Consider the following 55,913-nt stretch of genomic DNA (forward strand, 5'->3'; position numbering starts at 1 on the left):
GATCTCGGACAACTGGGCGATGCCCGCGCTGATCGCGATGAGCGTCTGGAAGAGCTTCGGGTTCGGCATGGTCGTCTTCCTGGCCGGCCTGCAGGCGATCCCCCAGCAGCTCTACGAGGCCGCGAAGGTCGACGGCAGCAACGCGTGGCAGACCTTCCGCAGCGTCACGCTGCCGATGCTGTCCCCGGCACTGTTCTTCGTCGTGGTGACGTCGATCATCGGGTCGTTCCAGGTCTTCGACCAGGCACTCATCATGACCAACGGCGGTCCGGGATCGCGCACCACCACGCTGGTCATGTACATCTACCGGACCGGCTTCGAGAACTACGACCAGGGGTACGCCGCGGCGCAGTCGCTGGTCCTGTTCGGCTTCATCGTGGTGATCACCGCGGCCCAGTTCCTGCTCCAGCGGAGGCTCGTCCACTATGACAACTAACGCGCTCGCTCCGTTGCGGAGCAACCCGGTCGCCACTCGCAAACTGATCGTCTTCGCGTGTTTCGTGGTGACGGCGGTGACACTGGTCCCGGTCGTGATGATGGTGCTGGTCGCGTTCCAGTCCGACGCCGAGTCGATGGCCGCGCGGCCGTCGTTCTGGCCGAGCACCTGGCACCCGGAGAACCTGACCCGCGCGTTCGACCTGGTCCCGCTCGGCCGGTACCTGGTGAACACGGTGATCTTCGCCGCCGGGACGACGCTGCTGGAGACCGTCACCGCGGCGCTCGCGGCGTACGCGTTCGCCCGGCTGCAGTTCCCCGGCCGGACCTGGCTGTTCGGCATCTACCTGGCCACGCTGATGATCCCGTCGCAGGTGACGCTGATCCCGCAGTTCGTGCTGGTCGCGAAGATGCACGGGATCGACACCTGGCCGGGGATGATCCTGCCGCACGCGTTCACCGCTCTCGGTGTCTTCCTGCTCAGGCAGTTCTTTCTCGGCATCCCCCGCGACTACGAGGAGGCCGCCCGGCTGGACGGCGCCAACCGGTGGCAGGCGTTCGTCCGGGTGATCGTGCCGCTGGCCGTGCCGGCGATCGCGACGCTGGCGGTGTTCAAGTTCATCGGCCAGTGGAACAACCTGCTCTGGCCGCTGGTCATCTCCAACAGCGAGGCGACCCGTACGGCGGCCGTCGGGCTGCAGGTGTTCCAGGACACCAACGGCACCCAGTGGAACCTGTTGCTGATGGCAGCGACCATCACGACCGTGCCGCTGATCGTGCTCTTCTTCCTCACCCAACGCTGGTTCGTCAAGGGCATCACCATGAGTGGACTCGGAGGCCGCTGAACCCATGAACTACATCTGGTCCGTCTTCACCAAACCCTGGGCCGAGCTGCCCGGCACCGAGCTCGGCGAGCTCGTCGCCGGACTCGGCTTCGGCGGCGCGGAGATCCCCGTCCGCGACACCGCGTACGTGACCCCGGCGAGCGCCGAGAAGGCGCTGCCGGAGTTCACCGAGCAGCTCCGGGCCGCGGGGGTCGAGCCGATCAGCATCGCCAGTGGGCTCGAGGAGTCGACCTTCGCGGCGGCCGCCGCGGCCGGGGTGCCGATGATCCGGATCATGGCGTCGCTCGGCGACGACGGGTACGCCGCCTCGGTACGGCGCAACCGGGCCGAGCTGGAGGCGGCGGCCGGGTTCGCGCGGCAGTACGGCGTACAGGTCGGGGTGCAGCCGCACCACGGGAAGTTCGTCGCGTCGACGCTCGGGGTCGTGCAACTGCTCGACGGGCTGCCGGAGGAGTTCAAGGTCGTGTGGGACGCGGCGCACGACGTACTGGCCGGCGACGATCCGAAGATCACGCTGGAGCTGGCCAAGGACCGGCTCGGGATCGTGAACCTGAAGAACGTCACCTACATCCCGACCGAGCCGGGCAGCGACGTCGGTGGCGCCTGGAAGCCGTGGTTCGTCCAGGGCGCCGACGGCCTCGCGAACTGGTCGAGCGCGTTCGCGAGCCTCGAAGCACTGGGCTGGGACGGCCCGATCTGCCTGACCGGTCAGTACTCCGACCCGGCGATCCCCGTCGCCGACCGGCTGCGGATCGACCTGAAGGCAGCGCGGACCGCAGCGCAGCAGTAGCCGTCGTCAGGAGCCGGTGTCGAGCGGATGGCACCGGCTCCGACGTAGCCTCGAAACCCATCGAGGAGGCCACGTGAAATACATGCTGCTGATCTACGGCAACGACCAGACCTGGAAGGCCCTGGAGGCCGAGGGGATGGAGGCGGTGCACGACGTGCACCGGGCGGTCCTGGCCGAGACCAGGGCCAGTGGCGAGTTCGTCGCCGCGGACGGCCTGACGCTCGACAACGCCCGCGTCGTCCAGATCCGCAACGACGCCCCGGCGGTCACCGACGGGCCGTTCACCGAGGCCAAGGAAGTGCTGGCCGGCTACTACTTGCTCGACTGCACCCTGGAACGGGCCACCGAGCTCGCCGGCCGGCTGGTCGAGGCGAAGTACTCGCCGATCGAGGTGCGAGCACTGACCCAGCCGTTCGAGGAGTAGAAGTCTTTCCAGTGACTTGCCGGGCTCAGCTCGGCGTTGACCTGAGACCGGCGAGTCACTGCTGCAGCCGGGTGTTCTAGCTCGGATACGCCGGCGCGAGGATGACCCCACCTGTGGCGGGCTGATCACCCATCCCACGGCCACCCGTCACGAACACCGTCGCGCCCGGCTTCGGTGCCTGCGCACCGTCGTCGAGACGCAGTGTGGTGGTCAGACCGTTGCTCAAGGTCAGAACCGCCACGCGTCGCGGCCGCCCGGTGCGGATCGACGAGCTCACCTCGTGGATGCCGGTGCAGACCGCTGGTTGGATCGAAGCCCTGCCGAGCGTTGACGTGCCGTGACTCCTCACATCACGGCGCTGCTCGGCGAGCCGCCTCATGGCTGACACAGATCCCCCTCCTCATTGGGTCCCCCGAGGGACTAGTTGAATACTGCAACAGGTCCCATCACTCCTCACAGTGACAGAGCCATCGCAGCAGCCTTGCTGACTGTGAGGAGGTTTTCAAGGGGATGTGAGGATTACTGGCCGCCGAAGCCGGTGGTGGCGATGCCCTTGATGATCTGGCGCTGGAAGAAAAGGAACACCAGGACCAGTGGTAATGCGGCCAGCAGTGCGGAGGCCATGTTCTGCGCGTACTGCAGGCCGTACGCGCTCTTCACGGTCTGCAGACCGACCGGCAGCGTCATCAGGTCGGCGTCGGTGGTGACGATGAACGGCCACAGGAAGTTGTTCCACGCACCGATGAACACGAAGATCGCCACCGCGGCGAGAATTGGCCGCGACAACGGCAGCACGATCGACCAGAACACCCGCAGCCGGTTGGCCCCGTCGACCCGGGCGGCGTCCTCGAGCTCGACCGGAATCTGGTCGAAGAATCGCTTCAGGATCAGCACCATCGCCGGCGCAAACGCTTGCGGGAGAATGATTCCCCAATAGGTGTCGACCAGGTCGAAGGCGAGCATCTGCCGAAACAGCGGAACGATCAGCAACTGCGGCGGAATGATGATGGCGGCGATGATCGCGCCGTACAGCCAGCGCCGGCCGCGGAAATCGATCCGGGAGAACGCGTAACCGGCCAGTGCGGAGGTCGCGACGGTCACGAACGTGATCAGCACCGAGGTGAACAGGCTGTTCCATGCCCAGAGCGGAATATCGCCCGCCGTGAGCACCTTGCGGTAGGCCTCGAAGCTGAAACCGTCCGGCGGCGACAGGCTCAGCGTCGACGCACCGGCGTCGGCCTCGCTCTTCAGCGACGTCAGCACCGCCCAGAAGAACGGCACCAGCCAGGTCGCCGCGAGGAACGCGAGCACCAGCAGAGCGACCAGCCGCGAGACGCTCCAGGGGTTCTCCCCCGGCTTGTGACCTTGTCTGTACACCGTGCTCACTGGGCGCTCCTGCGGTTGATCAGCTTGTACTGTGCGATCGAGATCAGCACGATGATCGCGAAGAAGAGGTACGAGATCGCCGACGAGTAGCCGAACCGGTAGCCGGTGAAGCCGGCCTCGTAGATGTACTGCACGATCGAGCGGGTCGACCCGGCCGGGCCGCCGTTGGTGAGCATGTAGATCTGGTCGAAGACCTTCAGCGAGGCCAGCACCTGCAGCGTCACGATCAGCGCGGTGGTCGGCGCGAGCTGCGGGATCACGATCGAGAACAGCTGCCGCCACTTGCCGGCGCCGTCGATCGCGGCCGCCTCGAACTGCTGCTCGGGGATGTTCTGCAGGGCGGCCAGGTAGAGCAGGAAGTTGAACCCGATCGTCCACCACAGCGTGGTCAGCACCACCGAGATCATCGCCACGTTCGGGTCCTGCAGCCAGGCCACCGGCGCGATCCCGAACTCGGCCAGCACCCCGTTGATCAGCCCGAGCTTCGGGTTGTACATCCATGACCAGAACAGCACCACGACCGTCGAGGCGAGCAGGTACGGCAGGAAGAACGACAGCCGCCACAGCCACCGGCCGGGCAGCCCGAGGTTGACCAGCAGCGCGAACGCCAGCGACAGCACCACCAGCGGCACCGTGCTGAGCAGCGTGAACCACAGCGTGTTGCCGAACGACTTCCACATGTCCGGGTCGCCGAGCGCCTCGGCGAAGTTCGCGAACCCGATCAGTTCGCCGTTCGCGCCGGTCAGGGTCTCACCGGTGAAGCTCAGGTACAGGCCGTAGACGGCCGGGACGACCAGGAACAGGCCGAAGAGCACCGCGAACGGCGCCGCGAAGGCCCACCCGGTCAGCGACTCGCCGCGCTTGGCCCGGACCCGGCCCGTACTGTTGCCGTCCGCAACCACCAGGTCGGCGGCGGGGCTGTCGACTGCTGTCGGCATCGTGATCTCCGTTCGTCGCTCAGACCGGTTGCGGGCGGTCGAGCAGCTTGTTCAGCCGCTGCACGAACCCGTCGAAACCGGCCGCCGGGTCCCCGCTGCCGAGGTAGACGTTCTGCACGTTCTCCGCGAAGTAGCCGGTGAAGTCACTGCCGGCGCCGCTGAACCAGACGTCCGGGTCGTAGTTCACGTACGCCGGGATGCCGACGTAGTTCGACTGCGGTTTGAGCTCCAGGTACTCCGCGCTCTTCACCACCGGCTGGTACGCCGGGATGTGGCCGGCCCCGGCCCACTTCACCGAGCGCTTCAGGATCTCCGCGACCAGCTGGTAGGTGTAGCGGCGCCGCCCGGGGTCGGTCTTGGACTGGCGGGGCAGCACGAACGTGTGCGAGTCGGCGTACGCCGCCTGCTGCCCGAACAGCGTCGGAATCGGCATCGCGTCGAACGGCATCTTGGAGTCCTTCAGCACCGGCAGCTCCCAGACGCCGCCGAACAGCATCCCGCTCTCGCCGTGCAGGAACTCGCTGACCGCCGTCCCTCCGTCGCCGCTGCGGGTCGCGATCGTGTCGTTGAGCAACGACTGCACGAACTTCAGCGCCGTCACCGCGGCGTCCTGGTCGACCTCGGCCTTGGTGCCGGGGACGAGCTTCATCTCCGCGCCGGTCTGACGGTAGAAGGTGTAGAACAGCCGCCACATCTGCGACGGGTCACCGAGGTAGCCGTACGACAGCCCGTGCTTGCCGGTGACCTTCTGCAGTTTGGTCGCGACCTCGGTGAACTCCTCGGCGCTGTCCAGCGTCGCCAGCGAGTCGGTGACACCGGCCTTCGCGGCGTGCTCGGTGTTGTAGTAGAGCACGAACGGGTGGGTGTCGAGCGCGATCGAGTAGAGCTTGCCGTCGTACAGGCCCTTCTGCCAGACCAGTGGCGGGAAGTCGCTCTCCTTGAGGCCGACCTCGGCGAGCAGGTCGAGGTCCCACGGCTCCAGCAGTCCGCCGGGCGCGTAGCCGGCGATCCGGGAGGCGTGCATGATCGCGAGGTCGGGAGCACGGCCGCCGGCCGAGGCCATCGCCAGCTTCGTGTAGTACGGCGGACCCCACGCGAGCACGGTCTGCTTGGCGTGGAACCCGGCGTTGAGCCCGTTCACCGCGTCGACCAGGCCGGCCATCACGATGCCGTCGCCACCGGTCATCAGGTGCCAGTAGTTGAGCTCGGTGCCGGAGTCGCGGCTGCCCGGCGAGCAGCCGAGCAGCAGGCTTCCGCCGGCCAGCGCGGCCGCTCCGGAGAGCAGGCGGCGGCGGGAGAAATGTCGGTCGGACGAAGTCATGGGGGCAGTCTCCTTCGCAGGCGGCACCGATCATTACATCGTTGCAATGCGCTGACAAGGGCTAGCCGTCATGGTTTTTGTCGAAACGTGTTCGCTAGCGTGCGGTGCTGGCGCGCTCGACCAGCCGATGCGGTACGACGACCCGCCGCGGCTGCGCGGACCGGTCGGCCATCCGCTCTCCCAGCAGGTCCAGCGCCGCCTCGACGAAGGCCCGCCGGTCGAAATCGACGGTTGAAAGTGGCGGCACGGTGAACCGGCTCTCCAGGATGTTGTCGAACCCGGCGACCGCACAGTCGGCCGGTACGGCGACGCCGGCCGACCACAGCGCCGACAGCGTCCCGGTGGCGATCGTGTCGGTGAAGCAGAAGATCGCGTCCGGCGGCTCGTGGTCGTCCAGGTAGCGCCCGACGACGGCCGCGGCGCCCTCGGGGCTCCAGCGGTCGAGGGCGATCTCGAGCGCGGGGTCGTGGAGACCTGCGGCGGTCAGGACCTCGCGGTAGCCGATCAGCCGCAGCCGGGCGGCCGCCGTACCGGCGGAGTCGGTACGGCCGCCGACGCGGCCCTTCAGTTCCGGCGTACCGACGGCGGCGATCCGGCGGTAGCCCTGGTCGACCAGGTGCTGGGTCATGTCGCGCGCGGCCGCGACGTTGTCGATGCAGACCTGGCTCACGACGTCCTGGTCCACGTCGCCGATCAGTACGACGGGCGGCAGCGGACCGGCCGACGTCACCGCGCTGTCGTCGAGGTTGACCGGGTTGAGGATCAGCCCGTCGATCTGGTGCGAGCGCGCCTTGGAGAGCAGGTCGTACTCGCGGTCCGGCTCGGCCGCGGTCTGCTCGATCTGGACTCCCCAGCCGCGCTCGTGGGCGAGCTCGACGACCAGGTGGGTGATCTCGGCCGAGTACGGCCGGAGCAGGTCGGGCAGCGCGAGCCCGATCATTCCCGAGCGCCCGTTGCGCAGCCCGCGGGCGCTCAGGTTCGGGACGTAGTCGAGCTCGCTGAGCGCCTGCTCGACCTTGGCCCGGGTCTCCGGCCGGACGAACACGACACCGTTGATCACGTTGGAGACCGTCTTCGGGGACACTCCCGCCCGCCGGGCGACGTCCTTGACCGTGGCACGCATGGGACCGATTCTCACACCAAAGTCTTCACGGGCGGTTCAATGTCAGAATTAAATGTATGTCTTCTGACGAGATCGCCGACAGCCACGACGTGATCCAGGTGCGCGGAGCGCGCGAGAACAACCTCAGCGGGGTGTCGCTGGACATCCCCAAGCGGCGGCTGACCGTCTTCACCGGCGTGTCCGGCTCCGGGAAGTCCTCGCTGGTGTTCGGGACGATCGCCGCCGAGTCGCAGCGGCTGATCAACGAGACCTACACCGCCTTCGTGCAGAACTTCATGCCGAGCCTGTCCCGGCCCGACGTCGACTCGTTGCGCAACCTGAGCGCCGCGATCATCGTCGACCAGGAACGGATCGGCGCCAACGCCCGCTCCACGGTGGGCACCGCCACCGACGCGCACACCATGCTGCGGATCCTGTTCAGCCGGATCGGTACGCCGGCGGCCGGCCCGCCCTCGGCCTTCAGCTTCAACCGGGCCGAAGGCATGTGCCTGACCTGCGAGGGGCTCGGCAAGGCCACCGAGATCGACCTCGACGAGCTGGTCGACCGCGACCGGTCGCTCAACCAGGACCCGATCAAGGCGCCCGGGTACGGCGCCGACACCTGGTACTGGCAGCTGTTCGCGGCGGTTTTCGACCCCGACCTGCCGCTGCGCGACTACCCGGCCGAGCAGTGGGAGCGGTTCCTGTACTCGCCGCCGACCAAGGTGAAGGTCGGCAAGAGCAACCTCACTTTCGAGGGGCTGGCGAGCAAGGTGAAGAAGCAGTACCTGGGCAAGGACCGCGACACCATGCAGAACGCCGCGCGGGCCTTCGCCGACCGGGCGCTGAAGCTCGGGCCGTGCCCGGACTGCGGCGGCGCCCGGCTCAACGAGGCGGCGCGCGCCGTCCGGATCGACGGCGTCGGGATCACCGAGTGCTCGGCGATGCAGATCAGCGACCTGGCCCAGTTCGTCCGCGGGATCGACGACCCGTCGGTCGGGCCGATGCTGCAGGGGCTGCGCGAGACGCTCGACTCGATGGTCGACATCGGGCTGGGCTACCTGAGCCTGAACCGCGAGTCCGGGACGCTGTCCGGCGGCGAGGCCCAGCGGGTGAAGCTGGTCCGGCACCTCGGGTCGGCGCTGACCGACGTCACCTACGTGTTCGACGAGCCGACCGTCGGGCTGCACCCGCACGACATCCAGCGGATGAACGAGCTGCTGATCCAGCTCAAGACCAAGGGCAACACCGTGCTCGTCGTCGAGCACAAGCCGGAGACGATCCGGATCGCCGACCACGTCGTCGACCTCGGTCCTGGCGCCGGTCTGGCCGGCGGCCGGCTCTGCTACGCCGGCGACGTGAAGGGGCTGCTGAAATCCGGCACGCTCACCGGCCGGTACCTCGACCACAAGATCGGCCTGCGCGAAGACGTCCGTACGCCGACCAGCAGCCTGCGCATCGAGGGCGCGAACCTGCACAACCTGCAGAACGTCAGCGTCGACGTACCGCTCGGCGTACTGACCGTCGTCACCGGCGTCGCCGGGTCCGGTAAGAGCTCGCTCATCCACGGCTCGCTGGCCGACCGCGACGGCGTGATCGTCGCCGGGCAGGACCCCATCCGGGGATCGCGGCGCAGCAACCCAGCGACGTACACGGGACTGCTGGACCCGATCCGCGCCGAGTTCGCCAAGGCGAACAAGGTGAAGCCGGGGCTGTTCAGCGCGAACTCGGTCGGGGCCTGCCAGACCTGCAAGGGCATCGGGCTGGTCTACACCGATCTCGGGATGATGGCCGAGGTGTCGTCGGTGTGCGAGCAGTGCAACGGCGCCCGGTTCACGCCCGAGGTGCTGGCGCTGCAGCTGCGCGGGAAGAACATCAGCGAGGTGCTGAGGATGACGGTCACCGAGGCGCGCGACTTCTTCGCCAAGGGCCCGTCGCGGACGATCCTGGACCGGCTCAGCTCGGTCGGGCTCGGCTACATCAGCCTCGGGCAGCCGCTGACCACCCTGTCCGGCGGTGAGCGGCAGCGGATGAAGCTCGCGATCAACATGAGCAAGCGCGGCTCGATCTACATCCTCGACGAGCCGACCACCGGGCTGCACCTGGCCGACGTCGACCAGTTGCTGACGATGCTCGACGAGCTGGTCGACGACGGCAACACGGTGATCGTGATCGAGCACCACCAGGCGGTGATGGCGCACGCGGACTGGCTGATCGACCTCGGCCCGGGCGCCGGTCACGACGGCGGCCAGATCGTCTTCGAGGGCACGCCGGCCGACCTGGTCGAGTCGAGCGCGTCGCTGACCGCCGAGCACCTGCGTCAGTACGTCGCGGCCTCCGCGGCGACCGACTCGATCAACGCTCTCCAGCTCTCGTAGTCGCCGGGGGCAGGGTCCGTCTGGCTCAGCACCAGGCGGGCTCCGCCGTTGCCGTCGCGCAGCGTCAGCTCGGCTCCGTTCACCTTCAGCTCGTCGCCCTCGGGCGGGTCGACGTCGAGCTGCTTGGCGAGCCGGGGCCAGACGTCCTCCTTCGGCGCGGTCAGCTGACGCTCGAAGTACAGCGATCCGTCCGGCCGCCGCTCCCCCGCGTCCAGGCCGTAGACCTTCACGTAGTGCTCGTGCAGGACCTTGTAGTTGTCCCGGGCAACGGTCTGGCCGCCGAGGGACGCGTTCAGCGCGTCCAGGCAGAGGATCCAGCCGCTGGTGAAGCTGGCCGAGCCCGGGCGGTCGTCGTACGTCGTGGTGAGCGTGAGCACGCAGCCGTCGTCGGTCGGTTCGACCTCCCAGCGCTGAATCTCCTCGCCCCAGGTGAACTCCAGCAGGCGCGGCGGCTCGTAGGCGCGAACGACCCCGGTGCCACCGTCCTCGCCGTCGAACGTGAAGCTGATCTTCCCGTCCAGCCGCAGATCGAGCTCGACCAGCGCCGGGTACCAGTGCGCCAGCTCGCCCGGCTCGGTCAGTGCACGCCAGACCTTCTCCGGCGGGTGCGCCAGCCGGCGCTCCATCCGCAGTACGGTGCGGCCGTCGGCGCTGGTCAGTGATTCGCTCATGCCTTATATATACCGTTTCGGGCATATAAAGGGCAAGAACAGGGCCCGGCGACGTGGTGTCCGCCGGGCCCCGCGCTCAGATCACTTGTTGCAGTTGTAGATGGTGGCGTTGTCGAGCCACCAGTTGCCCGGGATCAGGTCGGCGAAGTCCTTGCCGTGCCCGGTCCAGCGGAACTTCAGCTGCTTGCCGGTGAACTCCGACAGGTCCAGCCGGCTGGTCTCCCAGCCACCGGAGTTGCCGTGCCAGGCGGCCGGCTCGTCGGCGAAGTTCGGGTCCACCGTCGGCCCGTTCTTCCAGGTCAGCGCGGCGGTGTCCTTCCAGGTCGCGCCACCGTTGTCGGAGTACTCCAGGGTCGCCGCCCCGGTCCGGACACCGAAGATGATGAACACGTTGTAGAAGTTGTACGCGTGCGTGAAGCGCAGGTACGTCTTGGTGTTCTTGATCTTGGTGCCGTTCGCGGTCTGCAGGCTGATCGAGCCCTCCGGATCCGTCACGACGCCGAGCATCGAGTCGTCACCGTCCTGCGAGTACGACGTGTCGACGAGCGAGCCCTCGAGGCCCTCGCCCTTGCCGAGCACCCAGCCCTCACCGCGGACGACCTTGCCGTCCGGGTACTCCGCGAAGCTGGTCTTGAACAGGTTCTTGGCCTTCGCACCGGCGGTGTCGCAGACCGGCGCCTGGGCCGGCTTGCCGACGGCCGGCTCGAAGTCCATCTCGACGGCCTTGATGGCCAGCTCGACCTGGGCGCAGTCGGCCTTGGTCATCCCGGACTTCTTCTTCTTGGCCAGCTTGGTGCAGGTCGCCCGCAGGCCCTCGGCCAGGTCGCCGTAGTCGGCGCCGGACGTCAGCACCTTCTGGGTCTCGTGCCACAGCACCTCGGAGCGGGCCAGGCCGATGCCGAGCATCTTCTGGCCGTTGAAGGCGCCGCCGTCGGCGATCAGGTACGCCGCCTTGTTGCCGACACCGGAGTTGAAGTGCACGCCGCCGTTGTCCTGGAAGAACTCGTCGTCGAACCAGTTCGCGCTGCGCATCCGGTCCGGGTCGTTGAACTTCGTCGGGTCCGACATCGAGCGGATCACGCCGAGGCTCGAGCCCTCACCGATCTGCCAGCGGTTGGCCGCGGTGTCGTCCGCGGAGCCGTTGGTCAGGTCGACGAACTCACCGAGGATGTCGGAGAACGACTCGTTGATGGCGCCGGCCTCCCACAGGTAGGCCAGGCCGGAGGTGTGCTGGGTGACGCCGTGGGTCAGCTCGTGGCCGGTCACGTCGTCGGTGCTGACGCCTTCGCCGAAGGCCATCTGCTCGCCGTTCCAGAACGCGTTGGCGTACGGGCAGCCGCCGTCGACGCAGATCCGGACGGTGCCGCGCAGCGCCTTGCCCTTGCCGTCGCCGTAGTCGACGCCGATCAGCTCGGTCAGGTCGGTGCCCAGCGAGGCGTAGGTGTCGGAGGTGTCACCGAAGTACTCGTAGACCTGGTTGACGTCCTGGACCGCCGACGGCGCTTCGCCCTCCGCGCGGCTGGACTGGAACACGGTGCCGCAGCGGACGTCCTCGGCACCGGTCTGGATGACGGTCCGGTTGGCGTCGCAGACGACGCGGTTCAGGTGCTCGGACATGTCCCAGGCGAGCAGCGTCTGGCCGGAGGCATGCACGATGGCCTGCCAGCGGACGTCGTTCGGGCCGGTCACGTCGTACAGGTAGGTCGGGATGGCGGTCGAGCCGGGCTGGCGGGTGACCAGGCCGAGGTCGAACCAGCGCGGCCCCTGCAGCTTGGCGGTCAGCTTGCCGGCGTCGAGCTTGCCGCGGGTCGCGACCGCCTGCACGGCGGCGTTCTGCGCGGTCGCCTTCGCGGCGTCGGCCTTGTCAGCGGCCGGGAACGTCCCGTACGTCGCGAGCGCGACCTCACCGTTGGCGGCCTCCAGCGCACCGGACTTGTCCAGGCTGGTGACGATCTCGCCGCCGTAGACCTGGACGCCGTCGATGACCTGCTGGAAGCGGGTCTGCGAGCCGTACTCGGACAGGGTGCTCGACTCGGCCACCAGGTCGGCCGGGCGCGCTCCGAAGTACGGCGCGACCGTGGTCACCTGGGCCTTGGCGACGGCCGCCGCGTCGGGCTTGCTGGTCGCGGACTTGCCGGCCTTCGCGCTGACCGAGGCCGGGGCCTTCAGCGGGGTGGCCGGACGGACCGAGTGCGCGCGACCGGTCGCGTCGCGCTTGGTCACCAGACCGGCGCCGCCGGCCTTCGGGGTCTCGATCGTGCGAACCTCGGGACTCTTGGCGGTTGCCGTGTCCTGGACCGGGGCGCTGCTGGCGACTCCCGGTGCCGCGAGGCTGAGTGCTACTGCGCCGGCAGCTAGGCCGGACAGCCAGGTGCGAGCTTTCACAGGCATTTCCTCCCAGTAATGCGTGTCGCCGAGAACCTTCAAGCCCCCAAGCTCGCTCTCGGCAGGCGGGTGACCGCTGCACCCTGTCATTCGGCGAATCCGGAAAGCGACCGCACGTGACCCATCTCACACCAACGTGATGGCGGCATCACGCATCGTGAGTTCGCCGGGCCGGTTTCACGCTGGAGGGGTGCTACCGAGAGTGCTGGCACAGCTGAGTCCGCGGCACTGAAAGGCCAGCAGGACAAGGAAAATCCGCGATCGCGGAGCGTGGCCGCCGCCCGCCGGCGACGACACCGGCCACCCCTCCGGGGCCGGCCTCGCACACCGGTGCGGCATCTCTCATCACACCACGACGAGAGATGCCGCGCAGCCCGGTGGGTGTCAGCTCAGGTGCGGTTGCACCAGGTTGGCGTAGCTCGCCTGACCGGAGACGTTGGGGTGGTACGACTCGCTGATCGGGTTCGACAGCCCGTTGATCCACTCCGGGTTGCCGCAGACCGAGTGCCCGATGAAGGCGCTGGTCGGGTTCACGAACGTGTACCCGGCCGCCCCCGCCGCGGCGGAGATCTTGCTGTTCAGCAGGTCGGCGGTCTGGTTCAGCCGGGTCATCTCCGCGGCGCTGAAGAACGTCCCGGCGTTGCAGTCGGTGCCGTTGAACAGCCGCGGGTAGCCGACGACGATCACCTTGGCGGTCGTCGCGCGGCTGCGCACGGTCGCGTACAGGCTGCTCAGCCGGCCCGGGATGGTGTTGTTGATGGTCGCCTGGGCGGTGTTGATCGCGCCGTCGCAGTTGCCCAGCCAGGCCGGCTTCGCGCACTCGGTGATCACCGACGAGAAACCCGCGTCGTTGCCGCCGACCTGCAGGGTGACGAAGTTGACCGCAGCGTTGAGCGGGCCGAGCTGCTTGGCGGTCACGTCGGCGACCCGGGCGCCCGAGCACGCGACCGAGGTCAGGCTCGCGCCGATCCGCGTCGCGTCGACGTACGGGTAGGACTTGGTCGAGCGCTGGCAGGCGCCGCTGTCGGGAAGGTAGGAGCGGGTGCCGACGCCGGCCGCGTAGGAGTCGCCGAGCGCGACGTAGGAGGGTGCCGCGTGGGCGATGGTCGGGCTGACCAGCAGCGCGGTACCGAGCACCGCGCTGCCGAGGATTCCGGTGAGGCGTTTCATGGGGGGCGGACCGCCTTTGCACTGGGTAGGGAGTGCATGACTGACCGTCACCATCTCTCACCGGGCAGTGACTGGCAAGACTTTGCACGGCAATGGAAAGACAAAAACTCGAGAACATCCGCGGCCGGAGCCGGATCGTCGGAGTGACCGTCGCGGTGCCGCAGCGCCAGGTGGCCCGCGGCAACTTCCCGCGGCCCGACCACCAGTTGGTACGGCGCGTGCCGGTTCTCCCGGATCCGCGCACCCAGGGTGCCCTCGTCGGCGTGGGCCACCTCGGCGCGCAGCCCGCGGTCGCCCGCCCGCCGCGCGATCTCGGCCGCGTAGCGCTCCTCGGCGTCCGACAGCGGCAGTACGACGACCTGCACCGGCGCCAGCCAGGCCGGGAACGCGCTGCCGTGCTGCTCGATCAGTTGCGCGATCACCCGTTCCAGGCTGCCGATGATCGCCCGGTGCACCATCACCGGCCGGTGTTTGTTGCCGTCGGCACCGACGTACTCGAGCTCGAACCGGGCCGGCTGGTGGAAGTCGACCTGGATGGTGGACAGGGTGTACTCGCGCCCGGCGGCGTCCGCGAGCTGGATGTCGATCTTCGGCCCGTAGAACGCGGCCTCGCCCGGGGCCTCCTCGTAGATCACACCGGCCTCGTCGAGGACCTGCCGAAGCAGCGCGGCCGAACGGTCCCAGCTGTCCTGGTCGCCGACGTACTTGCTGCCCGGGTCGCCGATCCGCACCTCGTCGGCGGGCAGCGAGAGCAGGAAGCGCGACGGGCTCAGCCCGAGGTCGTCGTACGCGCGCAGGATCAGCTCCAGCGATGCGCGGGCCTCGTCGGCGACCTGGTCGAGGGTGCAGAAGATGTGGCCGTCGTTGAGCTGGATCGCCCGGACCCTGGTCAGTCCACCCAGTACGCCGGACAGCTCGGAGCGGTACATGCCGCCCAGTTCGGCGTACCGGATCGGGAGCTCGCGATAGCTGTGCGAGCGCGACCGGTAGATCAGCGCGTGGTGCGGGCAGAGGCTCGGTCTGAGGACGACCTCCTCCTCCCCCATCTTCATCGGTGGGTACATGTCGTCGCTGTAGTGCGACCAGTGCCCGGAGATCTCGTACAGCTCGCGCTTGCCGAGCACGGGCGAGTAGACGTGCTGGTAGCCGGCTCTGCGTTCCAGCTCGGAGACGTAGCTCTCCAAGGCGTGCCGGATCGCGGCGCCGGCCGGCAGCAGGTAGGGCAGACCCGCGCCGATCAGCGGGTCGGAGTCGAACAGGCCGAGCTCACGGCCGAGTTTGCGGTGGTCGAACATGACGGTTTCCTCGCTCTGGAAGGGAGCGGGTGCCCGTGACAAAGCGAAAGCCCCGGGGCACTCGCCCCGGGGCTTTCGAAGACTACGTGAGTCAGCGCGCCGGGACTTGGTCCGGCGTCGTCGTCTGTACGGCGTACTGCTGCTTCACGCTGTTCACGATACCAGCCCGGCCGCCCGGATCACCGTCTGATGCACGGTGTTGCCCTCGAAGTCGCGGGCAGTCGCACGCAGCGAGACGAACTTCGCGTGCCGCGGCGCGTCCAGCTGGAACCGGCCGTCGTGACGGTCGCGGGTGCGCTGCCAGGTCTTGCCGTCGTCGTACGACAGCTCGAGGTCGACCTGCCCGGTGCGTGCGCCGGTCAGCGACTGCGCGACCGCGGTCAACGAAGCGTTCCGCTTCGCGCGGCCCGCCGCGTCGGTGCCGAGCTTGTAGTCGAGCTGAACCAGCGGGAGCACCGCCTGCACGTCGTCGGCCGGAGCCTTCGAGGTGAACGTCCAGGTCGTGCTGGTCCGCGACGAGTACGGGCTGAACGACTCCTCGCGCGTGTTGTCGACCACGAGCCGGTACGGCAGCTTGCCGGTGGCCGGAGCCGTCCCGCCGACCACGGTCCCGGTGCCGGTTCCGAGCAGCGTCGAGCCCTGGTAGAGCGCCAGCGTCTGCTTGCTGCGGTCGTAGTCCATCGACATGCCGACGTGGTCGCTGCCACCGCCGTACGCCGGGATGTCGAAGCTCAGCCAGCTGCCGCTGCGGCTCGGCGCCTTGTAGTTGTTGTTCAGGAACGGGCGCGCGACCGGCTTGAACCACTCCTGCGTCCGGCGGCTGCCGGCCTTGTCCTTGCCGCGCGGCTCGATCTCGTAGATCAGGCCGTCGACGTACGCCTCCTGACCCCACTCGTTCGAACCGGTCGTGGAGACCCAGTCGACGCGCTGGCCGTTGACGGGCTCGCGCTGGGTGAGACCGATCCCCCAGTTCGAGTACGACGGCCAGTCGTACCGGTACTCGCCGCCGCCGCGCGTCGGGTCCAGGCTGTGGAAGGACACGTCGACGCGGGCCAGGTTCCTCGAGCTCCCCTTCACGACCAGGTCGGACGGGATCTGCTGGTGCCAGGTCTGCATCAGGTCGTACACGTAGGCCGCCGCCGGCTGCGACTCGACCTCGAGCACTGTGTTGCCGCGACGGGCCTGCTGGATCAGCTTCTCGCCCTCGTCGGTGCTGAGCAGCGCGACGTCGATCGCCGCCGGGGTGAACGGGTCGTCGCTGTAGCGCCGCAGCTGCCGGCCGAGCTGGTTGTTCTGAACGAGCAGGAGCTTGGCGCCGGCCTTCGCGGCGTTGACCGCCTGGTCGGCGTCGGTCACCGCGTCGTTACGGCGTACGACGACGGCCTTGTTACGGACGTTGAGCTTCGCGTAGTCCGCCGTACCGCCATCACCTGCGAACACCAGCGGCAGGTTGTAGCGACCCTTCGGCAGCGAGGTGACCGAGTCCTGACGCAGTACGTCGGTGAAGTCGCTCCAGTGCGTGGAGACGCTCAGCGCGGGCTGCTCCTTGCGCCAGCGCGCGCCGAGGTAGAAGTCGCCGTTGGTGACCTTGTGCGTGGTCGGCTGCGCCCACAGGCTGTCGTAGCTGGTCTGGGTCTCCATGAAGTCACGCCACGACCGGCCGCCCATCGACCGGTTGTACTCCAGCCGCTGGTACGTCGTCTCGGCCGGCTGCGGCGTGGTCATCTCGACGCGGCGGATCTTGCGGACGTCGAGGTTCACGGTCCGGTCGCGGTCGAGCGTCACGTCGGGGTCGCCGAGCAGCGACATGCCGAGCGAGTGCGGGCCGTGCACGCCGGTGACGTCCTTGAACGACAGCACAGAGTAGACGGCGTTGGCGAGGTAGATCGAGCCGGTGCCGGAGGCGTCGACGATGAAGAACATCGGGCTGTCGTCACCGGACTTCAGCACCTCGACGACGCCGGACATCGGCTTGCCCTTGGCGTCGGTGAAGTTCATCGTCAGCTTGTGAGCCGCGTCGCCGATGGAGATCGCGGTGTGCGCGACGACGGTTCCGACGGTGTCGGTGGCGAGGACCTGGCCGGTGAAGCGGCCGCTCGTCGCTGTGATGGTGACGTTGACAGTCGCCGTACCGTGCGCGGGGACGACGACCTGGTTCGCGGACAGGCGGAACACGCCCGCCGGCGCGTCCGGCGCGTCGACCGACAGCTTCAGCGTCACCACGGCGTCGGTGGTGTTCGTGTAGGTGACCGGACGAGAGACCGCGGTGCTCGTCAGCCCGGCGTACGCCGTCGCGGACGCGAAGACGCCCGAGCGCACGGCCGCGGCGGCGTCGAGCCGGCCGCTGCCGGCCTGGAACGCGGTGTACGCCGGGGTCCGCTTCGAGCTGCTCGCCAGCAGGTCCTTCAGCTGCGCGCCGGTCAGGTCAGGGCGCTTGGCGGCGAGCAGCGCTGCGGCGCCGGCCACGTGCGGCGTGGCCATCGAGGTGCCGCTCATCGTCTGGTAGGCGCCCTCGCCGTCGACGTACTGCGAACGGGCGGCGAGCACGTCGACGCCGGGAGCGGTGATCTCCGGCTTCAGCGCGCCGTCGCCGACCCGCGGGCCCTGGCTCGAGAAGTAGGCCAGGTCGTCGGCGCCGTCGACCGCGCCGACGGTCAGCGCGGCGTCGGCCGCACCCGGGGCGCTGATGCTGTCGGGCTGCCCGGTGTTGCCTGCGGCAACGACAAAGAGCGCGCCGGTCTGGGCGCTGAGCCGGTTGACCGCCTCGCTGACCGGGTCGGTGCCGTCGGACGCCGTCTCCGAGCCGAGGCTCATGTTGACGACCTTGGCGTGCTGCTCGACGGCGGCCCACTCCATCCCGGCCAGCAGCCAGGAGTCCTGGCCGGAGCCGCTGTTGGCGAGCACCTTGCCGATGTGCAGCTCGGCGCCGGGCGCGACGCCCTGCTCCTTGCCGTCGGAGGCAGCGCCGGTGCCGGCGATGGTCGAGGCGACGTGCGTGCCGTGACCGGCGCGGTCCAGAACGTCCTCGTCGGGGACGAAGCTGCGGGTCGCGGCGATCCGGCCGGCGAGGTCGGGGTGACCGGTGTCGACACCGGTGTCGAGCACGGCGACGTCGACGCCCTGGCCGGTGTCACCGCCGGCCCAGACCTCGGGGGCGCCGATCTGCGCGGTGGTGTCGGACAGGTCGGCCTTCACGACGCCGTCCAGCCAGATCTTGGCGATGCCGCCGCCGAAGCCGGTGGTGGTCGTGCGCAGGCCGGTGGCCGGCCGCGCGACGGCGTTCCAGAAGTCGTCGGAGCGGCTCGTGGTGAGGGCGGCGCCCTGGATGCTGGTGAGGCTCCGCACCTGGGTGGCGCCCGGGACCGTCTGACGGGCCTGGAAGCTCGACGTGTAGGAGACGATCAGCGGGAGGTTGTCGCGGTGCGCGTCGTCGTACCCGTCCTCGACCAGGTCGCTGACGTTGAAGAGCCGGCGGTCGAGCACGCCCTGGGCGACGTACGGGATCGCGACCTCGGGGTAGACGTAGAGGTCGCCACCGGACTCGGCGACGCGGGCGTTGGTGCGGCCGCCGTCCGGGCCGGTGACGGTGACGGTGCCGCCGTTGGCGCTGGACTCGCGGGTGGTGACGACGTCGCCGGTGATCAGGGTGACGGTGTGGGTCCCCGACGGGACGTCGACGGGGTGGGCGGGGTCAGCCTGCGCGGTGAGTGGGCTGGACAGCGCGAGGACGCAGACGCCGGTGACGGCGTACAGACCCCAGCGCTTGGGCGGAATGTTCAACGCGGTTCCTCTGCAGTTGGTGGGCAGAGGACCAATCTGTATCCAATACGATGCGGCCGTCCATGGCGCATCTGCGCCGTGGCATGTTCGCGACCTACAGGTCGTCCGGGTCCAGCCCGACCGGGCGGATCAGCCCCTCCTGCGCGACCGAGGCCGCCAGCCGGCCGTCCTGGGTGAACAACCGGCCGGTCGCGAATCCGCGCGCTCCCGAGGCCGAGGGTGAGGCCTGGTCGTAGAGCAGCCACTCGTCGGCGCGGAACGGGCGATGGAACCACAGCGCGTGGTCGATCGAGGCCGGCTGGATCCGGCGGTCCCCGATCACCAGCCCGTGCGGCAACAAGCTTGCCCCGAGCAACGTCAGGTCGCTGGCATAGGCCAGGACGCAGGCGTGCAGCGCCGGGTCGTCCGGGAGCTTCCCCGCGGCCCGGATCCAGAACTGCCGGCCGCTCACCCCGGCGAGCCGCATGTCGAGCGCCGACCACTCCTTGTTCCAGTCCTCGGCCTTGCGCCCGGTCGCCGCCTCCAGCACCGAAGCGAGCGTCGGCGCCTCCTCGGGCGGGACCACGTCGTCGGGCATCGGGTCGCCGTGGTCGAGCCCGGGCTCGGGACGCTGGAACGACGCCGACATGTAGAAGATCGGCTTGCCGTTCTGCGAGGCCACCACGCGCCGGCTGCTGAACGTCTTGCCGTCCCGGGTCGGCTCGGCCCGGTACACGATCGGTACGGCGGTGTCGCCCGGACGCAGGAAGTACCCGTGCAGCGAGTGCACGATCCGCTCCGGCTCGACCGTCCGGCCCGCCGCGGCCAGCGCCTGGCCGAGCACCTGCCCGCCGAACACCCGCTGCGCGGAGGTCTGCGGCTGGCGGCCGCGGTACAGGTCGTCGTCGATCTTCTCCAGGTCGAGCAGCTCGACCAGATCGTCCAGGGACTCGGGCATGCCCCATCCTGACAGGTCCGCGGGTCCGGACCGGGCATCTGTGGCTGCCCTCACGCGGTCGTTTTCGGTGAGCTTTCGGTCGCCGTCCGTAGGCTGCGGTTGAACGCGCAACCAAACACTCGTTTCGACCGAAGGAGTTCCCCGTGAGCCGCCTCCCCTCCGGCCTGGCCACCCACACCCGTGACCTCGTGCTGCTGATCGCCCGGGTCGGCGTCGGCGTCGTGTTCGTCGCGCACGGCTGGCAGAAGTTCCGCACCAACGGCCTGGACGCGACCGCCAGAGGCTTCGAGCAGATGGGCGTCCCCGCGCCGTCGCTGTCGGCGTACTACGCGGCCGGTGCCGAACTGATCGCCGGTACGGCGCTGATCCTCGGCCTGCTCACCTCGGTGGCCGGGCTGCTGCTGGTGCTGGACATGGCCGGGGCGTTCCTGTTCGTGCACATGTCGAACGGCGTCTTCGTCGCCGAAGGCGGCTGGGAACTGGTCGTCGTCCTGGGGCTGGCGGCGCTCACGCTCGCCGCGGTCGGACCGGGTCGGTACAGCCTGGACCGAGTGCTCACGCGGGCACCGGGTGAGCGGGCCACGCTGTCGGTCTGAGAAATGACGAAAGGGCCCCGGGATGATCCCGGGGCCCTTTCGCGGTGCCTGTTACTTGTCGTCGTCGCGGTTCAGCTCGGCGAGGAACTGCTCGACCTCGGCGCCCAGCTCGTCGGCCGACGGCGTCGAACCGGCCAGCAGGCTGCCGCGGCTGATCGAGCCGGCGGCCGCGTCGTACTGGGTCTCCAGCGCGTTCACCACCGCGGACGCGTCGTCGGACTGCTCGACCTGCTCGTCGACCATCCGGCCGGTGATCGCGGCCTCGTCCAGCAGCGCCTTGCTCGGCAGCAGCAGACCGGTCGCGGCGGAGATCGCGTGCACCAGCGCCAGCGCGGCACCGGGGAAGCGGTTCTCGGCCAGGTAGTGCGGGACGTGGACCGCGAAGCCCATCGCGTCCTTGCCGGCCTCGCCGAGGCGGACCTGCAGCATCGTGCCGGCGCTCGCGGGCAGCCGCATCTCGCCGTCCCAGATGTTCGTCCGGGTGACCAGCTCGGGCCGCGTCGCGTGCGCGGTCAGGCCCAGCGGGCGGGTGTGCGGCACGCCCATCGGGATGCCGTGCACGCCGACGGTCAGCGTGACGTTGTACTGCTCGATCAGCTGGCGGACCGCGCCGGCGAAGCGGTTCCAGTGGTTGTCGGGCTCGACGCCCTCCAGCAGCAGGAACTCGACCCCGGCGTCGTCGGTCAGCAGGTGCAGGTTCAGCTGCGGGGGCGTGTAGTCGATGAACCGGTCCTCGGCGAACGTCACCTCGGGACGGCGGGCCCGGTAGTCGTGCAGCAGGTCGACGTCGAAGCGCGCGAGCAGCCGGTGGTCCAGTACGTCGAGGAGGTGGTCGGCGGTCACCCGGCCGGCCTGGCCCGCGTCCATGTACCCGTCGAGCGAATGCACCAGCACCTTGGGCGTCGCCGCCGGGCCGGTCGCCACCGACTCGTCGACGATCTCGTAGAGGTCGTCCGGTCGCAGCATGTCTCTCGTCTCCTTCATCGCGGCCAACAGGGCGGGTAGGCCCCTCTATCCTGCCTTCCCCTCCCACAACACCCACCCACCGGGCAGGAATTCCAGCAGCTGAGAAGTTTTTCACCGCTTGCGGCGCGGACCGGACCTGCGAATTCGGAAAGCGCTTGCTAGCGTGCTCCTGTGCGCACCGACTCTGAGCCGTCCTCGCCTGCCCCGTCTGCTGCTCCTTCAAGGGCTGCCTCATCGGCTGTGGGCCGGCCGACCGTGCTGCTCGCGATGAACGAGTCCAGCCGCGACCGTGTGCTGGTCCCGGCGGTGCGCAAGCGGCTCGACCTGGTCGCCGACGTGCTGCCGATCCGCGCCGACGGCACGTTCCTCGACGAGCCCGCGATCAGCGGCGTACTGGCCGACGTGGACGTGCTGCTGACCGGCTGGGGCTGCCCGCAGATCACGCCCGAGGTGCTCGACGCGGCGCCTCGGCTGCGCGCGATCGTGCACGCGGCCGGGTCGGTGAAGGGCTTCGTCACTCCGGTCGCCTTCGACCGCGGCATCCAGGTCACCTCGGCCGTCGTCGCCAACGCGCTGCCGGTCGCGGAGTACACCGTCGCGACGATCGTGCTCAGCGGCAAGCGCGCCTTCCGCCTCGGCGCGGAGTACAAGCTGAGCCGGCACCGCCCGGACCCGAGCCACCTGCCCGGCAACTACGGCACGACCGTCGGCCTGCTCGGCGCGTCCCGGATCGGCCGGATGGTCGCCGAGCGGCTGCGCGGCTTCGATGTCGACGTCCTGATCAGCGATCCGTACCTGACCGCTGCCGAAGCGAGTGAGCTCGGTGCCGAGCTGGTGTCGCTCGACGACCTGTTCCGCCGCAGCGACGTGCTGAGCGTGCACGCTCCCCTGCTCCCCGAGACCGTCGGGCTGGTCGACGCGCGGCTGCTCGGCCTGCTGCGCGACGGCTCGGTGCTGATCAACACCGCCCGCGGCAAGATCGTCGACGCCGCCGCACTGGAGGCCGAGTGCGTCGCCGGCCGGCTGGACGCCGTACTGGACGTCACCGACCCCGAGCCGCTGCTGCCGGACTCGCGGCTGCTCGACCTGCCGAACGTCTTCCTCACCCCGCACCTGGCCGGCGCCGTCGGCAACGAGGTCGCCCGCCTCGGCGAGCTCGCCGTCGGCGAGGTCGAACGCCTGGCCGCCGGTCTCCCCCTGCAGCACGCCATCAGCCTCGCCGAACTCGGAAGGATCGCATGAGCCGCCGCCTCGTCCTGCCCGCCACCGATCGTGTCCTGTCGCGCCAGACCGGGTGGGTGCGTGGTCACTGGGAGGCGCTCGCCGACCACCTGCTCGACTCGCTCGACCCGTACTTCTCCCCCGGCTCCGCGCTGATCGAGCTGCCCGGGCGCCCGAGCCGATCCGGTACGGCGTCCGACGCGCTCGAGGGGTTCGCCCGGTCGTTCATGCTCGCCGCGTTCCGGATCGCCGGGGTTCGCGGTGAAGGCTGCGAGGCGCTGATCGAGCGCTACGCGCGCGGTGTCGCGAACGGCGCGAACCCGGACCACCCGGAGTCTTGGCTGCGGCTGACACCGCGCTCGCAGCAGATGGTCGAGGCCGCGGCGATCGCCGTCGCGCTGCACGAGTCGCGCGAGTGGATCTGGGAGCGGCTCGACACCCGCGCGCAGGAGCACGTCGCGGAGTGGCTCGGCGGGTTCATCGGCTCGACGACGCACGACAACAACTGGCGGCTGTTCCAGGTCGTCAGCGAGCAGTTCCTCGCCTCGGTCGGCGCGCCGTACTCGCAGGACGACATCGACGGCGGCCTGGACCGGATCGAGGACTGGTACGTCGGCGACGGCTGGTACTCCGACGGCGACGGGCAGAACTTCGACAACTACATCGGCTGGGCGATGCACCTCTACCCGGCGCTGTGGACCCGGATGGCCGCGGCGACGCCGGGTGCGGCGTACGACGACCGGCTGAAGGTGTACCGGGAGCGGCTCGCGCTGTTCCTGGAGGACGCGGTGCACCTGGTCGGCAACGACGGGGCGCCGGTGTACCAGGGGCGTTCGCTGACGTACCGGATGGCCGCGGCCGCGCCGTACTGGATGGGCGCACTGATGGACGCAACGCCGCTGTCGCCCGGTCAGACGCGGCGGCTGTGCTCGGGGATCGCGCGACACTTCGTGCAGCACGGCGTACCGGACGAGCGGGGGCTGCTGACGCTCGGTTGGTACGACACGTTCCTGCCGACGACGCAGCAGTACTCCGGTCCTGGCTCGCCGTACTGGGCCTCGAAGGGCTTCGTCGGGTTGCTGCTGCCGCCGGAGCATCCGGTGTGGTCCGCGCCGGAGGAGTCGATCCCGCTGGACGACGAGGACCAGATCCGCGCGATGCCCGCGCCCGGCTGGATCGTCCACAACAGCCGGCACGACCAACTCGTCCGCCTGATCAACCACGGCGCCGACCACGCTGCTCCTGCTGAGCCGGAGGGTGTCGAGCCGCCGGTCGACTCGCACTACGACCGGCTCGCGTACTCGAACCACGCCGGACCGGAGCTGGCCGACAACGCGCCACGGATCGACAACCTCACCGCACTGGTCGACGGCGCCGGCCACACGAGCACTCGGGGTCGCATCCGGCGGTTGGGGATGGGTAGCCGTACGGCGTCGTCGTGGCACAAGGCGTGGCTCGGGGCGGAGGGGCCGTGGGCCATCGAAACCACGTCCCTGGTCGACGGGAACTTGGAGATCAGGTGCTCGTTGGTCGAAGGACCCGCTGGTTCGTTGGTCCGTAGCGGCGGGTACGCGGTGGCGGCGGATTCTTTGCCTGAGGCAACTGCCGGTGAGGGTTGGGCCTCGGCCCGGACTGCCGAAGGACTGCAGTCTTCTGTGGTCGGTCTGTACGGCTACACGTCCGCGGGTGTTCATCGCGGGCTGGGTGTGAACGCTTTCGGCCCGCACTCGGCCACGCCGTACCTGACGGCCGGCCACGACGGCGAGCCGCTGGTGCTCGTTCACGCCGTGTTGCTGACCCGTGACGAGCTGCCGCCGCAAGCGCTTGCCGAGGGCATCGACGTCCAGGTCGACGGGCGCGAGATCACCATCACACTTCCCGGTGGCCGCACCGAGACGCTGTCGCTGGGGAACCGCTGACGACGTACGGTCGGGGGATGGCTGAACCCTCTCCGACCGACGTCCTCGCCGAAGCCGTCGGCGCCGACCCGAGCACCGCCAACCAGGAAAGGTTGTGGTCAGCAACTTTCGCCCTCGACCGCTGGTGGTTCGTCCAGCGCGGCGAGCCCGGTAACCCGCAGCCGTTCGTCGGTGTCAACAACGACCAGCCGTTCCTGATGGCGTTCACCACCGCCCAGCGGGCCCGCGGTTTCGCGGTCGAGAACGGCCTGGCCGCCGCCGACGAACAGGTCGAGGTGCTCGCGCTGACCCCGGCCGACGCCGTCGCGCAGTCGGCGGTCTGGCTGCAGCAGGGCATCGCCGCGATCACCTTCGACCACGGCATCAGCGGCTACTTCGCACCGCTCGGCAACCTGCCCGCGATCCGTTCCCACGTGACCGGACACGCCGTTTAGGACAGCCTCGCCAACGATGAGAAATCTCCTGTTCACCACTACCTTGGTGGACATGAGCACGTACGCGAAACTCCTCCAGGAACAGATCCGCAACGAATTCACGGCCGCGCAGCAGTACACGGCGGTGGCTGTCTGGTACGACGACCAGGACCTCCCGCAGCTGGCCGCGCACTTCTACAAGCAGTCCCTGGAAGAGCGCAACCACGCGATGATGATGGTGAAGTACCTGCTGGACATGGACGTCCGGCCGCAGATCCCCGGGGTCGGCGAGGTCGTCAACGACTTCAAGACCGCGCTGGACCCGCTGGAGCTGGCGCTGCAGCAGGAGATCACGGTCACCAAGCAGATCGAGACGCTGGCCCGCGCGGCCCGCGACGACGGTGACTACATCGGCGAGCAGTTCATGCAGTGGTTCCTCAAGGAGCAGGTCGAGGAGGTCGCCGCGATGACGACCCTGGTCAACGTCGCCAAGCGCGCCGGCGACAACCTGTTCCACCTCGAGGACTACCTGGCGCGTGAGTCGGTCGGCGACGCCGGCACCGACCCGACCGCCCCGGCCGTGGCCGGCGGCAAGGTCTGAGCGCACCACCTGGGAGTTTCGGGGCCGCCGCGCATCGCGCGGCGGCCCGCTCTCCTGCCGGTGACCAGGACCTGCTGGTCACCAGGAACCGCCGCCTCCACCGCCTCCGCCGCCTCCGGAGGACCCTCCGCTGAAGCCGGAGGAGCTGCCGCCTCCCCCACCGCTGCCCGCGGGCGCCGGCGGCGGGTCGAAGGTGTGCGCCACGGTCTGACTGATGCTGCCGGCCGCCCAGCCCGAGGTGTAGTACGACGGCCCGGTGTACCAGTACGGGTCGGCCGGGATCCGGCCCGCCGCGACCAGCTGCGCACAGACCTTCTGCCACCGGTCGGCCAGCCCGAACGCGATCGCCCAGGGCAGGTACTTGCTGAAGATGTCCTCGCCCTCCTCGAACCGGAGCTGGTCCGCCTCGGCCGTGGACAGGTAGAGCCGGAACCCGACCAGCTGGTCGGTCACCGCGCGACCCGCGGGATTCCGGCGGCCCTTCGCGCGCTGCGACACAACGGTGCCCAGGGCAACGACCACGGCGAGCACCGGGAGCCCGATCACGATCGCGCGGCCGAGCCCGCCGGTGGCCGCGCCGACCGCCGTACCGATGATGCCGGCGCCGAAGACCCAGATCCCGACCATCGCCAGGCAGGCGCACGGGAAGACGCCGGACAGCTGCTTGCCGCGGGCGGCCCAGGGCATCCGGGTGTACCAGTCGCGTGCCTTCACCTGCTGGCGGAGCGCGTCGATCATGCCGTCGTGAGCCAGCCGCATCGAGTTGTCGCCGGTCGGGCGGCGCTCCAGCGTGATCTCGGCGCCGGGCGCGAGGCCCGGGTACAGGTTGCTGAGCAGGACCTGCTCGTGCGGCGCGGTCGCCAGCGCGGGGTTGAGCAGCACGGCCTTCTGCTCGTTGCCGGTGTTGTCGATCCGGACGGCACCGCGGACGGCGAGGTCGATCAGGGTCGCGGCGGTCTCGGTCGTGTTCGCCTTCGCGTCGATCAGCAGCCCGCCCTCGCCGACCGGGATCGGCGGCGGCGCGAACGCGACCGGGATCTGGTCGGTGGTCAGCGTGTCCTTGACCGCGGCAACGGTCGAACCGTTCGGCGGGAACGCGCCGGGCGGCATCCCGGCGTACCGGAGATCGCGGTTGCCGCGCTTGCCGTACAGGACCGCGGCGGCCAGCCCGGCGAGCGTGACCAGGCCGGCGGTGACGAGACCGGGGACGTTGATGCCGTTGCGCTGCAGCCAGTCCGGCGGGTCGACGACGATCGGGGCGTCGTCGGCGACGACCCCGGGCTTGATCCCGGCCACGATCGTCAGCTGCTCGCCGCGGTCCAGACCGGAAGCGGTGAAGACACCCTTGCCGGCCACGACCGACTTGCTGTCGCAGGTCTGGTTGCTGCCCTGGGCGCCGACGAAGCAGTCGGCCTGCTGCACGCTGTCGTCGGGAGCCGTGACGTTCACCGCGATCTGCCTGAACGGGGCGTCCCAACCGCTGCCGGTCGCGTCCCAGTACAGCTCGGTGTGGTCCTCGAAGTGCCGCAGTGCGCCGCGGACGTCGTACTGGATGACGTACGTCGCCTGCCGGCCAGCGATCGTCTCGTCGGCCGAGCCGATCTTGATCTGAATCGACTGGTCGCGCTGCGAGTTGCTCTTGGTGGTGCTGGTCTCGAACTCGTCGGGCGCGTTGCTCGGGCTGTCGACGGTGATGTTCGAGATCCGGTACTCCTGGTCCTTGGAGTCGTCGTCGGCCCACGGCTCCCGGGTGACCAGGTTGCGGTAGATCCCGTGCCGGCCGGAGCTGCCGAAGCCGTAGTCGATCGTCTCCTTCACGTGCAGCACGCCGTCGGCGCCGACCGTGTAGTCGATCCGCATGCTGTTGACGACATCGCCGATGTCCGCGTGCTGAGCGTTGGCCGGGAGCTGCGCCGACCCGGCGAGCAGCAGCCCGACGATCGGCGCGACCACGGCGGCCCAAAGTCCCCTTCGCATGCCGCGACAGTACCGAGATCTCAGTCCACCGCCCGCTCCCCCGCCGGTACGACGCCGCTCACCGCTGCGCGGCGACCGGGCCCAACGCTCCGAGCAGGGCGAGCCGCTCCGCGGCCGGTGTCCCCGGGGCCGGGGTGAACAGGGCGAGGATCTGGGTGCGCTCCTCGTCGACGAGGACCTGGCAGTCCAGCTCCAGCAGGCCGACCTCCGGGTGCTGGATGCGCTTGCGGCGGCTGCGCATGACACCGACCGCATGCAGGCTCCAGAGCGCGGCGAACTCCGGGCTGGCCTCCAGCAGCCGCTCGACCAGGTCCTTGGCCGGCGCGTCGTCCCGGCGTACGACGGCCGCCCGCAGGTCCGCGACGAGGGCCTGGGACTCCGTCGCGTGATCCTGCACCGGGTAGCCGGCGCGGGTGGCCGGGTCGGTGAACCAGCGGTAGATGACGCTGCCCTTGGTCCCGGTGTGACGGGTGAGGTCGCCGAAGACCGCCCGGGCCAGGTCGTTCTGGGCGAGCGTCACGCCGAGGTCGGTCATCACCTGCGCCGGTACGTCGTACAGGCGGTCGAGGACGCCGAGCAGGCTCGGCGCGACGTGCTCGTCGGAGCGGGTGCGGTCGGGTGGCTGGTGTCCGGCCAGGCGGAAGAGATGGTCGCGCTCGTCGAGCGTCAGGCGGAGCGCTCTGGTGATCGAACGGAGGACCGCGACTGACGGCTGCGGTGCGCGGTCCTGCTCGAGGCGAGTGTAGTAGTCGGCCGAGATGTCGGCCAGCCGCGCGACCTCCTCGCGGCGCAGACCGGGGGTCCGCCGGCGCGCGGTGTTCGGGAGGCCGACCTCCTTCGGGTCGAGCGCCTCACGACGTACCCGGAGGAACTCGGCGAGCTGCCTGGTGTCCACAGTCCCAGTCTGCGTCATCCGCGAACCGGTAGGCAGAGACCGGCGATCCCTGGGTAAGTCGACTCTGCCGCGACGCTCGGGACCGAGGAACTGTGGTGATCGGACCGGGAAGCGCCCGGCCGGATGGAGACGATTCTGATGAGCAAGGCAACGACTGCGCGGACATGGTTCCTGACCGGGGCGTCGCGCGGGCTGGGTGCGATCTGGGCGGAGGCGATCCTCGCGCGCGGCGATCAGCTGGCCGCGACGGCGCGGGACCGGGCGGCGCTGACCCCGCTGGCCGAGCGGTACGGCGCGCGCTTCCTGCCGCTGGAGCTCGACGTACGCGACGCCGGGGCGGTTCGGGACGCCGTACGCAGTGCCGAGGCGGCGTTCGGGGGGATCGACGTGCTGGTGAACAACGCCGGGCACATGCTGGTCGGCGCGGTCGAGGAGGCGACGGACGAGCAGATCCGCGAGCAGCTGGAGGTCAACTACCTCGGTGCGCTGTGGACGAGCCGCGCGGTACTGCCCGGGATGCGGGAACGGCGGTCCGGGCGAATCCTGCAGGTCTCGTCGCTCGGCGGGCTGGTCGCGTACCCGGCACTGGGGATCTACCAGGCGTCCAAGTGGGCGCTGGAGGCGGTGAGCGAGTCGCTGGCCGCGGAGGTCGCGGCGTACGGGGTGAAGGTGACGCTGATCGAGCCGGTGATGTTCCCGACCGGCCTGAGCGCCGCGTCACCGCAGGCGCGGCAGGATCCCGCCTACGCCCACGCCCGCGAGGCACTGTACGCCGGGGCCGGCGCAAGCGGGCTCACCCCGGGCGACCCCGCTGCGACGGCGGACGCGCTGTTCGCACTGGTCGACGCACCGGAGCCGCCGCTGCGAGCACTCTTCGGCACCGGCGGGCTGGAAGCCGTGCGCACGGAGTACGCCGGAAGGCTGGCCTCGCTGGAGCAGTGGGACCACGTGGCGCGCCTGGCCCAGGGGAACCCGGCGAGCTGACTAGGGGGCTCCCCGGGGATCGGCCGTCGCGTCGGTCGCGGCCGTCGCGTCCGTGCTCGCGGCGCGGATCGCGGCGTCGTCCGACGGGTCGGTCACCTTCGTCGCGTCCGCGCTTGCGGCGCGGATCGCGGCCTCGCCCCTCGGGTCGGTGCTCGCGGAACGGATCGCGGCCTCGACCAGGTCGGCGGCTGTGGTGTCGCGGGTGCGCCGGCCGCGGTCGTAGTACTGCGTCGTCGCGATGCTCGCATGCCCGACGTCGGCCTGGACGTGCTGGATCCGCGCGTCCTGCTCCAGCGCGATCGTCACGTACGCGTGCCGCAGCGCGTGCGGATGCACCTTGTCCGCGACATCCTCCAGCGCCGGCCCCGCCTGGACGGCGACTCGCCTCAGCAACGCGTTCACGTCGAACCGCGAGCACCGTGCCCCGTCGCGCGTCGCGATCAGCGGCGTCGTCGCCTTGGCGCTGGTCCGGCCCCGGAGCGCGGGTGTGCTCGTTTCCTGCAGCAGATCGCGCTCTCTCAGGTAGCTCGCCAGCGCTTCGGCGGCCAGCGTCGTCAGGTAGACCTCGCGATGCACACCGCCCTTGCCGAGCACCCGCAGCATCGGCTCCCCACCGGAGACCACCAGATGCTGGCGATCGAGCCCGACCAGCTCCGAGACCCGCAACCCCAGCGTCAGCAACGCGACCACGGCGACCGCGCGGGCGGCGTACAGGTCCTTGAAGCGGGTCCTGTTCGGCAGCTCCCCCGCCGCCTTCAGCAGCGCGGCCAGCTGCGTCGCCGTCAACCGGATCGTCGGCGACGCGTCCCGTGAGCTCCGGTTGAGCCCCAGCCGCGCCCGGTTGAGCGCGGCGGGGTTCGCCGGCACCACACCGGTCTCCGTCAGATGCCCGTAGAACGCCGACAACGTACTGAGCATCCGCTGCCGCGTCCGCTTCTCCGCCCCCGCCGCGTCGAGCAGATGCAACCAAGCCTTCACCTCACGCCCGGTCGCCGCCCGCGGATCCATCCCCCGCCCTGCACACCACCGAAACCACGCCAGGTCGTGCAGCGGTCCTTCGCGACGACTGCCGCCGCTTCCGCGACCCCCGCGCTCGTCGCCCACCCCATGACTCTCCTCGGCCCAACTCCCTGCATCGCTCCGCCCGGCGCCACCTACCTCGCCGTCGGCGCTCTGAGCATCTCCAGCCGCGCTGCCAGCAGCGCCCGCGCTTCCGCTCCCCACGCCCTCTGCGCGCGAGCCACCACTCGCCGCCCCTCCGCCCGGGGACTCCCCCGCCACCAGGTCCACCCAGGCGATCGGCAGCCCCAGCGCGTACCCGTACGTCCTCCTCGTCCCTGCGTTCGCGTACTGGCTCAACCAGTCCGCGACCTGCTCCCTCAGCGTCTCCGGGTCGTCCACCCCCGGCCAGCTACCTGCTGAGGCAACCAGTCCAGCGGTTTCGCCGGCTTCTTCTCGGGCTCTCCGGGCGGCCTCGAGCACGGCCAGCATTCCGTCCATCCGGCCATCTTCAGGCCCAGCACAGTCTCCGGCGGCTTCCCACTCCGCTCTCTCCGACATCAACTCACAAAACACTGGTTTCGTGGTGGTTAGGTTTGGTTTTCGAAACGCCGAACCGGTTTCGCAGTTTCATAACCCCAAACATCTAGGGTCTGACCATGATCGTTGAGGCCGGAAGATGCGCGTACAGCAAGTGCCGGGCCGAACTACCAGCACCAGGACTCCAGGGCGGCCGCCCGCGAACGTTCTGCCGAGAGACCCGCTGGGACGGCGGCCGGACCTGCGCCCAGATGGCACGAGCAGAGAAGGAAGCCCTGGGAGCACTCGGCCTGGACGCCGGCAGTACGACGTTCCGCCTGGACGCCGAGCGCCTGCGCGAGCACCTGGACGCGGTACGGGCTCCTGTTGAAGGCCTGACCGCTGCGCTGGAAGCGGTCTCCGCGCGACTGGAGGAGGTCGAAGCCGCCGCCGTGGCAGCTGTGGAGACAGCCAATGAGCAGGTCGCCGAAGCAGAACAAGCCCGCCTGACCGCCGAACAGGCCCGTGAGCACGCCGAGCAGAAGACCCGCCAAGCCCAAGCTGCCACCGACCGAGCCACCAAGGAACGCACCGAAGCCGTCGAGCGCGCCACAGCCGCCGCTCGCCAAGCACTCGACGCCACCGAAGCCCTGGGTGCGGCCCGTCAGCAGGCCGAAGAGGCCGTCGCTGCCCGTCGTACCGCCGAGACCTCAGCCGCACAGGCCGCGGAACGCGCCGCCGGTACCGACCGCCAGCTGCGCGAGATCGCGATCGCCGCCGAACGCCTCCTCGCCGAACGCGACGCCGCCACGCGAGAGCGCGACGCCCTGCGCGCTGACGTGGAGACCGCCCGCGCCGATGTGGAGACTGCCCGCGCCGACACCGAGACCTTCCGCACCGAGCGCGACGCGGCTCGCACCGCTGAGGTCACCCACCGCAACGCGCTCGAAGCCGCGCGGGCCGACCTGACCACGCTGCGCGCCGAAGTCGCCGACGAGCAGCAGAAGACCCGCGAAGCCGAAGCCGCGAACGCGGCCCAGTCCGAGGCCCACCAGGCGCTCGTCAGCACCCACGAACAAACCCGGGCCGAGCTGATCGCCCTGCGCGCCCAGAGCGAGCAACTCCAGCAGGAGGCAATCCGCGCCGCCACCGAACTGGACCTCCTGCGCGCCCGGGCGACGGCTCGCTTGCACCCGGACGACCTGCAAACGCTGGTCAGCGCACTCTCCGCCCGGGCGGTCGAGTAGTCCGCCGCGGGTACTCGCGCGGCTCGTTCCACAGGTCGGAACGTCTTGCGATGCACGCTGTCCGGCCCGTTGTCCCGGGTTCGTCCGCGGCCGATTCGATGCCCGTGGCATCTTCTCGTCACGATCGCTCGGGACGCGAAAATGCCGGGTCGAGCGCCCTTATCGTGCTGGCGTGAATCCGCCTGAGCTGATTGATCCGGAGCTGCGTCGTCCGCTGGAAGAGTTCCTCGAAGCGCTGCCGGGAGGCTTCGAGGGCATCGAGTCGCTCGAGGACCGCCGCCGGGCGGTGATCGAAGCGCTGGCCTCCTCGCCGACCGCGTTCGACGACGTCGAGAAGCAGGACATCCCGGACGTGCCGGGCCCGGAAGGCGCGCCCGCGATCGCGCTGCGTTCGTACCGGCATCGTGACGCCGGCCAGGACTCCGCCGTCGTGTACTACATCCACGGCGGCGGTATGAACTACGGAGGGATCGCCACCGAGGACGCCTCCGCCACGCTGCTGTGCCGGCGACTGAAAGCTGTCGTCGTGTCGGTCGAGTACCGGCTCGCGCCCGAGGATCCGTACCCGGCGCAGATCGAGGACGCCTACGCGGGCCTGCTCTGGACCGTCGCACACGCCGCCGAGCTCGGCATCAACCCGAACCAGCTCATCGTGTACGGCGGCAGCGCCGGCGGCGGTCTCGCGATCGCGGTCGGGATGACGGCCCGCGACCGCTCCGGCCCGCGGCCCGCGCTGGTGCTCGCGCCGTACCCGATGCTCGACGACCGCAACGAGACCCCATCGAGCCACGAGATCACCGACCTCGGAATCTGGGACCGCTTCGCCAACCTGGAGGGCTGGGGCTGGTACCTCAACGGCCGCGCCGCCGACGGTCTCGCGGCTCCGGCGCGGGCGACTGATTTGAGTGGGCTGCCGCCGACGTTCATCGATGTCGGCACGCTCGATCTGTTCCGCGACGAGGACATCGCCTTCGCCCAGCGGCTGATGGCAGCGGGGGTGCCGACGGAGCTGCATGTGCATCCCGGGGGTTACCACGTGTACGACATGTTCGTGCCGGACGCGGCGATCACCCGGCGGACGTGGGACCTGCGGATCGACGCGATCCAGCGCGCGCTGGCGGCGGTGGCGGGCTAGCTGGAGGTGCTGGGCCCGCGAGTGCGTGGCCGCTGAGCCGGCAGCGCGGCGGCCGAACCCGCTGGCACAACCTGCTTCCGCATGTGCGCCACCCGGCGGCTCGGCTGTCGGAGGATGCCCGATCGGCCGGGTGGGGCTACGAAGGACGGCGGTAGGCGCCGTACCACCAGATCCTCGCCAGCTCGGCGCAGAAGGCCGGGTCGGTGGACTCGGGGCGGGTGTTGACGTGTTCGACGATGGCTCGTTCGCCGCCGATGACGATGATCTCGGTGGCGCTGACCGGCTCGAGGTCGCCGGGGGTGCGGTCCTCGGCCTGCTCGATGCGGAGCAGGCGGATGGTCTGCTCGGTGAACTGGTTGATCTCCTGCTCCCAGAACTCGCGGACGGTCTCGTCGTACGTCGCCGCTTCCGCGACGGCCCGGCGTACGGCGGCGTGCTCGCGGTGGGCGGCGACGATCGCGGCGAAACCGGTGGTGAGGGCGTCGAGGCCGTCCTCGGGGCTCCAGGCTGAGGCCGTGCCGAAGTTCGGGCCGATGAGCTGGGCGGCCAGGCGGATGAGGAGATCTGTCTTGTCGCGGAAGTGCACGTAGAAGCTGGAGCGCGCGACGCCGGCTTCGGTGGCGATCTGCTGGGCGCTGAGGTCGGTGAAGCGGGCGCCTCGGTTGAGCAGGCGCTGGGCGGCCGCGAGGAGGTCGGCCTCGGCGGACGCAGGTCGACCGAGCGGCGCGGGGCGCGTGGACGTCGCGGGGGTGGTGGACTTGCTGCCCGCCGGCCCGCCGGGCGCCGCACCTGAAGGCGCGGCCTGGCCGCGCGGCATCGGCGCGGCCGCGGACGTGCGCTCGGCGGACGTGCGCTCGGCGGACGTGCGCTCGGCGGACGTGCGCTCGGCGGACGGCTCGGGCGCGGCGGGCGAGGGCATCTGACGGCTCCGGGAAATCGAGGGACTCCCCCGACCTTATCTCGCTTGAAGCGCGTTGTAGCCTGGTTTTTAGACAGAGTGTCCGAATAAGTTCTGAGGAGCAGCAGCATGAAGTACCGTCAGCTCGGCCGGACCGGGGTGTGGGTGTCCGAGATCGCGCTCGGCGCGATGTCGTTCGGTGGTAAGGACCACCCGGTGTTCGGCGCGATCGGTGGGCTGGACCAGCCTGAGGTCGACCGGATGGTCGGCACGGCGCTCGACGCGGGGGTGAACTTCGTCGACACCGCCGACGTGTACGCCGACGGCGAGAGCGAGGTGCTGCTCGGGAAGGCGCTCGGGAAGCGCCGCAAGGACGTGATTCTCGGGACGAAGCTGCTGGCGCCGGTCGGGCCGGGCCCGAACGACCAGGGGCTGACCCGGCTGCACGTGATGCGGTCCCTGGAGGACAGCCTGCGGCGGCTCGGGACCGATCACATCGACCTGTACCAGATCCACAACTGGGACCACGTGACGCCGATCGAGGAGACGCTCGCGGCGCTCGACGACGCCGTACGGCAGGGCAAGGTGCGCTACCTCGGCGCGTCCAACCTCGCGGCCTGGCAGATCAGCAAGGCGCTCGGCGTCTCGGCGCTGCACCACCAGTCGAAGTTCGTGGTGAACCAGATCAACTACTCGCTGCTCGCCCGGCAGCCCGAGGGTGAGCTGGTGCCGATGGCGCTGAACGAAGGCGTCAGCCTGACCGTGTGGCAGCCGCTGATGGGCGGCTTCCTGACCGGGAAGTTCGATCGTGGCGGGAAGACGACCGACGAGCAGTCGCGGCGGGCGCAGACCGGTGCCGACTTCGTGCCGTTCGACGAGGAGCGTGGGTACGACGTCGTCGACGTACTGCGGGTGGTCGCCGACCGGCACGGCGTGAGCCCGGCGCGGGTCGCGCTCGCGTGGTTGCTCGCGCAGCCGGCGGTGACGAGTGTGATCGTCGGGTCGCGCAAGGTGGAGCAGCTGACCGACAACATCGCGGCCAGCGAACTGACGCTCACCGAGAAGGACCTGGCCGAGCTCGACGAGGTCAGCAGCCCGGCGCCGGCGTACCCGAAGTGGATCCAGGACGCGTTCGCCCCGGTCCGCATCCCGGCGAGCAACAAGGCCTGACCGAAGGAGTACACGACCGCCCAGGGACCTGTTCCGCTGGGCGGTCGTGCGCTGTTCCTCTTGTGCAGACCCCGTGCTTCGGGGAATGGTGGGCGAACAGGAGGAAACGTCATGGCAGACAAGGCGAACACTTCCCAGGGCGCGCCGGGTGCCGATACCCCCGCCGCCATTCGCAACGTCGTGCTCGTCGGTCCGTCCGGCGGTGGCAAGACCACTCTCGTCGAGGCGCTGCTGGTCGCCTCCGGGGTGCTGAACAGAGCTGGCACCGTCGTCGACGGGACGACGGTGTGCGACTGCGACGACGCCGAGATCCGCCAGCAGCGTTCGGTCGGGCTCGCGCTCGCGCCGCTCGTGCACGACGGCGTGAAGCTGAACCTGATCGACACCCCCGGGTACGCCGACTTCGTGGGCGAGCTCCGGGCCGGGCTGAGAGCGGCGGATTGCGCTCTCTTCGTGATCCCGGCCAACGAGGGCGTCGACGAGCCGACCAAGGCGCTGTGGCAGGAGTGCGACCAGGTCGGGATGCCGCGCGCGGTGGTGATCACCAAGCTCGACCACGCCCGCGCGAACTACGAGAACGCGCTCTCCGGCGCTCAGGCCGCGTTCGGTGACAAGGTCCTGCCGCTCTACCTTCCGGCCGGCCACGGCGTGATCGGCCTGCTGTCGCAGACCCACTACGAGTACGCCGACGGCAAGCGCAGCACGCACCCGCCGGACGCGTCGTACGCCGAGCTGGTCGAGGAGCACCGGGGCAGCCTGATCGAGGGGATCATCGAGGAGTCCGAGGACGAGTCCCTGATGGAGCGCTATCTCGAGGGCGAGCAGATCGACTCCGACATCCTGGTCCAGGACCTCGAGCGCGCGGTCGCCCGCGGCTCGTTCTTCCCGGTGATCCCGGTCTGCAGCGGCACCGGCGTCGGCACGGTCGAGCTGCTGGAGATCGCGACCAGCGGGTTCCCGTCGCCGCCGGAGCACCAGGTGCCAGAGGTGTTCAGCCCGCACGGAGTACCGAAGGGCAAGGTCACCTGCGACCCGAACGGCCCGCTGCTCGCCGAGGTGGTGAAGACGACGTCGGACCCGTACGTCGGCAGGGTCAGCCTGGTGCGCGTGTTCTCCGGCACCATCAGGCCCGACACGACGGTTCACGTGTCGGGCCATTTCACGTCCTTCTTCGGTGAGGCCAACAGCCACGCCGACCACGACGAGGACGAGCGGATCGGGACGCTGTCGTTCCCGCTCGGCAAGCAGCAGCGCCCGGCGTCGGCGGTGATCGCGGGTGATCTGTGTGCCATCGGCCGGCTGACCCGCGCGGAAACCGGGGACACGCTCTCCGACAAGGCCGACCCGCTGGTGCTCCGGCCATGGACGATGCCTGAGCCGCTGCTCCCGATCGCCGTCCAGGCCCGCGCGAAGACCGACGAGGACAAGCTGTCCGGCGGCCTGCAGCGGCTCGCGGCCGAGGACCCGACGCTGCGGATCGAGCAGAACCCGGAGACCCACCAGATCGTGCTCTGGTGCATGGGCGAAGCGCACGCGGACGTCGTACTGGACGCCCTGGCCAACCGGTACGGCGTCTCGGTGGACACCGTCGAGCTCCGGGTCCCGCTGCGCGAGACGTTCGGCGGCAAGGCGAAGGGCCACGGGCGGCACGTGAAGCAGTCCGGCGGCCACGGCCAGTACGCCGTCTGCGACATCGAGGTCGAGCCGTTGCCGCAGGGTACCGAGTTCGAGTTCGTCGACAAGGTCGTCGGCGGCGCGGTGCCGCGGCAGTTCATCCCGAGCGTCGAGAAGGGGATCCGGGCGCAGATGGAGAAGGGCGTCGGCGCCGGCTACCCGATGGTCGGGATCCGGGTGACGCTGCTCGACGGGAAAGCGCACAGCGTCGACTCCTCCGACATGGCGTTCCAGATGGCCGGCGGACTCGCACTACGCGAGGCAGCGAACGCGACGAAGGTGAATCTGCTCGAACCGGTCGACCTGGTCTCGGTGCTCGTCCCGGACGACCTGGTCGGCGCGGTGATGAGCGACCTGTCCGGCCGGCGCGGGCGCCTGCTCGGCACCGACAAGGTCGGTGACGACCGGACGCTGGTGAAGGCCGAGGTGCCGCAGGTCGAGATCACCCGGTACGCGATCGACCTGCGCTCGCTCTCGCACGGCGCTGCTTCGTTCACGCGCTCGTTCTCGCGGTACGAGCCGATGCCCGACGCGGCCGCGTCGAAGGTGAAGGTCTAGGAGAGCCGCTTGCGGACGTCCTTGGACTTCAGGTACGCCGCCGCTTCGTCGTACCGCTCGGACTGGTTCGCGAACTCGATGTAGGAGCGCACCCGGTGCAGCCAGTCGAGCGTCGACGGCTTGACCGCGGGGAGCGCTCTGTCGAGGTGCTGCATCGCCAGCGGTGGTTCGCCGCCGGTCGTCAGCGCCTCGTCGATCACGGCGTCCACGCCGCGTTCGACGAGCGCCCGCAGGTCCGCGCCGCTGAACATCGGCGTCCGCGCGGCCAGCGACTTCAGGTCGAGCCCGGCCGACGGCACGTCCCTCAGTACGACGGACAGGATGTCGGCCCGGGCCGGCTCGTCCGGCGGCGGCACAAAGATCACCCGGTCGAACCGCCCCGGCCTCAGCATCGCCTCGTCGACGTCCCACGGCGCGTTGGTCGCCGCCATCACCAGCAGCCCGGTGTTGTCGGAGCCGATCGCGTCCAGCTCCTGCAGCAGGACGTCGACCAGCCGCCGCGCCTCGGACCCGCCGTGCTTGTGCCGCGCGAACGCGAGCGCGTCGAGCTCGTCGAGGAACAGCACGCACGGCGCGTTGGCCCGGGCACGCTCGAACGCCGCGTGCAGGTTGCGCTCGGAGACGCCGAGGTAAGGGTCCATCACGTCCTCGATCCGGACGTTGACGAACGGCAGCCCACACTCCCCCGCGGTCGCCCGTGCGAGCAGCGTCTTGCCGCAGCCGGGCGGGCCGTACAGCATCACGCCGCCACCGGAGCGGCGGCCGTACTTCTCGTACAGGTCGGGCCGGCTCTGCGGCAGGATCACCATCCGGTGGATGACCCGCTTGATCTCGTCCATGCCGCCGACCTGGTCGAAGGTCGTGGTCTCCTTCGCGGTGTCGCCGGCGAAGCCGTCCGGCGTCTCCTCGGGCCCGACCTTCACCTTCACGCCGGTCCGGGCCGCGATCATCTCGTCGACCAGCTGCTGCAACCGGCCGGTGCCTTCGACGACGCCGGCCTGGCGCGCGGCCTCGAGGCAGTTGCGCAGCAGCGCGAGCCGGCCGTTGGCGGCCGCGAGCTCGCCGACGGCGACCAGCTGGTCCTCCGGGAGACCCTGCTGATCCATCAGTACGACGTACTGGTCGAGAGCGCTCTCCGTCTCTCCGGCCGCGACCAGCGTCTCGGCGAGGACGAGCCTGAGCAGGAGGTCGTCGGGGTTCGTCTCGACGGCCTTGCGCAGGGCGGAGATCCGGTCGTTCGTCATCGTCACCAGTTCCGGTTGAGCCAGCGGCGCAGCAGCGGAGGCGCCACCCACGAGTAGATGCAGAAGCCGAACCAGGCGACCGCCGCGACCAGGGCGAGCGGCCGCAGGCCGGCCAGGCGCAGGCCGTAGATCACGACGACCGCGCCAATCCAGACCATCAGCGGGTTGAACCGCTGGAACGGGCGCAGCGGACGCATCAGCGGGTGGTTCGCGAGGCGCGCCTCCCGGGCGGCTGCGCGCAAGTCCGGGTCGCCTGGATCGGAGGCGGCCGCGGACGCGAGAGAGCGGTATCCCGTGCTCGCGTCGCCGGTCAGCATCGCCGACGTGCCGTGCAGGGCGCGCGCGTTCGGGTCGTCGGGATCGTGCGAGAGCGCTTTCTCGGAGTGCCGGTGCATGTCGCGATCCTTGCCCAGGGCAAACGCCACCTGGGCCCGGGCGGCCGAGATCTGCGGGCTCTCCGGAGCCTGCGACGCCGCACGCTCGACCAGCGCGTTCGCCTTATCGGCCTGACCGGCCGACAGGCAGACCATCGCGTAGCCGAGCAACAGGTCGGGATCGTTCGGGTCCAGGCTCAGGCCCTGCAGGAGCGCGGCCTCGGCCTCGGGCAGCCGGCCCTCCGCACGCAAGGCCGCGGCCAGGATCTGCAGCAGCGGGAGGAACGGGCCGTGCTGGGCGAGCCCGTCGCGCAGGACCTCGATGGCGTCGACGTTGCGGTCGAGCGCGTGCAGCGCGGCACCGCGGAACAGGTACGCGCGGTAGTCGAGCGCGGCGTCACCCCACAGCCCCTGGAGCTCGTCGAGAGCGCGCTCCGGGTGCCCGATCTGCAGCCAGTGGCCGGCCATCTGGAGCCGGGCCTCGGTCGGTTCGCTCACACCGTCACCGCCAGTACGCCGAGCAGCACGAGCTCCAACGCGCCGAGCCCGATCACCGCGGCCACGCCCGGCACCCAGAGCGACTTGTACTCCGTCGTCCGGAGCTGGAACGCACGGTCCATCGGCCGCTGGATCCGCAGCTGCGCCAGGCAGCACAGCACCGCCACGACCCTGGTCGCGATCCGCAGCCCGCTGGCCGCCTCGTCCTCGGTCAGGAACACGACGACCGCCGCCGACACCACCAGCGCGAGCACGCCGACGCCGATGATCTGCCGCTGCCCGGCCGGGCTCACGCCGAGCCGCCGCGCGTTCAGGTAGGCGATCACCGTCACCGCGAGCACCCCGCCGAAGAACGCGACGTACGCCTGCGACATCAACCGCCACGGCCGCACCGACAGGTCCACGTTCGCCGTGATCGTCGGCCGCAACAGCTCGTCCGCCATCCGTCCCCTCCTGGGCCTCAGCACTGCCGGAGAGCGCTCACCTCACGCGGCCCTCTCGGCCCGCGCAGTCTAAGCCAGCGCCGGCCCGCCTGTCCCAGCGCGACCGTCGCCGGCTCCACCCCCGACCCCGCCGCGTCCACGCCCGACCCAGCCGCCTCCATCCCGACTCCCGCCGCCTCCACGCCGGACCCCGCTATTTCCACGCCCGACGGGTGCGGACCAGCGCCAGGCGGCGTAGCCTGCGGCTCTAGGCTGGCCGCATGACCGACAACTGTCTTTTCTGCGGAATCGTCGCGGGTTCGATCCCGTCCCAGCAGGTCGCCGAGAACGACCGCGCGATCGCGTTCATGGACATCAACCCGGCCACCCGCGGCCACCTGCTGGTCGTCCCGAGAGCGCACTCCACCGATCTGCGCGAGACCACCGCCGAGGACCTGACCGCCGCCACGCTGCTCGCGCAGTCGCTGGTCGGCCGGGTGATCGAGCGCCTCGACGCCGACGGCGCGAACCTGCTCAGCTGCATCGGCGCCGACGCGTGGCAGAGCGTGTTCCACACCCACCTGCACGTCGTACCGCGGTACAAGAACGACCCGCTGCAACTGCCCTGGCACCCGACGCCGGGCGACCCGAACGTGATCGCGGAGACCGCGGAGGAGCTGCGCTGATCGTGGTGTAACGCTCGCGGGGGTCTCTGACACTGCACAGGTATGACCCTGACGCTGAGCCCCACCGTCCGCACCGGCACGCTGCGCACGCGGCTCGCACCGCTGCAGCTGATGGCGTTCCTCCAGGGGATCGCGTTCTGGGTGCCGGTCGAGAAGCTGTTCATGACCGAGATCGGCTTCGACGCGGCGACCATCGGCGTGATGGCCGCCGCGTACGCCGGGCTGGTGCCGGTCGCCGAGGTGCTCTCCGGCGTTCTCGCCGACCGGTGGTCGCGCCGCGGCGTCCTGGTTCTCGCGGCGCTCGCGCTGCTGGTCGCCGTGCTGATCGGGGCGCTCAGCGAGAACGTCGTCGCGTACATCGTGGCCGCGCTGATTCTCGGGCTGTACTTCGCGCTCTACTCCGGCACCGTCGAGGCGGTCGTCTACGACAGCGTGCTCGAACAGACCGGCACCAGTACGGCGTACGAGCGGGAGATCGGGCGGATCCGGCTGATCGAGAGCGCCGCCCTGGTCACCAGCGCGCTCGCGGGCGGGTGGATCGCCTCCGTGTCGTCGACCCGGCTGACGTACTTCGTGACGCTGCCCTTCGTGGCCGGGTCGCTGATCGCGCTCTCCCGGTTCCGCGAGCCGCGGCTGCACGAGACGGGTGAGCGCTCTCCGCTGCGCGAGCATCTGCGCGTGAGCGTGCGGGCGATCCTGCATCGCGGGCGGCTGGTTCCGGTGGCGACCGCGGCGGTGCTGGCGGCGTTGATCCTGCAGGCGATGTACGAGTTCGGGCCGCTGTGGCTGCTCGAACTGGACGCGCCGGCCGGCTTCTACGGGCCGTTCTGGGCCGGTGTCGTGAGCGCGCTCGGGCTCGGCGGGCTGCTCGCCGGGCGGCTCCACCTCGACCGGCGCTTGCCTGCGGCAACGGTCGCGTTGGTGATGCTCGGTTGCTCCGGCGTACTGCTGACGAGCGGGAACCTGGCCGTGCTGACCGTCGCGATCGTGACGCTCACCCTGCTCGTCGTGGTGATCGGGATCCATGTCAGCCACCTGGTGCACGACGCCGTCGACTCCACGATCCGGACCGGCGTCGCGTCGGGGATCAGCGCGGTCTCGTGGATGCTGTTCACGCCGTTCGCGCTCGGGTTCGGCGCGGTCACGCAGGAGACCGACGTGTACGGCGCCGGCTGGCTGCTCGCGGGCGCCGTCGTGCTGGCCGCCGGTGCGTTGCTGTGGGTCGCCCGCCACCGGTCACTAGCCTGAGTCGATGGAGGACCTGCCCCTGGACACCGTGCTGGTACGCCGGTTGTGCGCGCGCGAAGAGAGCGCGTTCTCGCTCGTTCTCGACCGCTGGTCCCCCGGCATGCTCCGGCTCGCTCGCAGCTACGTCTCGACCGACGAGTCGGCGGCCGAGGTCGTTCAGGAGGCCTGGCTCGCGGTGATCGAGAGCCTCGACCGGTTCGAGGGACGCTCGTCGCTGCGGACCTGGGTCTACCGGATCCTCACCAACACGGCCAAGCGCCGCGGGATCCGGGAACACCGGATCGTCCCGACCGAGGAACTGGAGAGCGCGATCTCGGTCGATCCGCGCCGCTTCCAGGCGGACGGTGACCCGTTCCCCGGGCACTGGTGGGAGCCGCCGACACGATGGCCGGAGAGCGGAGCGCTCGGGGCCGAAGTACGGGAGCTGCTGATCGCCGCGCTCGAGGAGCTGCCGGAGCGGCAGCGGATCGTGATCGCGCTCCGCGACGCCGAGGGCTGGGCTTCGGACGAGGTCTGCGAGCTGCTCGACATCACCGCGGCCAACCAGCGGGTGTTGCTGCACCGCGCCCGTGCGTTCGTGCGCGGCCGGCTGGAGACGTACTACGACGCTCAGGAGGGATCCGCGTGAACGAGCTCGAATGCCGGCAGTTCGTCGAGCAGGTGACGGCGTACCTGGAACGTGCGCTCACCCCGGCCGAGGAGCAGGCGTTCGTCGCCCACCTCGACGACTGTGAAGGCTGCGACCACTACCTCGACCAGGTCCGGCGCACGACGCAGGCGCTGAACAGCCTGCCGGCCGATGCGCTGAGCGTTGCCTCTCGCGCGAATCTGCTCGAAAGTTTCCGCCGCCGCGATGTCGAGGAGCCCGGACCGGCCTCGTCCTAGGGTCAACAGCGGCCGCACCGGCCGCCCGACCCGAGGAGAACCACCATGACGCTCCAGCGCCTGGACAACGTCGGCATCGTCGTCGACGACCTGACGGCCGCCGTCGCCTTCTTCAGCGAGCTCGGTCTCACGCTCGAAGGCGAGGGAGAGGTCGCGGGCGACTTCGCCGACCAGAGCGTCGGGCTCGACGGCGTCCGCTGCCGGATCGCGATGATGAAGGTCCCCGACGGCCCCGGCCGGCTCGAGCTCGCCCAGTACCTCTCCCCCGTCGCCGCGCCCGCGACGCCGCAGAACCCGCCGCACAACATCATCGGCACGCACCGGGTGATGTTCACCGTGACCGACATCGAGGACGTCGTCGCCCGGCTGCGACCGCTCGGCGGTGAGCTGGTCGGCCAGATCGCGCAGTACGGCGACAGCACCCGGCTCTGCTACCTGCGCGGCCCGTCCGGGATCTTCGTCGGCCTCGCCGAGTACTTGTAGGACGACGGCCGCTGGGACCAGCGCGAGGATCGCCTCAGCTGACGACCAGCTCGTACACGGCGAGGATCTCGTCGGTGAGCGTCGACCAGTCGTACCGGCGTACGGCGGACAGCCCGGCGTCGCGCAGCTTGTCGCGTTCGTCGGGCGAAGCGAGCAAGCGCAGCACGGCCGCGACGAGCGCGTCCGGCGAACCGGGCTCGAACAGCTCGCCGAGCCGGCCGCCATCGAGGACCTGGTGGAAGGCGGTGAAGTCGCTGGCCACGACCGGAGCGCCGGCGGCCATCGCCTCCAGCAGCACGATCCCGAAGCTCTCGCCGCCCAGGTGCGGCGCGACGAACAGGTCCGAGCCGGCGAGCATGTCGGCGCGGGCTTCGTCGTCGATCGCGCCGAGGAAGAGCACGTTGTCGCGGCAGTACGCCGGAAGCGAGCGCCGCGCCTCCTCGCCCTGACCGGTCCCCGCGATCAGCACCTTCAGCCCGCGCCGCTGCGTGACGAGCGCGGGAACCGCGGCGAGCAGCACCGCGAGACCCTTGCGCGGCTCGTCCATCCGGCCGATGAAGCTGATCGTGCCGTCGGTGCCGCGCCACTCCGGGCGGACCCGGCCCGCGAAGCGGTCGACGTACAGGCCGTTCGGGATCACCACCGCCTCACCGCCGATGTGCTGCACCATCATCGAGCGCGCGTTCTCCGAGACCGCGATCCGGGCGTCGAGCTTCTCCAGCGCCGGGCGGAGCAGCCCGGAGGCGGCGCTCATCGCGCGCGATCGGACCTGCCAGGTGTGGAACGTCGCGACGAACGGGCCATCGCCGGCCCAAAGCGCGAGGATCGACGCGCTCGGAGTCGTCGGCTCGTGCACATGGACGACATCGAAGCGGCCGTCGGCCAGCCAGCTCCGGACCCGTGCCGCGGTGCGCGGGCCGAAGGTGACGCGGGCGATCGAGCCGTTGTACGGGACGCCGACCGCGTGGCCCGCCGACACGACGTACGGCGGTGCCTGATCGTCGTCGACCGGGGCGAGCACGGAGACGTGGTGGCCGCGGGCGAGCAGCGCCTCGGCTAGGTCGCGGACATGGTTCTGCACGCCGCCCGGCGTACCGAGGGAGTACGGGCACACGATGCCGATCCGCATCGGTCAGTCCACGAAGATGCGCTGCAGCATGTGCCAGTCCTGCGGGTGCGCTGCGATGCCCTCGGCGAACGCGTCCGCGCACCGCTGCGTCATCGCGGCCGGACCGCCCTCGCGCGGGATCGGCGGGTGGAAGGTGATCACGAGGTCGGGGCCGTCGTAGTGGAGCGTCGCCGGGATCAGCGGAGCGCCGGTGCGGACGCTGAGCGCGGCCGGACCGGCAGGCATCCGGGACTTGCGGCCGAAGAACTCGACCGGGACACCACGCTCGGACAGGTCCCGGTCGGCGACCAGGCAGACGAAGCCGCCTGCGCGGAGACGCTCAGCCAGTACGCCGAAGACGTGCTCGTCGCTGCCGGTGAGCGGGAGGACCTCCATGCCGAGCTTCGCGCGGTAGGCGACGAACCGGTCGAAGAGCGATTCGGGCTTGAGTCGCTCGGCGACGGTCGAGACGGGCATGCCGGTACGACCGGCCCAGGCGCCGGCGTGGTCGTAGTTGGCGAGGTGCGGGAGGGCGCAGATGACACCCTTGCCGGCGGCGTGGGCGTCGCGGAGGCGCTCTTCGTTGACGGTGCGGACGCGGCCGACGATGCGGGCGTCGTCCCACTCGGGGAGACGGAAGGCTTCCTGCCAGTAGCGGAGGTAGGAGCGCATGCCGGCGCTGACCAGCGCGTCGAGTTCGTCGGCTGTGGCTGTCGGTTTGACGACGGCCAGGTTGGCGCGGAGGCGGCGGACGCCGCTGCCGTCGCGTTTGACGACGAAGTCAGCGGCGCGGGTGAACAGCCAGGTGACCACCGGCTCGGGCAGGCGACGTACGAGGGCCCACGCCAGCGCGAAGGCCAGGTCGACCGAGCGCTGGCGCAGGCCGTCCATCGTCAGCTGTTGGAACTGGGGTGCTCGGGGCCGTCGGTCGGGCCCGTGGGGGGCTCGCTGCCGCCGGGGGCCGAATTGCCGGACGGCGCCGCGCCGCCATCGGCCTGCACGCCGCCGCTGGTCGCCGTGCCACCGCCCGTCGGCGACGTCGCGCCCGGCGTGCTCACACCCGCGTCGGCTGCCGGAGTTGCCCCCGGCGTACTCGCGCCGGAGCTTGCCGGCGAAGCCGGGCTCGTCGGCGTACCCGGCCCTGCGTTTCCGCTCGTCGGCGTACCGAGCCCTGCATTAGCCGGATCAGCGAGCACCTGCTTGCGGACCGACAGCGTGCGCTGCACGACGGTGATCGTGCTGGCGATCGCCAGGTACCACAGGACGATGTGCAGCAGGATCGGCAGGTTGAAAACGTCGGAGAAGAAGCCGACGACCAGCACCGACACCAGCCGGTCGGCCCGCTCGGCGAGCCCGCCGCTGGCGTGCAGGCCCAGGCTCTCCGCCTTGGCCCGCGCGTACGACGTGGTCGCGCCCATCACCAGCGCCCACAGCGTCACCGCCGCCATCAGCGTCGAGTCGCCGGCGCGGGAGTTGGCGTAGAACAGCACGAGCCCGCCGAAGATCGCGCCGTCGCCGAGCCGGTCGAGGGTGGAGTCCAGGTAGGAGCCCCACTTCGACGACGTGCCCGACGTCCGCGCCATGTAGCCGTCGATCAGGTCGGAGAACACGAACAGCGTGATCACCAGGCACCCGATCCACAGCTGCCCGCGCGGGAAGAAGACCAGCGCACCCGCGGCGACGCCGATCGTGCCGACCAGAGTGACCGCGTCCGGGCTCACCCCGAGCCGCAGCAGAAGGGTGGCGATCGGCGTGATCACCTTGGTCCAGAACTGCCGGAATCTGTTAAGCATGGCGACGCGATCGTAGTCCAGCCCGACCACCAACAGGTGACAGCGCCACCCCGACACCGCGTCGAGCCGCTCCGGCAGCACTGGCGAACCCACACCCCCGAGGCGCACCATGGCATCACCCGCCCAAGCCCCCGGCCGCGGAGCCCCCCATGCCCAACCCCCGCCCGGCCCACCAACCCGGCTCATTTCTGTCCGTACGCCGTACGGGCCCGCTCCTGCTCGCACTAGCCGTCGGGCTGTTGCCTGCGTGCTCAGTTGCGCAGCGAGCAGACGAGGCGCCGGTTGAAGCGCCGCGGCCAGCGGCGGTCGTGCCGACTGTGATCGCTCCGCCACAGCCTGAAGGAGTCGACGGGAGCATCGGGCAGCCCGGCCCACACGCCTGTACGGCGGTCGCCGCACCCGGGAACCTCGTGCGCCGCCCGAGCAGCAAGTGGGTGGCGAAAACCTTCGGGTGGAACGACGGTGGGCTGCCCGCGTTCGACTTGTGCACGCTGGTCGTCGGCGGGCAGCCGGTGACGATCGGGGTCAGCTCGCTCGCGGCTCACCCGGGAACACTCGAACGAGTCGCCAACACGCTCGGGATGTTCGAGCCTGCCGACAAGCTCGGCGGCTCGGCGCGAGATCTCGGGCCCGGCGCGCGGACCAGCGGGCGCGGGATCGTGTTCGAGACGCGCGACCGCATCGTCCGGGTCACCACCGCCTCGGGGCTCCCCGACGGCGAACTGCTCCGGGTCGCGGTCTCGGCGCGCAACGCCGTACCGCAGGTGATTCGCCCGGCTCGCCAGTCCGACGCGGCGTGTCAGCTGTCGGGCGCGATGGCCGAGCGGTTCATCGGCGTACTCGTCCAGCTTCGGCGCGACTACCGCCGCAACGGCGCAATCACCTGCATCTGGGGCACCACCGAAGCCACGGTCGCGATCGTCGAGTCCTTCAACGCCGACACGATCCCCGAGGCGAACCAGACTCCCCCACCGCGCTCGGCCCCGATCGGCCGGCCGGGCTACTACCTCCCGGCGCAGGGTGAGCTGGTTTTCCGCAACGGCCGCCGAGTGGTCCGGGTCAGCGCGCTGACCGACCCACCCCGAGAGATCCCGTTGGAGTCTCTCCTCGACATCGTCGAGCCGTTGCTCCCGTTGTTCCTCCGCTAGGCCTCGGTCGGCCAGTTCTTCGCGAGGAGGGAGCGGGTGTCCGCGAGCAGCTGCGGCAGGACCTTGGTCTGGCCGATCACCGGCATGAAGTTGGTGTCGCCGCCCCAGCGCGGGACGACGTGCTGGTGGAGGTGCGCCGCGATACCCGCGCCGGCGATCTCGCCCTGGTTCATACCGATGTTGAACCCGTGCGCCGCCGAGACCACGCGGACGGCGACCATCGCCTCCTGCGTCAGCCGCGCGACGTCGGCGACCTCCGCGGGGGTCAACTCGGTGTAGTCCGCGACGTGCCGGTACGGGACGACCATCAGGTGCCCGGGGTTGTACGGGTACAGGTTCAGTACGGCGTACGCCGCCTCCGCACGCTGCACGATCAGCCCGTCAGCATCCGGCAGCGACGGGATCCGGCAGAACGGGCACGCACCCTCGGCGTCGCTCGTCGGCTTGTTCTCCCCGGCGATGTACGCCATCCGGTGCGGCGTCCACAACCGCAGGAACGGGTCGGCGTCGCCGACCCCCACCTGCTCCACCAACTCCTCCGGCTCGTACGGCGAGACCGGAGGAGTGGCTCCGGGATCTGTCATACCTGGACGCGCTTCTGGACCGAGTCGACGATCTCGGTGATCGCGTCGGCGATCGGGACGCCGTTCTTCTGGGTGCCGTCGCGGTAGCGGAAGGAGACCGAGCCCGCGGCCATGTCCTCGTCGCCGGCGATCAGCATGTACGGGACCTTCGACTTCTGGGCGTTGCGGATCTTCTTCTGCATCCGGTCGTCCGACGCGTCGACCTCGATCCGAATACCCTGCGCCTTGAGCTGCTGGGCGATCTCGAACAGGTAGTCGACGTGCCCGTCGGTGATCGGGATGCCGATCACCTGGACCGGCGCGAGCCACGGCGGGAAGACGCCGGCGTAGTGCTCGGTCAGCACCGCGACGAACCGCTCGATCGAGCCGAACAGCGCCCGGTGGATCATCACCGGCCGCTGCCGCGAACCATCCGACGCCGTGTACTCGAGCTCGAAGCGCTCCGGCAGGTTGAAGTCGAGCTGGATCGTCGACATCTGCCAGGTGCGGCCGATCGCGTCGCGGGCCTGGACGGAGATCTTCGGGCCGTAGAACGCCGCGCCACCCGGGTCCGGGACCAGCTCGAGACCGGACGACTCCGCCACCTCGCGCAGCGTCGACGTCGCCTCCTCCCAGACCTCGTCGGAGCCGACGAACTTCTCCGGGTTCTTCGTCGACAGCTCGAGGTAGAAGTCGTCGAGGCCGTAGTCGGCGAGCAGGCCGAGCACGAAGGTGAGCAGGTTCTTCAGCTCGTCGCGCATCTGCTCGCGGGTGCAGTAGATGTGCGCGTCGTCCTGGGTGAAGCCGCGGGCCCGGGTCATGCCGTGGATGACACCGGACTTCTCCAGCCGGTACACCGTCCCGAACTCGAACAGCCGCAGCGGCAGCTCACGGTAGGACCGCCCGCGCGCGTCGAAGATCAGGTTGTGCATCGGGCAGTTCATCGGCTTCAGGTAGTAGTCCTGGCCCTGCTTGCGGATCTCGCCGTCCGGTCCGCGCTCCTCGTCGAGGTGCATGGGCGGGTACATGCCGTCGGCGTACCAGTCCAGGTGGCCCGAGGTCTCGAACAGCTGCGCCTTGGTGATGTGCGGTGAGTAGACGAACTCGTAGCCGTCCTCGACGTGGCGCTGGCGGGAGTAGTCCTCCATCACCTTGCGCAGCACGCCGCCCTTGGGGTGGAAGACCGCGAGGCCGGAGCCGATCTCGTCGGGGAAGCTGAACAGGTCGAGCTCGGTCCCGAGCTTGCGGTGGTCGCGCTTGGCGGCCTCCTCCAGCCGGGTCAGGTACGCCTTCAGCTCGTCGCGGGACTCCCACGCCGTGCCGTAGATCCGCTGGAGTTGCGGGTTCTTCTCGCTCCCCCGCCAGTACGCCGCCGCGGTGCGCATCAGCTTGAAGTTGCCCAGGTATCCGGTCGCCGGCACGTGCGGCCCGCGGCACAGGTCCTTCCAGGCGACGCTGTCGTCGCGCCGGACGTTGTCGTAGATCGTCAGCTCGCCGCCACCGACCTCCACCGAGGCGCCCTCGGCGGCGTCGGCCGCGGAGCCCTTGATCCCGATCAGCTCCAGTTTGTACGGCTCGGCGGCCAGCTCGCTGCGCGCGTCGTCGTCGGAGACCACCCGGCGGCTGAACCGCTGCCGCTCCTTGATGATCTGCTGCATCTTCTTCTCCAGCGCACCCAGGTCGTCCGGGGTGAACGGAGTCGGGACGTCGAAGTCGTAGTAGAACCCGTTCTCGACCGGCGGGCCGATGCCCAGCTTGGCCTCCGGGAACAGCTCCTGCACCGCCTGGGCCAGCACGTGCGCCGTCGAGTGCCGGATGATCGCGCGACCGTCCTCGGAACCGGCCTTGACCGGCTCGATCTCGTCAGCGTCGGCGACCACCCGGGACAGGTCCCGCAGCTCACCGTTGACCCGGGCGGCGATGGCGGAGCGGTCCTGGCCGAACAGCTCGGCGAACAGCTCCCCGATCGTCGTCGTCTCGGTCACACTCCGCTCAGCCTCGCCCTCGACGCCGATCAGATGGACCTTGACTTCCGACACGTTGCTCTCCTCGGGTCTACGTGATCGGCCCAGCTGCCGGTCACGCAGTGATGGTATCCACTTCCGCCGCAGGCCCTGACACGCCATCCACAGGCCAGGCCGCGGTCCCCCGGTCGTAGCCCCGACCTGACGAAAGTCGGGGGTCCGTCCAGCCGTTGGTCCGATGTGCCGGACCCTTCCGGATTTCTAGGTTCGAAGCACACTCCAGGAACCGGAAGGGCAGCCGTGATCACCCTCGCAGGACTCACCAAGCGCTACGGCGGAACGACCGCCGTCGACGCGCTCGACCTGACCATCTCGCCGGGCCGGGTGACCGGCTTCCTCGGTCCGAACGGCGCCGGCAAGTCCACCACGATGCGGATGATCCTCGGCCTCGACCGCCCGACCGCGGGCCAGGCGCTGGTCGACGGCCGCCCGTACGCCGACTGGCCGGTCCCGCTGGCCAAGGTCGGCGCCCTGCTGGACGCGAAGGCGCTGCACCCGCGCCGCAGCGCCCGCAACCACCTGGTCGCGATGGCCCGCAGCAACGACGTACCGGTCAGCCGGGTCGATGAGGTGCTGCGGATCGTCGGCGTCGACGAGGTCGGCGGCAAGCACGCCGGCCAGTTCTCACTCGGCATGGGCCAGCGGCTCGGGATCGCCGGCGCGCTGCTCGGCGACCCGGAGATCCTGATGTTCGACGAGCCGGTCAACGGCCTCGACCCGGACGGCGTGCGCTGGGTCCGCCAGCTGATGCGCTCGCTCGCGGCGGAGGGCCGGACCGTGTTCGTGTCCAGCCACCTGATGAGCGAGATGCAGCTGACCGCGGACCAACTGGTGGTGATCGGCCGCGGCAGGCTGATCGCCGACGCACCGATCGACCAGGTCATCGCCGGGTCGTCGCGGACCTCCGTGCACGTCACAGTCCCGGACGCGAACGCCAGAGCGGCCCTGCGCGACCGGCTGACCGCCGAGGCCGAGCAGGTCGAGTCCAGGGCCGACCAGCTCGTCGTGACCGGCGTACCGGTGGAGCGGGTCGGTGACCTCGCCTACGAGCTCGGCGTACGGGTGCACGAGCTGTCCACGAAGCAGGCCTCGCTGGAAGAGGCCTACATGGAGCTGACTGCCGACAGCGTGCAGTACGGCGTGGCGGTGGCCTGATGACCGACGCAATCCTGCACTTCACCGAGGAGCTGATGTCCTCCTGGTGGATCTACCTGGCCCTCTTCGGCTTCGCAGCGCTCGACGGGTTCTTCCCGGCGATCCCCAGCGAGACACTGGTCGTCACCGCAGGCGTCTTCGCGGCCACCGGCGAGCCCAACCTGTACGGCGTGATCGTCATCGCCGCAGCAGGAGCCTTCCTCGGCGACCACGTGTCCTACTTCCTCGGCCGGGGCGCAGGAGGCCGGCTGATCGACAGGACCAAGCCAGGAACCAAGCGGCACGCCATGACCCAGTGGGCACGCACAGCACTCGCCGAACGCGGCGGACTGGTGCTCGTGGTCGCCCGCTACATCCCCGGCGGCCGCACCGCTGTCACGCTGACCATGGGAGCCGTCCGCTACCCCGCCCGCAAGTTCTCGCTCTTCGCCGGACTCGCAGCGATCAGCTGGGGCGTCTACTGCTCGCTGGTCGGCTACATCGGCGGCAAGGCCTTCGAGGACAACCCGCTGAAGGGCGTGCTGCTCGGCATCGGACTGGCGATGGCCGTCACGCTGCTGGTCGAGGTCGTCCGGCACCAGCGCCGCAAGCGTCAAGCCCGCAAAACCCCTGAACCTCAGGTCGAGGTCGAGCTCACCACCGTAGGAGAACGATGAGTACGGCAACCATCACCGTCCACCACACGTCGACGTCCGGCGGCCTGCGCGGCGCGGTGGCGTCGGAGTGGACGAAGCTCTGGTCGGTCCGCTCGACCTGGTTGAACATGGTCGGCGCCGTTCTGCTGACCGGCCTGCTGGGACTCCAGCTCGGGTTCAGCGCGGCCTTCGAACGCGACAACCCAGCACCGGACCGCCTGCCCGCTCCGCCCGCAGAGGTCGGGGCGATGGCGGTCGGTGCGCTGATGATCGTGCAGGTGGTGATCGCGGCGTTCGCGATGGTCCCGGTGACGTCGGAGTACGCGACCGGCAGCATCCGCAGCACCGTGCAGTGGACGCCCGTACGCCGGAACGTTGTCCTCGGCAAGGCCGTCGTACTGGCCCCCGTGCTCTTCCTGTACGGCGCACTGCTCGGCCTGGTCGCAGCTGTCGGCGCTGGCCTCGCAGCCGGCCGCTGGGCCGACTGGACCGCGTCGAGGCTCGTGACGGAGCTGCTGCAGATCGGTGTCTACGCCATGCTCGCCGGGCTCTTCACAGCCGGCATCGCGTTCCTGATCCGCAACACCGCCGGCACGCTGACAGCGGCGTTCCTGCTCCTGATGGTCGTCCCGCTGATGCTCGGGCAGAGCAGCATCCGCGCGCTGCAATGGCTGGCCGCGCTGCTGCCAGGCGGCGCCGGTGAGGCGTTCCTCGGCGGTAACAGCGACCTGCTGTCACCAGCAGCCGCTCTCGGCGTACTGGTGGTGTGGGCGGTCGGTGGACTCGCGCTGGGGCTCAGAGTGCTGGAGCGGCGCGACGCCTGACCACGCAGAAGGAGGGGGCTTCCCAGCGGAAGCCCCCTCCTTTCAGCGACTCAGCGACTCAGCGCGGAACGTTGAGCGCGATCGTGATCTGCTCGGCGACCTTGGCCGCCAGCTCCAGCCCGGCACGCCGCGTGGAAGGCTGCAGCGCCGAGTGGTCCAGCGCACCCTCAGCCGCGATGTGCGGGTCGGTCGGGATGTCGACGACAGCGGCGGCGCGCGACTCGAAGTACGGGCGCAGCTGCTTCTCGACCTCCTTGTTGACGTCGCCGGGACCATTGCTGACGGCGATCACCGCGCGCCGGATCAGCCGCTGGGCCTCCGGCCCCTGGTGGTCGAGCTCCTCGAGCATCTGCACGGCGGCAGCACACGACAGGCTCTTCCACTTGATCGGGATGACCAGGGCGTCGGACGCCTTCATCGCCTCGCGCCAGTTGCTGGAGCCCTCGTTGTTGCCGGTGTCGATCACCAGCACCTTGTAGAAGCGGCTCAGCAGCCGGTGGATCTGGTCGAAGTCCTTGGCCTCGATCTGCGAGTACGTCGTGGTCGCGGACGTCAGTACGTCGTACTGGCCGGCCACCTGGTGCCGCAGGTACGCGGCGACGTCGCCGAGCCGGGCGTCCGGCTGGGTCAGCATCGGCATCGCCTGCAGCAGGTCGGTGACGGTGGAGCGGGCGTTGGTGTCGTGGGTGCGCAGGTGCATGTTGCCGCGCAGCTCGTTGTTGTCCCAGGCCACCACACCGCCACCACGCGCCTGGCCGAGCGCACCGGCCAGCAGCAGGGTGGTCGGCGTCTTGCCGGAGCCGCCCTTGGGGTTGGCCACGGTGATCGTCACCGGACGCCGGAACGCCGTCGCCGCGGTGGCGCGAGCGATCCGCTCCACCCGCTCGGAGCTGCCCGGACGCAGCCGCAGCACGCTCCGGACACCACGCTCGGCCGGAGCCTCGCGCGGCAGCGGCAGCGCCTGCATCAGCTCTTCGGCGCGATACGACACCTCGCGCTGGGGCTGCGGCGGGTGCTGGTTCGGGATGCCCTGCGGGAAGAACTGCTGGGCGGTGGGAGACAGCTGCGGCGCCTGCTGTTCGGGCTGCTCGGCCGGCTGGGTCCACGGGTCGGCAGGGGGCGGACCTGCTGCCGCAGGCGTCGCGGCCGGAGCTCCGGTGGGAGCACCACTCGCGGAGCCCGGGTTGGCGATGCTCCACGAGCTGGCCTCGCCGCTGCTCGCCTTGCTGGAGCCCCACGGGTTCGTCTCGGGCTCGGGTGTGCTCGCGCGGTGGGCGCCCGTCGTACCGGCGCTCTGCGCATCAGCACCACCACCGGCGCTGCTCGGCGTACCGGCCTCCGGCTGGCTGCTGTACGGCGTCGCCTGGCCCGGCTGGCTCGGCTTGGACCACGAGTCGCCGGGGAACTCCTGAGCCAGGGCGTCCTGGTTCTCCTCGGCGGGCTCGGTCGCCTCGGGCTCGGCCTGGGCGCCGGGGTCCGGCTGGCTCCAGGACGGCGTCGGCTGCCACATCCTCCGGACCTCGGCCGCCGCCGCTTCCCGGTCCTTGTGCTGTCCGGAGTTGTGCGAGTCGGTCACGACCTGGGTCCCCTGATTCTCTCAACGAGGCGGTGCCGCCGCCCCGGCTCTGCTGGTCCTCCCGGGCAACGGTCCCGCCGGGAAGTCCCACTATCCCATGACCAAGTGTCCATCGGGTGTCACCCGCCGGAGCGTCGGCGGCCCCTTCTGGCCACGCGACGCCAGTACCCATTGCGGCGTCAGCCAACAACGAGGTCAGTTCACCAGGCCCGCTTCGTAGGCGATGATCGCTGCCTGGACACGATTCTTCACGTCCAGCCGGGTCAGTACGGCGCTCACGTACGCCTTCACGGTGCCCTCGACGAGATACAGCCGGGCAGCGATCTCGGCGTTGGACAGCCCGGCACCGACCAGCGCTAGCACCTCGCGTTCACGTGGACTCAGTACGCCGATCTGCTCCTTCGCCTCAGCAGCCCGGGCCATCCGGCCGCCTCCACTGCCGGCACCGAGCTCGGCGATCACCCGGTGCGCGATCTTCGGCGACAGGTACGCCGCACCGTCCGCGACCGCCTTCAGTCCGGCGATCAGCTCGCGCGGGTCCCCCGACTTCAGCAGGAACCCGCTCGCGCCGTCGCCGAGCGCCTTCGCGATGTAGGCGTCCTCGGAGAACGTCGTCAGCATCACCACCGCCGTCTCCGGCGTCGTCCTGCGGATCTCCGCGCCGGCCGCGAGCCCGTCCATCCGCGGCATCCGGATGTCGAGCACCGCGACGTCGGGCCGGTGCTTCTGCACCAGCTCGACCGCCTCGGCCCCGTCGCCGGCCTCGGCGACCACGTCGATCCGGTCGTCGGAGGCAAGGATCGCCCGGACCCCGGCCCGGACCATCGCCTCGTCGTCGGCCAGCAGCACCCTGATCATCGGGATCCTTCTTCCGGTTCGGGACCGGTGGTGGTCTCCGGTGTCGGCGCGATCGATCCGGTCTGGACGATCGCCTTGGACACCAGAACGTTGTCGTGGAAGCAGAGTTGATAGGCGTAGGTGATCGAGAACGGGCCGTCGGGGCGGTAGTAGTGGCAGTTCCAGCCGTCGGGCTCGGTCGCGCGCTGCCGTGGCGGGTCGAGCATCTGCATCTTGGGGAGCACGGGGTCGACGTCGGCGCGGCTCTGGCCGATCCGGAGGGCGTCGTACTGCGTGGGCGGGAGGACGGAGTTGAAGCCGGTCACCAGGTAGTAGCCGAGGGCAATGACGCCGATCGCGGCCGCGAGTCCGGCGGGGACGAGGAGCGCGGTGACCAGGCCGCGGCGGGCTCGGCGGCGTACGAGGTCGAGCTCATCGGCAGTGGCGCTTCGGGGTGCGACGACGGGTTCGGGCCGGCCGCCGCCTCGCGGCACGCGAGCGACGACTTCGAACCCGGCCCCGGACCGTCCCGCTGTCAGCGTTCCGCCCACCAGACGCACGCGCTCTGCGAGCCCCGCAAGCCCTGTCCCGCTCGACGTGACCTCCGCTGCCTGTGTCGCACCCGTGTCCGCGACTCTCACCACGATCTCGTCCTCGCCGCGCGTCAGCGTCACAACCACCTCGGCGCCCGGCGCATGCTTGCTCGCGTTCGTCAGTGACTCCTGCACCACGCGGTGGATCGCCCGATCGACCATCGGCGACGCCTCGGCCGCGCCCTCCT

The 55,913-nt window shown here is 70.1% G+C and carries 50 protein-coding genes and 1 pseudogene (2 of these 51 only partly in view); 24 read left to right on the forward strand and 27 right to left on the reverse strand.

Annotated features, from left to right (window positions below):
• The 4 genes from ACZ6Z4_RS10545 to ACZ6Z4_RS10560 all read left to right on the forward strand — a co-directional run.
• Nucleotides 1–436, forward strand: the final stretch of a protein-coding gene (locus ACZ6Z4_RS10545; RefSeq protein ID WP_465561171.1) for a carbohydrate ABC transporter permease. Its footprint begins 503 nt before the window's first position; 436 of the gene's 939 nt are visible here — the last part of the coding sequence; its start codon lies beyond the left edge, outside the window; its stop codon occupies nt 434–436.
• On the forward strand, nt 426–1,280 hold the full coding sequence (locus ACZ6Z4_RS10550) for a carbohydrate ABC transporter permease (RefSeq protein WP_465561175.1): 855 nt from the start codon (nt 426–428) through the stop codon (nt 1,278–1,280). The genes ACZ6Z4_RS10545 and ACZ6Z4_RS10550 overlap by 11 nt, the downstream gene beginning before the upstream one ends.
• 4 nt (nt 1,281–1,284) lie before the next feature.
• Nucleotides 1,285–2,070: a sugar phosphate isomerase/epimerase family protein gene (locus ACZ6Z4_RS10555; protein WP_465561178.1), complete on the forward strand. Its 786-nt coding sequence runs from the start codon at nt 1,285–1,287 to the stop codon at nt 2,068–2,070.
• Nucleotides 2,071–2,152: 82 nt separating this feature from the next.
• Nucleotides 2,153–2,494 carry a YciI family protein gene (locus ACZ6Z4_RS10560; RefSeq protein WP_465563743.1) on the forward strand — a complete coding sequence of 114 codons (342 nt, stop codon included), beginning with the start codon at nt 2,153–2,155 and terminating at the stop codon, nt 2,492–2,494.
• Nucleotides 2,495–2,570: 76 nt separating this feature from the next.
• Here ACZ6Z4_RS10560 and ACZ6Z4_RS10565 read toward each other — a convergent pair whose 3' ends face one another.
• The 5 genes from ACZ6Z4_RS10565 to ACZ6Z4_RS10585 form a co-directional block, all read right to left on the reverse strand.
• Entirely contained in the window at nt 2,571–2,873 is a 303-nt protein-coding gene (locus ACZ6Z4_RS10565) for a hypothetical protein (protein ID WP_465561182.1), read from the reverse strand.
• 140 nt (nt 2,874–3,013) lie between these two features.
• Nucleotides 3,014–3,880 carry a carbohydrate ABC transporter permease gene (locus tag ACZ6Z4_RS10570; RefSeq protein ID WP_363677567.1) on the reverse strand — a complete coding sequence of 289 codons (867 nt, stop codon included), beginning with the start codon at nt 3,878–3,880 and terminating at the stop codon, nt 3,014–3,016.
• Entirely contained in the window at nt 3,877–4,818 is a 942-nt protein-coding gene (locus ACZ6Z4_RS10575; RefSeq protein WP_465561187.1) for a carbohydrate ABC transporter permease, read from the reverse strand. Before ACZ6Z4_RS10575 ends, ACZ6Z4_RS10570 begins: the two co-directional genes overlap by 4 nt.
• 19 nt (nt 4,819–4,837) lie before the next feature.
• A complete protein-coding gene (locus ACZ6Z4_RS10580) occupies nt 4,838–6,139 on the reverse strand; it encodes an extracellular solute-binding protein (RefSeq protein WP_465561191.1) in 1,302 nt (433 codons plus the stop codon).
• 94 nt (nt 6,140–6,233) lie between these two features.
• Nucleotides 6,234–7,262, reverse strand: a complete 1,029-nt coding sequence (locus ACZ6Z4_RS10585; protein ID WP_465561195.1) for a LacI family DNA-binding transcriptional regulator — start codon at nt 7,260–7,262, stop codon at nt 6,234–6,236.
• A gap of 56 nt (nt 7,263–7,318) precedes the next feature.
• Between ACZ6Z4_RS10585 and ACZ6Z4_RS10590 the strand changes: the two genes are divergently transcribed.
• Nucleotides 7,319–9,619: an ATP-binding cassette domain-containing protein gene (locus ACZ6Z4_RS10590; RefSeq protein WP_465561198.1), complete on the forward strand. Its 2,301-nt coding sequence runs from the start codon at nt 7,319–7,321 to the stop codon at nt 9,617–9,619.
• Here ACZ6Z4_RS10590 and ACZ6Z4_RS10595 read toward each other — a convergent pair.
• The 6 genes from ACZ6Z4_RS10595 to ACZ6Z4_RS10620 form a co-directional block, all read right to left on the reverse strand.
• Nucleotides 9,562–10,290: an SRPBCC family protein gene (locus tag ACZ6Z4_RS10595; protein ID WP_465561201.1), complete on the reverse strand. Its 729-nt coding sequence runs from the start codon at nt 10,288–10,290 to the stop codon at nt 9,562–9,564. The two genes, ACZ6Z4_RS10590 and ACZ6Z4_RS10595, sit on opposite strands and share 58 nt — an antisense overlap.
• A gap of 81 nt (nt 10,291–10,371) precedes the next feature.
• On the reverse strand, nt 10,372–12,681 hold the full coding sequence (locus ACZ6Z4_RS10600) for a M4 family metallopeptidase (protein WP_465561204.1): 2,310 nt from the start codon (nt 12,679–12,681) through the stop codon (nt 10,372–10,374).
• Between the two features lie 378 nt (nt 12,682–13,059).
• Complete coding sequence (locus tag ACZ6Z4_RS10605) at nt 13,060–13,845, reverse strand: SGNH/GDSL hydrolase family protein (protein WP_465561207.1); 786 nt, start codon at nt 13,843–13,845, stop codon at nt 13,060–13,062.
• 47 nt (nt 13,846–13,892) lie between these two features.
• Nucleotides 13,893–15,182 (reverse strand): threonine--tRNA ligase, encoded by a 1,290-nt coding sequence (gene thrS / locus ACZ6Z4_RS10610; protein WP_465561210.1) that lies wholly within the window; start codon nt 15,180–15,182, stop codon nt 13,893–13,895.
• A gap of 111 nt (nt 15,183–15,293) precedes the next feature.
• Complete coding sequence (locus ACZ6Z4_RS10615; protein WP_465561213.1) at nt 15,294–18,920, reverse strand: S8 family serine peptidase; 3,627 nt, start codon at nt 18,918–18,920, stop codon at nt 15,294–15,296.
• 94 nt (nt 18,921–19,014) lie between these two features.
• Complete coding sequence (locus tag ACZ6Z4_RS10620; RefSeq protein WP_465561216.1) at nt 19,015–19,857, reverse strand: acyl-CoA thioesterase; 843 nt, start codon at nt 19,855–19,857, stop codon at nt 19,015–19,017.
• Between the two features lie 143 nt (nt 19,858–20,000).
• Here ACZ6Z4_RS10620 and ACZ6Z4_RS10625 point away from each other — a divergent pair, with 143 nt between their 5' ends.
• Nucleotides 20,001–20,453 carry a DoxX family protein gene (locus ACZ6Z4_RS10625; protein WP_465561220.1) on the forward strand — a complete coding sequence of 151 codons (453 nt, stop codon included), beginning with the start codon at nt 20,001–20,003 and terminating at the stop codon, nt 20,451–20,453.
• A gap of 51 nt (nt 20,454–20,504) precedes the next feature.
• Here ACZ6Z4_RS10625 and ACZ6Z4_RS10630 read toward each other — a convergent pair whose 3' ends face one another.
• Nucleotides 20,505–21,419, reverse strand: coding sequence for a proteasome assembly chaperone family protein (locus ACZ6Z4_RS10630; protein ID WP_465561223.1), 915 nt, complete (start codon nt 21,417–21,419; stop codon nt 20,505–20,507).
• A 267-nt stretch (nt 21,420–21,686) separates the two neighbouring features.
• On the opposite strand from ACZ6Z4_RS10630, the gene ACZ6Z4_RS10635 reads away from it, so the two are divergent.
• The 4 genes from ACZ6Z4_RS10635 to ACZ6Z4_RS10650 are packed head-to-tail and all read left to right on the forward strand — an operon-like array spanning nt 21,687 to nt 25,573.
• On the forward strand, nt 21,687–22,661 hold the full coding sequence (locus ACZ6Z4_RS10635) for a hydroxyacid dehydrogenase (RefSeq protein ID WP_465561226.1): 975 nt from the start codon (nt 21,687–21,689) through the stop codon (nt 22,659–22,661).
• Entirely contained in the window at nt 22,658–24,559 is a 1,902-nt protein-coding gene (locus ACZ6Z4_RS10640; protein WP_465561230.1) for a DUF2264 domain-containing protein, read from the forward strand. The genes ACZ6Z4_RS10635 and ACZ6Z4_RS10640 overlap by 4 nt, the downstream gene beginning before the upstream one ends.
• 17 nt (nt 24,560–24,576) lie before the next feature.
• Nucleotides 24,577–24,993: a hypothetical protein gene (locus ACZ6Z4_RS10645; RefSeq protein ID WP_465561233.1), complete on the forward strand. Its 417-nt coding sequence runs from the start codon at nt 24,577–24,579 to the stop codon at nt 24,991–24,993.
• Between the two features lie 52 nt (nt 24,994–25,045).
• Nucleotides 25,046–25,573, forward strand: coding sequence for a ferritin (locus tag ACZ6Z4_RS10650; protein ID WP_363677542.1), 528 nt, complete (start codon nt 25,046–25,048; stop codon nt 25,571–25,573).
• Nucleotides 25,574–25,651: 78 nt separating this feature from the next.
• On the opposite strand, the gene ACZ6Z4_RS10655 is transcribed toward ACZ6Z4_RS10650, so the two are convergent.
• Together ACZ6Z4_RS10655 and ACZ6Z4_RS10660 are read right to left on the reverse strand one after the other, a co-directional pair.
• A complete protein-coding gene (locus ACZ6Z4_RS10655; protein ID WP_465561237.1) occupies nt 25,652–27,550 on the reverse strand; it encodes a DUF2207 domain-containing protein in 1,899 nt (632 codons plus the stop codon).
• A 58-nt stretch (nt 27,551–27,608) separates the two neighbouring features.
• The gene (locus ACZ6Z4_RS10660) at nt 27,609–28,445 is read right to left on the reverse strand and encodes a helix-turn-helix transcriptional regulator (protein ID WP_465561240.1); all 837 of its coding nucleotides are present in this window, start codon (nt 28,443–28,445) and stop codon (nt 27,609–27,611) included.
• A gap of 123 nt (nt 28,446–28,568) precedes the next feature.
• Here ACZ6Z4_RS10660 and ACZ6Z4_RS10665 point away from each other — a divergent pair, with 123 nt between their 5' ends.
• The gene (locus ACZ6Z4_RS10665) at nt 28,569–29,429 is read left to right on the forward strand and encodes an SDR family NAD(P)-dependent oxidoreductase (RefSeq protein ID WP_465561243.1); all 861 of its coding nucleotides are present in this window, start codon (nt 28,569–28,571) and stop codon (nt 29,427–29,429) included.
• On the opposite strand, the gene ACZ6Z4_RS10670 is transcribed toward ACZ6Z4_RS10665, so the two are convergent.
• Nucleotides 29,430–30,437: a tyrosine-type recombinase/integrase gene (locus ACZ6Z4_RS10670; RefSeq protein ID WP_465561246.1), complete on the reverse strand. Its 1,008-nt coding sequence runs from the start codon at nt 30,435–30,437 to the stop codon at nt 29,430–29,432.
• Nucleotides 30,438–31,219: 782 nt separating this feature from the next.
• Between ACZ6Z4_RS10670 and ACZ6Z4_RS10675 the strand changes: the two genes are divergently transcribed.
• Together ACZ6Z4_RS10675 and ACZ6Z4_RS10680 are read left to right on the forward strand one after the other, a co-directional pair.
• Nucleotides 31,220–32,194, forward strand: a complete 975-nt coding sequence (locus tag ACZ6Z4_RS10675; protein WP_465561249.1) for a hypothetical protein — start codon at nt 31,220–31,222, stop codon at nt 32,192–32,194.
• 172 nt (nt 32,195–32,366) lie between these two features.
• Nucleotides 32,367–33,329, forward strand: a complete 963-nt coding sequence (locus ACZ6Z4_RS10680) for an alpha/beta hydrolase (protein ID WP_465561252.1) — start codon at nt 32,367–32,369, stop codon at nt 33,327–33,329.
• A 136-nt stretch (nt 33,330–33,465) separates the two neighbouring features.
• Here ACZ6Z4_RS10680 and ACZ6Z4_RS10685 read toward each other — a convergent pair whose 3' ends face one another.
• On the reverse strand, nt 33,466–34,248 hold the full coding sequence (locus ACZ6Z4_RS10685; protein WP_465561256.1) for a TetR/AcrR family transcriptional regulator: 783 nt from the start codon (nt 34,246–34,248) through the stop codon (nt 33,466–33,468).
• Nucleotides 34,249–34,356: 108 nt separating this feature from the next.
• Here ACZ6Z4_RS10685 and ACZ6Z4_RS10690 point away from each other — a divergent pair.
• Nucleotides 34,357–35,304: pseudogene (locus tag ACZ6Z4_RS10690) on the forward strand (aldo/keto reductase); the annotation flags it as partial.
• A 204-nt stretch (nt 35,305–35,508) separates the two neighbouring features.
• Entirely contained in the window at nt 35,509–37,629 is a 2,121-nt protein-coding gene (locus ACZ6Z4_RS10695; RefSeq protein ID WP_465561259.1) for an elongation factor G-like protein EF-G2, read from the forward strand.
• Here the strand turns inward: ACZ6Z4_RS10695 and ACZ6Z4_RS10700 are convergent.
• The 3 genes from ACZ6Z4_RS10700 to ACZ6Z4_RS10710 are packed head-to-tail and all read right to left on the reverse strand — an operon-like array spanning nt 37,626 to nt 40,188.
• Nucleotides 37,626–38,873: a tetratricopeptide repeat protein gene (locus ACZ6Z4_RS10700; RefSeq protein ID WP_465561262.1), complete on the reverse strand. Its 1,248-nt coding sequence runs from the start codon at nt 38,871–38,873 to the stop codon at nt 37,626–37,628. The genes ACZ6Z4_RS10695 and ACZ6Z4_RS10700 overlap by 4 nt on opposite strands.
• 2 nt (nt 38,874–38,875) lie before the next feature.
• Entirely contained in the window at nt 38,876–39,745 is an 870-nt protein-coding gene (locus ACZ6Z4_RS10705; protein WP_465561265.1) for a tetratricopeptide repeat protein, read from the reverse strand.
• Nucleotides 39,742–40,188 carry a hypothetical protein gene (locus tag ACZ6Z4_RS10710; RefSeq protein ID WP_363674298.1) on the reverse strand — a complete coding sequence of 149 codons (447 nt, stop codon included), beginning with the start codon at nt 40,186–40,188 and terminating at the stop codon, nt 39,742–39,744. Before ACZ6Z4_RS10710 ends, ACZ6Z4_RS10705 begins: the two co-directional genes overlap by 4 nt.
• Nucleotides 40,189–40,448: 260 nt before the next feature.
• On the opposite strand from ACZ6Z4_RS10710, the gene ACZ6Z4_RS10715 reads away from it, so the two are divergent.
• Genes ACZ6Z4_RS10715 through ACZ6Z4_RS10735 form a run of 5 tightly spaced genes read left to right on the forward strand, consistent with a single transcriptional unit; the run spans nt 40,449 to nt 43,469 of the window.
• Nucleotides 40,449–40,853, forward strand: a complete 405-nt coding sequence (locus ACZ6Z4_RS10715; protein WP_465561270.1) for an HIT family protein — start codon at nt 40,449–40,451, stop codon at nt 40,851–40,853.
• 42 nt (nt 40,854–40,895) lie between these two features.
• Entirely contained in the window at nt 40,896–42,101 is a 1,206-nt protein-coding gene (locus tag ACZ6Z4_RS10720; RefSeq protein WP_465561273.1) for an MFS transporter, read from the forward strand.
• A gap of 4 nt (nt 42,102–42,105) precedes the next feature.
• Nucleotides 42,106–42,729, forward strand: coding sequence for an RNA polymerase sigma factor (locus ACZ6Z4_RS10725; protein WP_465561278.1), 624 nt, complete (start codon nt 42,106–42,108; stop codon nt 42,727–42,729).
• A complete protein-coding gene (locus ACZ6Z4_RS10730; protein WP_465561282.1) occupies nt 42,726–42,986 on the forward strand; it encodes an anti-sigma factor family protein in 261 nt (86 codons plus the stop codon). The genes ACZ6Z4_RS10725 and ACZ6Z4_RS10730 overlap by 4 nt, the downstream gene beginning before the upstream one ends.
• Before the next feature lie 45 nt (nt 42,987–43,031).
• Complete coding sequence (locus tag ACZ6Z4_RS10735; protein ID WP_465561284.1) at nt 43,032–43,469, forward strand: VOC family protein; 438 nt, start codon at nt 43,032–43,034, stop codon at nt 43,467–43,469.
• A gap of 34 nt (nt 43,470–43,503) precedes the next feature.
• On the opposite strand, the gene ACZ6Z4_RS10740 is transcribed toward ACZ6Z4_RS10735, so the two are convergent.
• The 3 genes from ACZ6Z4_RS10740 to pgsA are packed head-to-tail and all read right to left on the reverse strand — an operon-like array spanning nt 43,504 to nt 46,370.
• Nucleotides 43,504–44,598 (reverse strand): glycosyltransferase family 4 protein, encoded by a 1,095-nt coding sequence (locus ACZ6Z4_RS10740; RefSeq protein ID WP_465561287.1) that lies wholly within the window; start codon nt 44,596–44,598, stop codon nt 43,504–43,506.
• Between the two features lie 3 nt (nt 44,599–44,601).
• Entirely contained in the window at nt 44,602–45,468 is an 867-nt protein-coding gene (locus ACZ6Z4_RS10745) for a phosphatidylinositol mannoside acyltransferase (RefSeq protein ID WP_465561291.1), read from the reverse strand.
• Nucleotides 45,469–45,470: 2 nt separating this feature from the next.
• Nucleotides 45,471–46,370: a phosphatidylinositol phosphate synthase gene (gene pgsA, locus ACZ6Z4_RS10750; RefSeq protein WP_465561294.1), complete on the reverse strand. Its 900-nt coding sequence runs from the start codon at nt 46,368–46,370 to the stop codon at nt 45,471–45,473.
• 434 nt (nt 46,371–46,804) lie between these two features.
• Between pgsA and ACZ6Z4_RS10755 the strand changes: the two genes are divergently transcribed.
• A complete protein-coding gene (locus tag ACZ6Z4_RS10755; RefSeq protein WP_465561297.1) occupies nt 46,805–47,518 on the forward strand; it encodes a hypothetical protein in 714 nt (237 codons plus the stop codon).
• On the opposite strand, the gene ACZ6Z4_RS10760 is transcribed toward ACZ6Z4_RS10755, so the two are convergent.
• Nucleotides 47,515–48,102, reverse strand: coding sequence for an HIT family protein (locus ACZ6Z4_RS10760; RefSeq protein WP_465561300.1), 588 nt, complete (start codon nt 48,100–48,102; stop codon nt 47,515–47,517). The genes ACZ6Z4_RS10755 and ACZ6Z4_RS10760 overlap by 4 nt on opposite strands.
• The gene (gene thrS, locus ACZ6Z4_RS10765; protein WP_465561305.1) at nt 48,099–50,120 is read right to left on the reverse strand and encodes a threonine--tRNA ligase; all 2,022 of its coding nucleotides are present in this window, start codon (nt 50,118–50,120) and stop codon (nt 48,099–48,101) included. Before thrS (ACZ6Z4_RS10765) ends, ACZ6Z4_RS10760 begins: the two co-directional genes overlap by 4 nt.
• Nucleotides 50,121–50,345: 225 nt before the next feature.
• Between thrS (ACZ6Z4_RS10765) and ACZ6Z4_RS10770 the strand changes: the two genes are divergently transcribed.
• Genes ACZ6Z4_RS10770 through ACZ6Z4_RS10780 form a run of 3 tightly spaced genes read left to right on the forward strand, consistent with a single transcriptional unit; the run spans nt 50,346 to nt 52,719 of the window.
• Nucleotides 50,346–51,260, forward strand: a complete 915-nt coding sequence (locus ACZ6Z4_RS10770) for an ATP-binding cassette domain-containing protein (RefSeq protein WP_465561308.1) — start codon at nt 50,346–50,348, stop codon at nt 51,258–51,260.
• Nucleotides 51,260–51,916, forward strand: coding sequence for a DedA family protein (locus ACZ6Z4_RS10775; protein WP_465561312.1), 657 nt, complete (start codon nt 51,260–51,262; stop codon nt 51,914–51,916). The genes ACZ6Z4_RS10770 and ACZ6Z4_RS10775 overlap by 1 nt, the downstream gene beginning before the upstream one ends.
• Nucleotides 51,913–52,719 carry an ABC transporter permease gene (locus ACZ6Z4_RS10780; protein ID WP_465561315.1) on the forward strand — a complete coding sequence of 269 codons (807 nt, stop codon included), beginning with the start codon at nt 51,913–51,915 and terminating at the stop codon, nt 52,717–52,719. The genes ACZ6Z4_RS10775 and ACZ6Z4_RS10780 overlap by 4 nt, the downstream gene beginning before the upstream one ends.
• 58 nt (nt 52,720–52,777) lie before the next feature.
• Here the strand turns inward: ACZ6Z4_RS10780 and ACZ6Z4_RS10785 are convergent, their stop codons facing one another.
• From ACZ6Z4_RS10785 to ACZ6Z4_RS10795, 3 genes are all read right to left on the reverse strand, one after another.
• The gene (locus ACZ6Z4_RS10785) at nt 52,778–54,295 is read right to left on the reverse strand and encodes a MinD/ParA family ATP-binding protein (RefSeq protein WP_465561319.1); all 1,518 of its coding nucleotides are present in this window, start codon (nt 54,293–54,295) and stop codon (nt 52,778–52,780) included.
• A gap of 195 nt (nt 54,296–54,490) precedes the next feature.
• Entirely contained in the window at nt 54,491–55,153 is a 663-nt protein-coding gene (locus ACZ6Z4_RS10790) for a response regulator (RefSeq protein ID WP_465561322.1), read from the reverse strand.
• Nucleotides 55,150–55,913: the final stretch of a sensor histidine kinase gene (locus ACZ6Z4_RS10795; RefSeq protein WP_465561325.1), read on the reverse strand. It continues 841 nt past the right edge of the window; only the last 764 of its 1,605 coding nucleotides appear in the window; its start codon lies off the right edge, out of view; the stop codon is at nt 55,150–55,152. Before ACZ6Z4_RS10795 ends, ACZ6Z4_RS10790 begins: the two co-directional genes overlap by 4 nt.

This window comes from Kribbella sp. NPDC104740 (assembly GCF_055583505.1).

Excerpts from the sequence above, each read along its gene's own strand:
- ACZ6Z4_RS10550 (WP_465561175.1), top strand. The coding sequence starts at position 426 with ATGACAACTAACGCGCTCGCTCCGTTGCGGAGCAACCCGGTCGCCACT.
- ACZ6Z4_RS10555 (WP_465561178.1), top strand. The coding sequence starts at position 1,285 with ATGAACTACATCTGGTCCGTCTTCACCAAACCCTGGGCCGAGCTGCCC.
- ACZ6Z4_RS10560 (WP_465563743.1), top strand. The coding sequence starts at position 2,153 with ATGCTGCTGATCTACGGCAACGACCAGACCTGGAAGGCCCTGGAGGCC.
- ACZ6Z4_RS10565 (WP_465561182.1), bottom strand. The coding sequence starts at position 2,873 with ATGAGGCGGCTCGCCGAGCAGCGCCGTGATGTGAGGAGTCACGGCACG.
- ACZ6Z4_RS10575 (WP_465561187.1), bottom strand. The coding sequence starts at position 4,818 with ATGCCGACAGCAGTCGACAGCCCCGCCGCCGACCTGGTGGTTGCGGAC.
- ACZ6Z4_RS10580 (WP_465561191.1), bottom strand. The coding sequence starts at position 6,139 with ATGACTTCGTCCGACCGACATTTCTCCCGCCGCCGCCTGCTCTCCGGA.
- ACZ6Z4_RS10585 (WP_465561195.1), bottom strand. The coding sequence starts at position 7,262 with ATGCGTGCCACGGTCAAGGACGTCGCCCGGCGGGCGGGAGTGTCCCCG.
- ACZ6Z4_RS10590 (WP_465561198.1), top strand. The coding sequence starts at position 7,319 with ATGTCTTCTGACGAGATCGCCGACAGCCACGACGTGATCCAGGTGCGC.
- ACZ6Z4_RS10595 (WP_465561201.1), bottom strand. The coding sequence starts at position 10,290 with ATGAGCGAATCACTGACCAGCGCCGACGGCCGCACCGTACTGCGGATG.
- ACZ6Z4_RS10600 (WP_465561204.1), bottom strand. The coding sequence starts at position 12,681 with ATGCCTGTGAAAGCTCGCACCTGGCTGTCCGGCCTAGCTGCCGGCGCA.
- ACZ6Z4_RS10605 (WP_465561207.1), bottom strand. The coding sequence starts at position 13,845 with ATGAAACGCCTCACCGGAATCCTCGGCAGCGCGGTGCTCGGTACCGCG.
- ACZ6Z4_RS10620 (WP_465561216.1), bottom strand. The coding sequence starts at position 19,857 with ATGCCCGAGTCCCTGGACGATCTGGTCGAGCTGCTCGACCTGGAGAAG.
- ACZ6Z4_RS10630 (WP_465561223.1), bottom strand. The coding sequence starts at position 21,419 with ATGCTGCGACCGGACGACCTCTACGAGATCGTCGACGAGTCGGTGGCG.
- ACZ6Z4_RS10635 (WP_465561226.1), top strand. The coding sequence starts at position 21,687 with ATGAACGAGTCCAGCCGCGACCGTGTGCTGGTCCCGGCGGTGCGCAAG.
- ACZ6Z4_RS10640 (WP_465561230.1), top strand. The coding sequence starts at position 22,658 with ATGAGCCGCCGCCTCGTCCTGCCCGCCACCGATCGTGTCCTGTCGCGC.
- ACZ6Z4_RS10645 (WP_465561233.1), top strand. The coding sequence starts at position 24,577 with ATGGCTGAACCCTCTCCGACCGACGTCCTCGCCGAAGCCGTCGGCGCC.
- ACZ6Z4_RS10650 (WP_363677542.1), top strand. The coding sequence starts at position 25,046 with ATGAGCACGTACGCGAAACTCCTCCAGGAACAGATCCGCAACGAATTC.
- ACZ6Z4_RS10655 (WP_465561237.1), bottom strand. The coding sequence starts at position 27,550 with ATGCGAAGGGGACTTTGGGCCGCCGTGGTCGCGCCGATCGTCGGGCTG.
- ACZ6Z4_RS10665 (WP_465561243.1), top strand. The coding sequence starts at position 28,569 with ATGGAGACGATTCTGATGAGCAAGGCAACGACTGCGCGGACATGGTTC.
- ACZ6Z4_RS10670 (WP_465561246.1), bottom strand. The coding sequence starts at position 30,437 with ATGGATCCGCGGGCGGCGACCGGGCGTGAGGTGAAGGCTTGGTTGCAT.
- ACZ6Z4_RS10675 (WP_465561249.1), top strand. The coding sequence starts at position 31,220 with ATGGCACGAGCAGAGAAGGAAGCCCTGGGAGCACTCGGCCTGGACGCC.
- ACZ6Z4_RS10685 (WP_465561256.1), bottom strand. The coding sequence starts at position 34,248 with ATGCCCTCGCCCGCCGCGCCCGAGCCGTCCGCCGAGCGCACGTCCGCC.
- ACZ6Z4_RS10695 (WP_465561259.1), top strand. The coding sequence starts at position 35,509 with ATGGCAGACAAGGCGAACACTTCCCAGGGCGCGCCGGGTGCCGATACC.
- ACZ6Z4_RS10700 (WP_465561262.1), bottom strand. The coding sequence starts at position 38,873 with ATGACGAACGACCGGATCTCCGCCCTGCGCAAGGCCGTCGAGACGAAC.
- ACZ6Z4_RS10710 (WP_363674298.1), bottom strand. The coding sequence starts at position 40,188 with ATGGCGGACGAGCTGTTGCGGCCGACGATCACGGCGAACGTGGACCTG.
- ACZ6Z4_RS10715 (WP_465561270.1), top strand. The coding sequence starts at position 40,449 with ATGACCGACAACTGTCTTTTCTGCGGAATCGTCGCGGGTTCGATCCCG.
- ACZ6Z4_RS10720 (WP_465561273.1), top strand. The coding sequence starts at position 40,896 with ATGACCCTGACGCTGAGCCCCACCGTCCGCACCGGCACGCTGCGCACG.
- ACZ6Z4_RS10725 (WP_465561278.1), top strand. The coding sequence starts at position 42,106 with ATGGAGGACCTGCCCCTGGACACCGTGCTGGTACGCCGGTTGTGCGCG.
- ACZ6Z4_RS10735 (WP_465561284.1), top strand. The coding sequence starts at position 43,032 with ATGACGCTCCAGCGCCTGGACAACGTCGGCATCGTCGTCGACGACCTG.
- ACZ6Z4_RS10740 (WP_465561287.1), bottom strand. The coding sequence starts at position 44,598 with ATGCGGATCGGCATCGTGTGCCCGTACTCCCTCGGTACGCCGGGCGGC.
- ACZ6Z4_RS10745 (WP_465561291.1), bottom strand. The coding sequence starts at position 45,468 with ATGGACGGCCTGCGCCAGCGCTCGGTCGACCTGGCCTTCGCGCTGGCG.
- pgsA (WP_465561294.1), bottom strand. The coding sequence starts at position 46,370 with ATGCTTAACAGATTCCGGCAGTTCTGGACCAAGGTGATCACGCCGATC.
- ACZ6Z4_RS10760 (WP_465561300.1), bottom strand. The coding sequence starts at position 48,102 with ATGACAGATCCCGGAGCCACTCCTCCGGTCTCGCCGTACGAGCCGGAG.
- ACZ6Z4_RS10775 (WP_465561312.1), top strand. The coding sequence starts at position 51,260 with ATGACCGACGCAATCCTGCACTTCACCGAGGAGCTGATGTCCTCCTGG.
- ACZ6Z4_RS10780 (WP_465561315.1), top strand. The coding sequence starts at position 51,913 with ATGAGTACGGCAACCATCACCGTCCACCACACGTCGACGTCCGGCGGC.
- ACZ6Z4_RS10790 (WP_465561322.1), bottom strand. The coding sequence starts at position 55,153 with ATGATCAGGGTGCTGCTGGCCGACGACGAGGCGATGGTCCGGGCCGGG.